General features: G+C 63.6%; 52 protein-coding genes (1 of these 52 only partly in view). 27 read left to right on the top strand and 25 right to left on the bottom strand.

Annotation, left to right across the window (positions count from 1 at the left end):
• From KBY77_RS14000 to KBY77_RS13990, 3 genes are all read right to left on the bottom strand, one after another.
• Positions 1–2,161 carry the 5' portion of a valine--tRNA ligase gene (locus tag KBY77_RS14000; RefSeq protein ID WP_255105714.1) on the bottom strand. 719 nt of this gene lie to the left of the window's left edge, so 2,161 of the gene's 2,880 nt are visible here — the first part of the coding sequence; its start codon is at positions 2,159–2,161; its stop codon lies off the left edge, out of view.
• Between the two features lie 45 nt (positions 2,162–2,206).
• Positions 2,207–2,905 (bottom strand): Coq4 family protein, encoded by a 699-nt coding sequence (locus KBY77_RS13995; protein WP_255105712.1) that lies wholly within the window; start codon positions 2,903–2,905, stop codon positions 2,207–2,209.
• Between the two features lie 137 nt (positions 2,906–3,042).
• Complete coding sequence (locus KBY77_RS13990) at positions 3,043–3,396, bottom strand: DUF1003 domain-containing protein (protein ID WP_255105709.1); 354 nt, start codon at positions 3,394–3,396, stop codon at positions 3,043–3,045.
• A 142-nt stretch (positions 3,397–3,538) separates the two neighbouring features.
• Here KBY77_RS13990 and KBY77_RS13985 point away from each other — a divergent pair, with 142 nt between their 5' ends.
• Positions 3,539–3,775 (top strand): hypothetical protein, encoded by a 237-nt coding sequence (locus tag KBY77_RS13985; RefSeq protein ID WP_255105707.1) that lies wholly within the window; start codon positions 3,539–3,541, stop codon positions 3,773–3,775.
• Positions 3,775–3,975 carry a hypothetical protein gene (locus KBY77_RS13980; RefSeq protein WP_255105705.1) on the top strand — a complete coding sequence of 67 codons (201 nt, stop codon included), beginning with the start codon at positions 3,775–3,777 and terminating at the stop codon, positions 3,973–3,975. Before KBY77_RS13985 ends, KBY77_RS13980 begins: the two co-directional genes overlap by 1 nt.
• On the opposite strand, the gene KBY77_RS13975 is transcribed toward KBY77_RS13980, so the two are convergent.
• The 3 genes from KBY77_RS13975 to KBY77_RS13965 all read right to left on the bottom strand — a co-directional run bounded on the left by KBY77_RS13975 (position 3,969) and on the right by KBY77_RS13965 (position 7,804).
• Positions 3,969–6,323: an arylsulfatase gene (locus KBY77_RS13975; RefSeq protein WP_255105703.1), complete on the bottom strand. Its 2,355-nt coding sequence runs from the start codon at positions 6,321–6,323 to the stop codon at positions 3,969–3,971. The two genes, KBY77_RS13980 and KBY77_RS13975, sit on opposite strands and share 7 nt — an antisense overlap.
• A 341-nt stretch (positions 6,324–6,664) precedes the next feature.
• Positions 6,665–7,288 carry a 2OG-Fe(II) oxygenase gene (locus KBY77_RS13970; protein WP_255105701.1) on the bottom strand — a complete coding sequence of 208 codons (624 nt, stop codon included), beginning with the start codon at positions 7,286–7,288 and terminating at the stop codon, positions 6,665–6,667.
• A 48-nt stretch (positions 7,289–7,336) separates the two neighbouring features.
• Positions 7,337–7,804 (bottom strand): protein phosphatase, encoded by a 468-nt coding sequence (locus KBY77_RS13965; protein ID WP_255105699.1) that lies wholly within the window; start codon positions 7,802–7,804, stop codon positions 7,337–7,339.
• Between the two features lie 145 nt (positions 7,805–7,949).
• Between KBY77_RS13965 and KBY77_RS13960 the strand changes: the two genes are divergently transcribed.
• From KBY77_RS13960 to cynS, 6 genes are all read left to right on the top strand, one after another.
• Positions 7,950–8,210 carry a hypothetical protein gene (locus KBY77_RS13960; RefSeq protein ID WP_037981045.1) on the top strand — a complete coding sequence of 87 codons (261 nt, stop codon included), beginning with the start codon at positions 7,950–7,952 and terminating at the stop codon, positions 8,208–8,210.
• Between the two features lie 41 nt (positions 8,211–8,251).
• Entirely contained in the window at positions 8,252–9,055 is an 804-nt protein-coding gene (locus KBY77_RS13955; RefSeq protein WP_255105695.1) for a methyltransferase domain-containing protein, read from the top strand.
• Positions 9,056–9,079: 24 nt separating this feature from the next.
• Positions 9,080–10,006, top strand: a complete 927-nt coding sequence (locus tag KBY77_RS13950; protein WP_255105693.1) for an oxidoreductase — start codon at positions 9,080–9,082, stop codon at positions 10,004–10,006.
• The gene (locus tag KBY77_RS13945; RefSeq protein WP_255105690.1) at positions 10,003–11,256 is read left to right on the top strand and encodes a hypothetical protein; all 1,254 of its coding nucleotides are present in this window, start codon (positions 10,003–10,005) and stop codon (positions 11,254–11,256) included. The genes KBY77_RS13950 and KBY77_RS13945 overlap by 4 nt, the downstream gene beginning before the upstream one ends.
• Before the next feature lie 24 nt (positions 11,257–11,280).
• The gene (locus KBY77_RS13940) at positions 11,281–12,564 is read left to right on the top strand and encodes a mechanosensitive ion channel family protein (RefSeq protein WP_255105688.1); all 1,284 of its coding nucleotides are present in this window, start codon (positions 11,281–11,283) and stop codon (positions 12,562–12,564) included.
• Between the two features lie 375 nt (positions 12,565–12,939).
• Entirely contained in the window at positions 12,940–13,386 is a 447-nt protein-coding gene (gene cynS / locus KBY77_RS13935; RefSeq protein WP_255105686.1) for a cyanase, read from the top strand.
• 15 nt (positions 13,387–13,401) lie between these two features.
• On the opposite strand, the gene KBY77_RS13930 is transcribed toward cynS, so the two are convergent.
• The 7 genes from KBY77_RS13930 to KBY77_RS13900 all read right to left on the bottom strand — a co-directional run bounded on the left by KBY77_RS13930 (position 13,402) and on the right by KBY77_RS13900 (position 18,788).
• The gene (locus tag KBY77_RS13930) at positions 13,402–13,896 is read right to left on the bottom strand and encodes a DUF1348 family protein (protein ID WP_399212925.1); all 495 of its coding nucleotides are present in this window, start codon (positions 13,894–13,896) and stop codon (positions 13,402–13,404) included.
• A gap of 298 nt (positions 13,897–14,194) precedes the next feature.
• A complete protein-coding gene (locus KBY77_RS13925; RefSeq protein WP_255105684.1) occupies positions 14,195–14,470 on the bottom strand; it encodes an MSMEG_0570 family nitrogen starvation response protein in 276 nt (91 codons plus the stop codon).
• A 64-nt stretch (positions 14,471–14,534) separates the two neighbouring features.
• Entirely contained in the window at positions 14,535–15,521 is a 987-nt protein-coding gene (locus KBY77_RS13920; protein ID WP_255105681.1) for a sll0787 family AIR synthase-like protein, read from the bottom strand.
• Positions 15,518–16,171, bottom strand: a complete 654-nt coding sequence (locus KBY77_RS13915; RefSeq protein WP_255105678.1) for an MSMEG_0567/Sll0786 family nitrogen starvation N-acetyltransferase — start codon at positions 16,169–16,171, stop codon at positions 15,518–15,520. Before KBY77_RS13915 ends, KBY77_RS13920 begins: the two co-directional genes overlap by 4 nt.
• Before the next feature lie 9 nt (positions 16,172–16,180).
• Positions 16,181–17,305: an MSMEG_0568 family radical SAM protein gene (locus KBY77_RS13910; RefSeq protein WP_255105675.1), complete on the bottom strand. Its 1,125-nt coding sequence runs from the start codon at positions 17,303–17,305 to the stop codon at positions 16,181–16,183.
• Positions 17,298–18,305 carry a Nit6803 family nitrilase gene (locus KBY77_RS13905; RefSeq protein ID WP_255105672.1) on the bottom strand — a complete coding sequence of 336 codons (1,008 nt, stop codon included), beginning with the start codon at positions 18,303–18,305 and terminating at the stop codon, positions 17,298–17,300. Before KBY77_RS13905 ends, KBY77_RS13910 begins: the two co-directional genes overlap by 8 nt.
• Positions 18,306–18,788: an MSMEG_0572/Sll0783 family nitrogen starvation response protein gene (locus tag KBY77_RS13900; protein ID WP_255105755.1), complete on the bottom strand. Its 483-nt coding sequence runs from the start codon at positions 18,786–18,788 to the stop codon at positions 18,306–18,308.
• A 253-nt stretch (positions 18,789–19,041) separates the two neighbouring features.
• Between KBY77_RS13900 and KBY77_RS13895 the strand changes: the two genes are divergently transcribed.
• The 6 genes from KBY77_RS13895 to KBY77_RS13870 all read left to right on the top strand — a co-directional run bounded on the left by KBY77_RS13895 (position 19,042) and on the right by KBY77_RS13870 (position 25,265).
• Complete coding sequence (locus KBY77_RS13895) at positions 19,042–20,310, top strand: MSMEG_0569 family flavin-dependent oxidoreductase (RefSeq protein ID WP_255105670.1); 1,269 nt, start codon at positions 19,042–19,044, stop codon at positions 20,308–20,310.
• Positions 20,286–21,281 carry a fatty acid desaturase gene (locus KBY77_RS13890; protein ID WP_255105667.1) on the top strand — a complete coding sequence of 332 codons (996 nt, stop codon included), beginning with the start codon at positions 20,286–20,288 and terminating at the stop codon, positions 21,279–21,281. The genes KBY77_RS13895 and KBY77_RS13890 overlap by 25 nt, the downstream gene beginning before the upstream one ends.
• Entirely contained in the window at positions 21,278–22,276 is a 999-nt protein-coding gene (locus KBY77_RS13885) for an alpha/beta fold hydrolase (protein ID WP_255105665.1), read from the top strand. The genes KBY77_RS13890 and KBY77_RS13885 overlap by 4 nt, the downstream gene beginning before the upstream one ends.
• Entirely contained in the window at positions 22,273–23,520 is a 1,248-nt protein-coding gene (gene glnT, locus KBY77_RS13880) for a type III glutamate--ammonia ligase (protein WP_255105663.1), read from the top strand. Before KBY77_RS13885 ends, glnT begins: the two co-directional genes overlap by 4 nt.
• A gap of 69 nt (positions 23,521–23,589) precedes the next feature.
• Complete coding sequence (locus KBY77_RS13875) at positions 23,590–24,672, top strand: efflux RND transporter periplasmic adaptor subunit (protein ID WP_255105661.1); 1,083 nt, start codon at positions 23,590–23,592, stop codon at positions 24,670–24,672.
• Positions 24,669–25,265, top strand: coding sequence for a GUN4 domain-containing protein (locus KBY77_RS13870; RefSeq protein ID WP_255105658.1), 597 nt, complete (start codon positions 24,669–24,671; stop codon positions 25,263–25,265). The genes KBY77_RS13875 and KBY77_RS13870 overlap by 4 nt, the downstream gene beginning before the upstream one ends.
• Before the next feature lie 181 nt (positions 25,266–25,446).
• Here the strand turns inward: KBY77_RS13870 and KBY77_RS13865 are convergent, their stop codons facing one another.
• From KBY77_RS13865 to KBY77_RS13850, 4 genes are all read right to left on the bottom strand, one after another.
• On the bottom strand, positions 25,447–25,728 hold the full coding sequence (locus KBY77_RS13865) for a hypothetical protein (protein WP_255105656.1): 282 nt from the start codon (positions 25,726–25,728) through the stop codon (positions 25,447–25,449).
• 1 nt (position 25,729) lies between these two features.
• Positions 25,730–28,933 (bottom strand): efflux RND transporter permease subunit, encoded by a 3,204-nt coding sequence (locus KBY77_RS13860; RefSeq protein WP_255105655.1) that lies wholly within the window; start codon positions 28,931–28,933, stop codon positions 25,730–25,732.
• A 267-nt stretch (positions 28,934–29,200) separates the two neighbouring features.
• Entirely contained in the window at positions 29,201–30,184 is a 984-nt protein-coding gene (locus KBY77_RS13855) for a hypothetical protein (RefSeq protein ID WP_255105653.1), read from the bottom strand.
• A 59-nt stretch (positions 30,185–30,243) separates the two neighbouring features.
• The gene (locus KBY77_RS13850; RefSeq protein WP_255105651.1) at positions 30,244–30,744 is read right to left on the bottom strand and encodes a hypothetical protein; all 501 of its coding nucleotides are present in this window, start codon (positions 30,742–30,744) and stop codon (positions 30,244–30,246) included.
• Positions 30,745–30,943: 199 nt separating this feature from the next.
• Between KBY77_RS13850 and KBY77_RS13845 the strand changes: the two genes are divergently transcribed.
• The gene (locus KBY77_RS13845) at positions 30,944–31,642 is read left to right on the top strand and encodes a DUF6629 family protein (protein WP_255105649.1); all 699 of its coding nucleotides are present in this window, start codon (positions 30,944–30,946) and stop codon (positions 31,640–31,642) included.
• A gap of 43 nt (positions 31,643–31,685) precedes the next feature.
• Here the strand turns inward: KBY77_RS13845 and KBY77_RS13840 are convergent, their stop codons facing one another.
• The 4 genes from KBY77_RS13840 to KBY77_RS13825 form a co-directional block, all read right to left on the bottom strand.
• Positions 31,686–32,150 carry a cupredoxin domain-containing protein gene (locus KBY77_RS13840; RefSeq protein ID WP_255105647.1) on the bottom strand — a complete coding sequence of 155 codons (465 nt, stop codon included), beginning with the start codon at positions 32,148–32,150 and terminating at the stop codon, positions 31,686–31,688.
• Positions 32,150–34,249, bottom strand: coding sequence for a copper-translocating P-type ATPase (locus KBY77_RS13835; protein ID WP_255105645.1), 2,100 nt, complete (start codon positions 34,247–34,249; stop codon positions 32,150–32,152). Before KBY77_RS13835 ends, KBY77_RS13840 begins: the two co-directional genes overlap by 1 nt.
• 141 nt (positions 34,250–34,390) lie before the next feature.
• Complete coding sequence (locus tag KBY77_RS13830; RefSeq protein WP_255105643.1) at positions 34,391–35,326, bottom strand: CHAD domain-containing protein; 936 nt, start codon at positions 35,324–35,326, stop codon at positions 34,391–34,393.
• Between the two features lie 51 nt (positions 35,327–35,377).
• Positions 35,378–36,442 (bottom strand): PstS family phosphate ABC transporter substrate-binding protein, encoded by a 1,065-nt coding sequence (locus tag KBY77_RS13825; RefSeq protein ID WP_255105641.1) that lies wholly within the window; start codon positions 36,440–36,442, stop codon positions 35,378–35,380.
• 289 nt (positions 36,443–36,731) lie between these two features.
• Between KBY77_RS13825 and KBY77_RS13820 the strand changes: the two genes are divergently transcribed.
• The 6 genes from KBY77_RS13820 to KBY77_RS13795 all read left to right on the top strand — a co-directional run bounded on the left by KBY77_RS13820 (position 36,732) and on the right by KBY77_RS13795 (position 43,948).
• On the top strand, positions 36,732–36,872 hold the full coding sequence (locus KBY77_RS13820) for a hypothetical protein (RefSeq protein WP_255105639.1): 141 nt from the start codon (positions 36,732–36,734) through the stop codon (positions 36,870–36,872).
• A gap of 386 nt (positions 36,873–37,258) precedes the next feature.
• A complete protein-coding gene (locus tag KBY77_RS16660; RefSeq protein WP_255105625.1) occupies positions 37,259–40,348 on the top strand; it encodes a cyclic nucleotide-binding domain-containing protein in 3,090 nt (1,029 codons plus the stop codon).
• A 166-nt stretch (positions 40,349–40,514) separates the two neighbouring features.
• Positions 40,515–40,868, top strand: a complete 354-nt coding sequence (locus KBY77_RS13810; RefSeq protein WP_255105623.1) for an STAS domain-containing protein — start codon at positions 40,515–40,517, stop codon at positions 40,866–40,868.
• A 9-nt stretch (positions 40,869–40,877) separates the two neighbouring features.
• The gene (locus tag KBY77_RS13805; protein ID WP_255105620.1) at positions 40,878–41,330 is read left to right on the top strand and encodes an ATP-binding protein; all 453 of its coding nucleotides are present in this window, start codon (positions 40,878–40,880) and stop codon (positions 41,328–41,330) included.
• Positions 41,323–42,636 carry a PP2C family protein-serine/threonine phosphatase gene (locus KBY77_RS13800; RefSeq protein ID WP_255105617.1) on the top strand — a complete coding sequence of 438 codons (1,314 nt, stop codon included), beginning with the start codon at positions 41,323–41,325 and terminating at the stop codon, positions 42,634–42,636. The genes KBY77_RS13805 and KBY77_RS13800 overlap by 8 nt, the downstream gene beginning before the upstream one ends.
• A gap of 904 nt (positions 42,637–43,540) precedes the next feature.
• The gene (locus KBY77_RS13795; RefSeq protein WP_255105615.1) at positions 43,541–43,948 is read left to right on the top strand and encodes a cyclic nucleotide-binding domain-containing protein; all 408 of its coding nucleotides are present in this window, start codon (positions 43,541–43,543) and stop codon (positions 43,946–43,948) included.
• A gap of 21 nt (positions 43,949–43,969) precedes the next feature.
• On the opposite strand, the gene KBY77_RS13790 is transcribed toward KBY77_RS13795, so the two are convergent.
• Complete coding sequence (locus tag KBY77_RS13790) at positions 43,970–44,236, bottom strand: hypothetical protein (protein ID WP_255105613.1); 267 nt, start codon at positions 44,234–44,236, stop codon at positions 43,970–43,972.
• Between the two features lie 437 nt (positions 44,237–44,673).
• On the opposite strand from KBY77_RS13790, the gene KBY77_RS13785 reads away from it, so the two are divergent.
• The 5 genes from KBY77_RS13785 to pstB all read left to right on the top strand — a co-directional run bounded on the left by KBY77_RS13785 (position 44,674) and on the right by pstB (position 50,291).
• Complete coding sequence (locus KBY77_RS13785; RefSeq protein ID WP_255105611.1) at positions 44,674–45,063, top strand: Crp/Fnr family transcriptional regulator; 390 nt, start codon at positions 44,674–44,676, stop codon at positions 45,061–45,063.
• A 94-nt stretch (positions 45,064–45,157) separates the two neighbouring features.
• Positions 45,158–47,119 carry a pyruvate kinase gene (locus tag KBY77_RS13780; RefSeq protein ID WP_255105609.1) on the top strand — a complete coding sequence of 654 codons (1,962 nt, stop codon included), beginning with the start codon at positions 45,158–45,160 and terminating at the stop codon, positions 47,117–47,119.
• 347 nt (positions 47,120–47,466) lie between these two features.
• A complete protein-coding gene (gene pstC / locus KBY77_RS13775; RefSeq protein ID WP_399212915.1) occupies positions 47,467–48,462 on the top strand; it encodes a phosphate ABC transporter permease subunit PstC in 996 nt (331 codons plus the stop codon).
• A 95-nt stretch (positions 48,463–48,557) separates the two neighbouring features.
• Complete coding sequence (gene pstA / locus KBY77_RS13770) at positions 48,558–49,469, top strand: phosphate ABC transporter permease PstA (protein WP_255105606.1); 912 nt, start codon at positions 48,558–48,560, stop codon at positions 49,467–49,469.
• 9 nt (positions 49,470–49,478) lie between these two features.
• Positions 49,479–50,291 carry a phosphate ABC transporter ATP-binding protein PstB gene (gene pstB, locus KBY77_RS13765; RefSeq protein WP_255105753.1) on the top strand — a complete coding sequence of 271 codons (813 nt, stop codon included), beginning with the start codon at positions 49,479–49,481 and terminating at the stop codon, positions 50,289–50,291.
• Positions 50,292–50,316: 25 nt separating this feature from the next.
• Here pstB and KBY77_RS13760 read toward each other — a convergent pair whose 3' ends face one another.
• Complete coding sequence (locus tag KBY77_RS13760; protein WP_255105605.1) at positions 50,317–50,901, bottom strand: histidine phosphatase family protein; 585 nt, start codon at positions 50,899–50,901, stop codon at positions 50,317–50,319.
• Complete coding sequence (locus tag KBY77_RS13755) at positions 50,898–53,420, bottom strand: glycogen/starch/alpha-glucan phosphorylase (RefSeq protein ID WP_255105603.1); 2,523 nt, start codon at positions 53,418–53,420, stop codon at positions 50,898–50,900. Before KBY77_RS13755 ends, KBY77_RS13760 begins: the two co-directional genes overlap by 4 nt.
• Before the next feature lie 251 nt (positions 53,421–53,671).
• Between KBY77_RS13755 and KBY77_RS13750 the strand changes: the two genes are divergently transcribed.
• The gene (locus KBY77_RS13750) at positions 53,672–55,666 is read left to right on the top strand and encodes an NAD-binding protein (protein WP_315856588.1); all 1,995 of its coding nucleotides are present in this window, start codon (positions 53,672–53,674) and stop codon (positions 55,664–55,666) included.
• A 421-nt stretch (positions 55,667–56,087) separates the two neighbouring features.
• Here the strand turns inward: KBY77_RS13750 and KBY77_RS13745 are convergent, their stop codons facing one another.
• Positions 56,088–56,498: an ester cyclase gene (locus KBY77_RS13745; protein WP_255105601.1), complete on the bottom strand. Its 411-nt coding sequence runs from the start codon at positions 56,496–56,498 to the stop codon at positions 56,088–56,090.
• Positions 56,499–56,973 lie beyond the last annotated feature (475 nt).

Genomic DNA, 56,973 nt, shown 5'->3' with positions numbered 1-56,973 from the left:
CAGCGGCGGGACGGGGATTGAGCCGCCGCTTGAGCAGTTCGATCGTCCAGTCGCACACCTCGTTCCAGGCGAACTCGTAGAGCCCCTTGGCCGCTTCGCCGAGGGCATAGCTGCCGTAGCGCTGGGCCGTTTCGCCGTTCACCCTTGCCAGGCGCGACAGGATCCAGCGGTCGGCCAGGGTGAGGGACGCCGGATCGGGTTCCCCCAGGCTGGCGGGGGTTTCACCATCCAGGTTCATCAGCGCGAAGCGGCTGGCGTTCCAGAGCTTGTTGGCGAAGTTGCGTGCTGCCTCCACCGTGGCCGAGCTGCCGCTGGCGCGGTCGTAGTCAAGGCGGATGTCCTGGCCGGCGCCGGCCACCTCGCGCACAAGGGCGAAGCGCAGGGCGTCGGCGCCGTAGCGCTCGATCAACGGCAGCGGATCGATGCCGTTGCCGGCGCTCTTGCTCATCTTGCGGTTGTTCTCATCCCGCACCAGGCCGTGGATCATCACGTCAGCGAAGGGCATCCAGCTGCTGCGACCGCCCACCGGCACGCCGTCCTCCTGCAGAAAGGCGCCGGCGAGCATCGTCATCCGCGCCACCCAGAAGAAGATGATGTCAAAGCCAGTCACCAGCACGCTGGTGGGATACCAGGCCGCCAGATCGGCGCTGGTTTCATCCGGCCAGCCCAGGGTGGAGAAGGGCCAGAGGCCGCTGGAGAACCAGGTGTCGAGCACGTCGGGGTCCTGCTCCAGCTGCAGCTGGCGGCCCGCAGCCCGGCTGGTGTCACCGAACTGCGCCTCCGCCTTGGCGCGGGCCTCCTCGGCATCGCGGGCCACCACATAGGGGGTGGCCTCGCTGATCACGCCACCCGTTTCACTCACCACGAACCAGGCGGGGATGCGGTGCCCCCACCAGAGCTGGCGGCTGATGCACCAGTCGCGGATGTCGGTGAGCCAGTCGCGGTACACCTTCTCCCAGCGCTGCGGCACGAAGCGGGGTTCACCTCGATCGAGCGCCTCACGGCAGCGGGCGGCCAGCGGCTCCGCCGTCACGAACCATTGGGTGGAGAGCAGCGGCTCCACCGGCACCTTGCCGCGATCCGAGAAGGGCACGCTGTGGCGGTGGGGCTCCACCTTCACCAGACAACCCTCGGCCTCCATCGCCGCCACCACCGCCGCGCGCGCCTCGAAGCGATCCAGCCCGGCAAAGCGACCGCTGGCGGCGTTCATCGTGCCGTCCTTGGCCATCACCGTGATCAGCGGCAGACCGTGGCGGGCACCGATCGCGAAATCATTGGGGTCGTGGGCGGGGGTGACCTTCACGCAGCCGGTGCCGAAGTCCGGATCGACGTGCTCGTCGGCCACGATCGGGATCTGGCGGCCCACCAGGGGCAGGGTGAGCGTGCGGCCCACAAGAGCGGAATAGCGGGGGTCGCCTGGGTGCACGGCCACGCCGGTGTCGCCCAGCATCGTTTCCGGTCGGGTGGTGGCCACCACCAGGTGGTCGGTGCCATCGGATGTGGCCCCGCCGCTGAGGGGATAGCGGAAGTGCCAGAGGTGCCCGTCGAGCTCCTTCATCTCCACCTCCAGATCGCTCACCGCCGATCCCGAGGCCGGGCACCAGTTCACCAGGTATTCGCCCCGGTAGATCAGCCCCTGCTCGTGCAGCCGCACGAAGGCCTCCACCACGGCTCTGTTGAGGCCGGGATCGAGGGTGAAGCGCTCACGGCTCCAGTCCACCGAGTAGCCCAGGCGCCGCAGCTGGCCCACGATCGTGCCGCCGCTGCCTTCCTTCCAGGCCCAGGCACGCTCCAGGAAGGCGTCGCGGCCGAGATCGTCCTTGCTGCCGCCTTCGGCCTTGATCTGTTTCTCCAGGATCGATTGCACCGCGATCGAGGCGTGGTCGGTGCCGGGCAGGCAGAGCACGTTGCGGCCGCGCAGCCGCTGAAAGCGCACGATCGTGTCGATCAGGGCCGTCTCGAAGCCGTGGCCCATGTGCAGGCTGCCGGTCACGTTCGGCGGCGGGATCACCACGCTGAAAGGCTCCCCCGGGGCGTTCGGATCGGGGTGGAAGGCGCCGGCCTCCTCCCAGGCCGCCTGCCAGCGCGCTTCAGTGCCGGCCGGGTCGTAAGTCTTGGGCAAGGCGCCGTCAGGGGTCTGGGCGGCGGAGGCCTCGGTCACGGCAGGGGAGCGGTCAGAGCGATCGACCCATCGTCTCAAAGGGGCTCAGCTCAACAGGGCCAGTTCCTCCGCGAATGGGGTCGCCGCAAGAAGATCGGTGAGACCCAGCCGCTGACGCCAGTCGGCGATCGGCCGCTCCCAGCCTTCCTCCCAGCGCATCGCCAGCAGACTGGGGCCGAGGCGGGCAACCTCGAGGCCGAAGCGGATGCCATCCCATAGGCGCTCGTTCACCGTGGGGACTTCGAAGCCGTGAAAGATCCAGGCCGTCAACACGGCGGCAGCGCCCGGCTGGCGCAGGGCCGAGGCGTAATACGCCGAACCCGCCGCTTCGCCCGGCACATCCACCGGAATCGCGAGCACGGTGTGGTGAATGTCGTGGGTAGAGCGCAAGCGCTGTTGCAGGTAAGCGCCCTGGCCATCCATACCAGTGGTGGCAGGCGGCGGCGGCGCGTGTAGCCCGAGCCGGTCAAAACGAGCCTGGTAGAGCTGGCCAAGGCTCCCGCTGGGCAGGGCCCGCAGCTCCTCGGCAGAGGGCCACGGGCCCCAGTAGCGCTCGGAGGCAATTGCGCTGAGAGCGGGATTCTGCAGCAGCTCCGCCCGGCCCAGATCCCCCATCGGGGAGCTGGCGAGGGCATCAAGAAGCGGCACCGCATGGGGGAAAACGTGCTCCGGATCGTGGGCCGTTTCCAGCAGGGCCACGGCCGCCCGCAGGGTCCGGCGACGCAGCTCGGGATCAATCTTCATCGCGTAGGTGAGGCAAAGGTCAGGGCGGAGGCCAGGGGAGGCGGGGATGCAATTTCAAGGTGCCTGAAGATCCTGCAGCAGTTCGCCCATGTGCAGCAACTGCCGCCGTTGCTCATCTAGCAACACGTTCAGCTCCATTATCTCAACCCCCCGCAAGATACGGAGGCCTGACGGTTCTGACTCATCATGATTATCGGCGCTGCGTAGGCCGCCTGGAATGAAAGCATCAGATTGAGCAGAATGAATGGGTAGGGATCCCAGCGCTCGCTCTTGATACTGACATCGACAAGTATCCAGAGAATCAGAATGGCACTCTGAATGAGAGTGAAGCTCCCGGAACCAACCACAGCTGCGACGCGATCGGCAAGGTATTGACCCCAGGTCGGCTTATCGGTGGGAGGATTGAGACCAGGCTTTCTGCGCCGCAGTCGCTGGAGCAGGTGGTATTCCTCAGGAGTGATCTTCTTCATGATCGACTTGATTTCCGTCATGCCGCGGATCCACCGAAAATCCGGGAGCGAGGGGGAACATCGGTGTGGATGCCTGCCATGCCTATGTCACTGCAAGGGCCGGCATTAATCGAGCCGGTGGCGACCGTCTTGATGGCATTGCGCTCACGTGCTGAGGATGTTGATGGCCCGGGCCGCGATCACGGCGATGGTCAGCTGGGAGACTGTGCTCTGCAACATCAACCTCAGCTGCGCCCATGCGTTGAGGGGGATGGCTCCGGTGGGGCTGCACGGCATCGGGCACCCCCTCCTGGGGAAAGAACCAATCCGCCTGGATGACCAGGCGATTGAAGCGAGCCTCGGGACCGCCACGATCAACGTGCCAGAACGCCAGAGAAAAGGTGACCACGCGCGAGCGTGATGCTGCCGACAGCCACCACGAAGAGCCAGGTAGTGACGCGCTCGGTGCGCAACCAGCTTGACCGGCCTGCCGTGACTCCGACGGCCAGCATCGGAATCGAGGTGATGGTTGAACACCTGCTTGGCTTCCTGCAACGGGGCAGCAGAAGTTGGATCGCAGCGACTGGTTCCGGCGCCAGCGCTGCGAAGGGCAACTACTGACGCGCCAGGATCATGCGCATCTTTTCCTCCAGCGATTCCACCGATGTGCCGGTCACATCCACCAACGCCCGCTTCACGGTGCCGGTGAAGGCGAAAGGTGGCTTGTAATCAGGCATGGTGGGCGAGCCGGGATCTGCACCCACGGCGGCGCCAGCCGCCAGGCCAAGACTGAGGGGAATCGTGACCGGCAGATTCCCCTCACCCACCGGCTGGCCGTCCACGAACAACTTGATGTCTGCAGGAGTGCCCTTGCCGTTGGCGATGTCCGCCGGACCGGTGGGGGTGAACTCCATGCTGAAGATGTGATGGCCGCTGGGAATCGACGCCGTGGAGGTGATGCGGAAGTGGCTATCGGCCACGTAGTTGTAGCCGTAGGTGAGGATGCCGTTCTGCACATAGAACGCGAAGCCACCGTCGTTGCCGCCCATGCTGAACAACACCCCATCGGCTCCGCCTTCGGGCACCACGGCCTCCACCGAGATCGAGTGGGGGCGGTTCATCACCCTGGGGGCGGCGTTCGTGGGCACCACCTGGGTGCCGGGGTAATAGATGTAGCGCTGGCGATCGGGGGCGATCTGAGGACGCTCCACACCGAAACGCTGGGTGCCGCGGCTGTCGATCGGCAGCACGTTGTACTTGCCGGCCTCCACGTACCACATGCCGATCATGGCGATCAGGCGATCACGCTCGCTGGCGGCAAGGTCGTTGGTTTCAGCGAAATCGTCTTCGAGGTTGTAGAGCTCCCAGCCGTGGGCATCGAGCTGAATCAGCTGATCGTAGGAGATCGGATCGCCGAAGCGGCGGCCTGATTGGCTGAAGGAAGTACCGGGCCAGGGACATACGGCCCGCCAGCCATCGTGATACAGCGAGCGATGGCCGAACATCTCGAAGTATTGGGTGATGTGCCTGCTCGGGGCAGTGGCCTCGTCGAACGAGGAGGCCAGGCTGAAGCCCTCGATCGGGCTCTGAGTCACTCCGCGAATCGAGGTTGGAGCCTCGATGCCGAGCGCATCGAGCACGGTGGGCACCATGTCGATCGCATGGGCGTACTGGCTGCGGATCTCCCCCTTGGCGTTGATACCTTTTGGCCAGCTCACGATGAACGGATCGCTGGTGCCGCCCCGGTAGGTTTCGCGCTTCCAGCGCCGGAAAGGGGTGTTACCAGCGTGGGTCCAGCCCCAGGGGTAATGGTTGAAATATTTCGGTCCGCCGATGTCGTCTATGGCCGCCAGATTCTGCTCCAGGTTTTCGGGAACGTTGTTGAAGAACTTGCCCTCGTTCACAGATCCTGTGGGTCCACCCTCGGAGCTGGCGCCGTTGTCGGAGATCACCATGATCAGGGTGTTCTCGTATTCACCCAGATCCTTGAGGAACTGGATCAACTCACCGATGTAGTGGTCGGTGTGCTCCAGGAAGCCGGCGAACACCTCCATCATGCGCGCATACAAGCGACGCTCATCGGCCGAGAGAGAAGACCAGTCCTGCACGTCGGGATCGTGACGCGACAGCACGGTGTTGGCGGGAATGATACCCAGCTCCTTCTGGCGGGCGAACGTCTTCTGGCGATAGGCGTCCCAGCCATCGTCGAACTGGCCCTTGTACCTGTCGGCCCACTCCTTCGGCACATGGTGGGGCGCATGCATGGCGCCGGCGCAGAAGTACATGAAGAAGGGCTTGTTCGGTGCCACCTGCTTGGCATCGGCGATCATCGCTTTCGCCTTCTCCACCAGATCAGGCGTGAGGTGATAGCCCTGCTCTGGAGTTTTCTCCGGCTCCACCTGGGTGTTGTCGCGCACCAGTTCCGGGTAGTACTGGTGCGTATCGCCACCAAGGAAGCCATAGAAGCGCTCGAAGCCGCGGCCCAGGGGCCAGCGGTCGTAGGGGCCGGCCGCGGAGGTGGCTTCCGCAGGAGTGAGATGCCACTTGCCGACTGCGTAGGTGTTGTAACCCTTCTGCAGCAGGATTTCGGAGAGAAAACCGTTCTCGAAGGGGATGTATCCGTTGGAGCCGGGATAGCCCATCGACCCTTCCGTGATGCAGGCCAGCCCGTTGGAATGGTGGTTGCGACCCGTGAGCATGCAGGATCGCGACGGCGAGCACAGCGCCGTGGTGTGCATATTGCTGTAACGCAATCCATCGGCCGCCAGGGCATCCAGGTTCGGCGTGGCTATCGGACTGCCGTAGCAGCCGAGCTGGCCGTAACCCGTGTCGTCGAGCACGATGTAAAGCACGTTCGGCGCCCCTTCCCGAGCCCGGTTGGGCTCTGGCCAGGCCGGGGTCGACACGTCGGCTGTGCGGCCGATCACACCGGGGAAGGCGGAGCCCGACTTGTACTCGTTGAGAGGCATCGGAAGGCAGGCGCAAAGGATGGTTACTCACCCAGAAAACTAATAAGGCCAGCCGGGGACCGCTCAGGGCCGCCGAAATCTTTACCCGGCCTTAAAAGTGCCTACAGGCCTCTCTCAGGAGCCATCTGATGCGCAGATGGCAACGGCAGAAACCTGCGGATTGCGGTTGTGGTCAGCGAGGGATTGACGATGGTGTTCATGAGCCGGATGCCGGCCCTGATGTGAGTGCTTCGCGACTCGAGCAAGGATGCAGGCCCGGAATGATCAGAGCTTCGATCTACAAACTTAAGTGATCTCAGCAGTGGATCTTTGTGACCGGACTTTGAAACTTCCAATGGGCTTCAAGTGGCGGCGAGGCGGGCGATGTAGGCCTCCAGCGTGCCGGCGTTGATCCAGCCGGTGGCAATCGTCTTTGTGTGCTCCTGACTGACGCGGCCCCGGTGCGTGTGCGAAGGGCTGGCCGGAAAGATCAGCAGCTTGCCCCGCTCGGCCTCCTCATGGTGGTCCTGCCAGTGGAACTCGGTGCCGCCATCGGGAAGGGTGTTGAGATACAGGATCCAGGCCAGCACACGCCGGATCGGCTCGGTGGCCTCCTCGCTGGTAGTCCAGTCGCAGTGCCAGCTGCGGAAGCCCTCGCCTGGGGCATAGCGCTGCAGGTTGAAGATCGGGTTCACAAACAGGGAGCGCTCCGGGCACACTTCCAGGAGGAGCGGACGCTCCTGGAGGTAGCGCTTCAGTCCAGCGGACACCCCGCGCACGATCAGTTCAGCCAGGCCATGGGCCTCGGGGTCGGAACGATCGATCGCCACCAGGCTGATATCGGTCGAGACTTTGGCGGGTTGGGCAGGATCGTTGCCGAAGGCGACGCCAGGGCGGCGCAGATCCTCCCGCCGCTCATAGAAGCCCAGGGCCGCATCGGCGAGAGCGTCGTAGCCAGGATTTCTGTAGGTGGCGATCAGGCGCATGGCGGGCCTCCCTCAAGCTGGCACCGTAGGAACAGGCCCACTTCGCTCTCAGCCGAGCCAGGGGATAGCCACGACGGATTCATGGCGCACCCAGCTGTGCGGATCGGTGCTCACCTGCGCCGCCAGGCCCACCTGCTCCAGGGCATCCGCGAGGGTGGCGGCGGCCAGCCCGCCCTCTCCGCCGGCGGGCTCGAGGGGCAGGGCGAGCACCTGGGCTTCGGCGGGATCCGCCATCAGCTTGAGATTGATCGCCACCAGCTCCCGCTCAAAGAAAAGCCGCCGCATCCGGGCCATGGTGCGAGGGCCGATGGCGGCGGCGAAGGCCTCCAGACCCTCGCGGCTGCCATCGGCACCGCAGTTGAGCGCCAGCCAGATCAGCAGCTTCGCCCAGCTCTCGGTGGTCCACAGCGGCGGGAAGCTGGCGCGGTGCTGACGCACCAGCTCACCCAGGGCGAAATCGAACAGCCCGGCCTGCACGGCCGTGGCCTGGTCAGTACTGGCACCGGCTGAGGTCACGGATGGGGAATGGCGGCTGGGATCCAGGCTGCCGCAAGCATGGTGGCTGATCAGGAGTTCCGCACAGGAGCGACGGCTGGCGGGCCTGAACCGCCTCAGGGCCGCCCTTGGGGGCAAACTGCAAGAGCTTGCACAGGACACGCCCATGGCCCTGGATCTGAACGACCCGGAGCTCGAGTTCTCCGATCTGGTCTACGCCTACCAGAGCTGGGTGATGGCGGTCATCAACGACGAGAAGCTCGGTGGTGAAGAGAAACTGCTCACAGACGACATCACCGAGGACGCGCTCAACTCCATGCGCTTCCTGCCCGGTGAGGTGACCTCGGCGATCGAAACCTCCCTGGCCCGCGTCTACGACGTCGATCCCGACGAGCTGGCCGAGCTGCTCTTCCCCGGCGAAGACTGAACTTCGGGTCACACTGACCTGAGCTCACCACGCACACACCGGTGGCCACCGACACCTACCTGCTCGGCACCGACCCCCGCGAACTGGAGCGACTCCGGCGTCAGCACGAGCTCTGGCTGCCGGAGGCTCGGCGTGCCTGGCGCCGGGCTGACCTGAAACCTGGGGAGCGGGTGCTCGATCTGGGTGCCGGCCCTGGGTTCGTGTCCATGGAGCTGGCCAGGGAGGTGGGACCTGAAGGCCACGTGCTGGGCCTGGAGCTGAGTGCGGCCTACGTGGCAGCTGCCCGTGGCGCCGCTTCGGGCCTGAACCAGCTGGAGGTGCGCCAGCACGACCTATGCCGGGATCCCTTGCCCGAGGAACCCTTCGACCTTGTGTGGTGCCGCTGGGTGCTGATGTTCCTGGGCGAACTCGACCCCCTGCTCGATCGGCTCGCCGCCCAGCTGAGGCCGGGCGCGCGGCTGATCGTTCACGAGTACATCCACTGGAGCAGCTTCGGGTTGCATCCAGGCGCCGAGGGGGTAGCCAGCTTCGGCCGTGCCGCCCACGCCAGCTTCCTGGCCGCCGGCGGGGATCCGGACGTGAACCGGCGTCTGCCGAGGCTGCTGACTCAGCGGGGATTTCGCATCGATGAACTGCGGCCTCTCACAGTGGTGGGGCGCCTGGGCGACGGAGGGGCGCGCTGGCTGGAGCGTTTCGTGACCACCTACGGCCCGGAGCTGATCCGCCAGGGGCTCTGGAGCGACGGTGAGGCCAGGCGGGCCCAGGCCGAGATGGCGGCGGCTCGGCAGGATCCGGGCGCCTTCTGGGTGGGGCCCACGCTGATGGAAACCCGCGCGACACGATGACTGACTTGAGCGACGAGTAACCCGATGCCCTGGACCATGGCCGACAGTCCTGATCAGAGCGGCCGCATTGCCCTGATCACCGGAGCCAACAGCGGGCTTGGGCTGGAGACGGCCCGGGCCCTGGCCGGCCGCGGGGCCACGGTGGTGCTGGCCTGCCGTTCCCGCCGCCGGGGGGAAGAGGCCCGCGACGAGCTGCTGCCCGCGGCGGCGGCCGGGATGGAGGTGCTGCAACTGGATCTGGCCGATCTGGCCAGTGTGCGCGCCGGGGCGGATTGGATGCGGGAGCTCTACGGCCGCCTGGATCTGCTGATCAACAACGCCGGCGTGATGGCTCCGCCCCGGGGCCTCACCCGGGACGGCTTCGAGCTGCAGTTCGGCATCAATCACCTGGGGCATTTCGCCCTGACGTCCGCCCTGCTGCCTCTGATGGAGGGCCGCCCCGACGCCCGGGTGGTGACGGTGACATCCGGCGCCCAGTACTTCGGGCGGATCGCCTTCGACGACCTGCAATCGGAGCAGCGCTACGACCGCTGGGCCGCCTACAGCCAGAGCAAACTGGCCAACGTGATGTTTGCGCTGGAACTGAACGAGCGCCTGGCGGCGGCAGGCAGCACGGTGGCTTCTCTGGCCGCCCATCCCGGGCTGGCCCGCACCAACCTGCAGCCGGCGTCGGTGGCGTCCAACGGCTCCCGCCTCGAGGAGCTGGCCTACCGGCTGATGGACCCCCTCTTCCAGAGCGCCGCCATGGGGGCCCTGCCCCAGCTCTACGCCGCCACCTCCCCCGAAGCCCGGGGCGGTGAGCAATACGGCCCCGATCAATGGGGAGGGATGCGGGGCTGGCCGACCCAGGTGCGGATCGCGCCAGCGGCCCTCGACCCCCAGATCCGCCGGCGCCTCTGGGAAGTGAGTGAGCAGCTGGTGGGCCAGGCCGTTCCAGCTCAGGCCCCATGAGCAGGATTGCTGCCAGAACCCTCGGGGCCCTGGCAGCCATCCTGCTCTGCGGCGGCTGCCAGGGCTGGGGAGGGTCCGACAGCCTTTTCCTCTATGTGGAGACTGACTCCGTCAAAACCAATGCGGTGGAGCTGGGAGACAGCCAGAAGCGGACCCGCAGGCTGATCGAAGAGTTCCGCCAGGTGAACCCGGGCGTGAACATCCACGTCCGCCATCTGCCCAGCGACGCCTTCCTGCGCTCCACGGCCTTCCGCACCTCCCGTGGGCTCGGCCCCGATCTGATGGTGACCCGGGTGGTGACGGCCCTGCGCCTGAATCAGCAGAAGCTGAGTGAGCCGGTGGAGCTGGATCCCCAACGGCTCAAAGACATCGAACCGCGTTTTCTCGATGATTTCCGCGTCGGGCGCCACCTGCTGGCCGTGCCCCTGCTGGCGCAGCCGGAACTGGCCTGCTTCGACCGGCGACGCGTGCCCACACCACCGCGCGAACTCAATGAGCTGATCGGCCTCAGCGCCAAGGGCCTGAGGATCGGCCTGCCCCTGCGGCTCACGGATCTCTACTGGACCAGCAGCGCACTCCAGGCCAATGCGGCCGTTGAGCGCCTGCTGGAGGAGCCCGCCTCGGCCGACGCCGGCTTGATGATCAGCGCTAGCGACCGCCAGGACCTGCTGCGCTGGCTGAGCTGGCTCAACAACGCCAACCTGCAGCAGAACGTGGAGTTCGCGGATGAACCGGTTGACCTGGTCCAGCGGCTGGAGGAGGGCAGGCTCGGTTGGATCAGCTGCAACAGCCTCTGGCTGGAGCGGCTCGGCAAGGCGCTGGGGTCTTCGTTCGGGGTGTCGGAGCTGCCGGGCCGCGCTGGCGAGCCCGCTCAGGGGCTCACCCGACTGAAGGTGTGGAGTTTCGGGCGGCACTCCACACCCCGTCAGCGCCAACTGGCCAAGGAGTTCGTGCTGTTCACACTCAACCGGCTCAACCAGAAACGGCTGATGCTGGCTGCCCCCGGCAACCTGCCGGTGAACAGCACCGTGTTGATCCCCAGCAAGAGCTCCGCTGTGTTCGCGGCCCTGGCGGAGAGCCTCGACCGGGCCCAGCTGATGAGCTTCAGGGATCCTGACCGGATTGAGACACGCCTGGCCTGGATCAACGAGGTTCTGGAGCGCGCCATCGTGAATGCTGTGGCGCCCTCCGACGTGCTCAGGACCCTTCAGGCGGGTCCAGCCGCTGCACCTCCCTCCAGAAAGCCCTGAGCTCCGTCGTCCGCCCGATCGCCGATGCGCCTCTTTCTCTATGAGATCTCCGGTTGGCTGGGCTACCTGACCAGGCCCCAGGTGATGCTCCAGGTGCTCAGCGGGGCTGTGCTGTACGCCATCTACGCCATCTGGATCCGGCCCCAGCTGCTGGGTCGCGGCCACCGGCTGGAGTTCCTCGGCAGCCTGGGCCTGTTGCTGGGCCTGCGACTCAACGCTCTGGTGCTGGGCTGGCTGGGATTCCCCAACGGCCTGGCCCATTACGTGGCGCAGCTGTTCAGCCTCTGGATGGTGCTGGCCCTGGTGCAACTGGTGGCGCGGCGCTGGTTCACCGCTGCGAGCATCGAGCGCCTCTACCGCCAGCTGGTGCGTCCCCTGTTCGCGCTGCTGGTGGTGGGATCCCTGATCAACCAGCTGGATTCCCTGATCGATGTGGGCCAGATCCCCCTGATCACCCTGTTCGGCGAGCCGCTCACCGCCAGCGGCATCGTCCTGATCCTGACCATCCCCTATTTCCTGGTGGTGGTGTCGGAATATGCGGTGGTGGGACTGGGGGATCTGCTGCAGCGGCTGCTGGGCTTCTCCAGCAGCACCCGGGTGGCGGTGGAACTGGTGAGCCGCTATGTGGTGATCGCCGTGGGATCGCTCTGGGTGCTCAGGCGCATCGGACTGAACAGCACGGCGATCGCCGCCGTGGCCGGCGGGTTGTCGGTCGGGCTCGGCTTTGGCATCAAGGAGGTGTTCTCCAACTTCGTGAGCGGCCTCTGGCTGCTGTTCGAAGGTTCCGTGCGCCCTGGCGAGATCCTGTTCATCGATGGCGACCCCTGCGAGGTGCGCAGCCTCGGGTTGCGGGCGGCTGTGCTCTGGCGCGACCGCGACAACGCCGAGCTGGTGATCCCCAACCAGGACTTCTTCACCACAACGACCACTACCTACACCGGCAGCGATCGGATGCGCCGCAGCCAGGTGGACGTGTCGGCCGCCTACCGCCATGACCCTGAAACCGTGATTCGCCTGCTGGAGCAGGTGGCTCTGGCTTCACCGCGGGTGCTCCCCCAGCCGGCCCCGAAGGCCCTGCTGCTCAGCTACGGCGATTCCGGCATCAACTACGCCCTGCGCTTTTGGATCGAGAATCCGATGAACAATGCCAGCATTAAAAGCGAAGTGAGCAGCGCCATCTGGCACCGTTTCAGCGAGGAGGGCATCGAGATTCCCTTCCCGCAAAGGGTTATTCAACAGATCGTCCACGATCCGGACATACAGCAACCCGCAGACGAGATCGCCAAGCCAGAACCGGAGGGTCCGTAGCCTCCATCGCGCTGCAGGGTGGGCTGCAGCAGAAACACGATCCCGGGGTCGAGCCCTTCAGTGGATGGAGTGTGCAGATGGAGATTGCCCACCACTCTGGCCCGAGCAACTCGGGAAAGACTAGTTCCTGGATTCTCTATATTGACAAACATATTCAGCAACGACAGAAGGGTTCATCAAGCAGCGAAGTATCGGCCTGAAAGGGTAGCAATAGCAATGGTGCTTCACACGCGTGGGAGGCAGTGGCAGGGCAGTGGTAGGGCAGTGGCAACTGAATGGGAGCCCCCATAACATGGAAGATCCTTTTGCGGCTAATCTAAGCCAGCCAGAAGGTAGCTCCCTCTTTCATGGCTCCCCCACTTTTTCGATTAAGCCATGAGCCCACTGACCCCTCTCAGCCACACCCTGCTCAACGCCAAGCGCCGGAAAGGGATCAGCTTCACCGAGCTGGAATCACTTCTGAATCGTGATGAAGTATGGATTGCGAGCCTGCTTTACGGCCAGGCCACGGCCTCACCGGAGGAAGCACAGATCCTTCTGGCAGCCCTGGATCTCGATCCCAGCCTGGCCAGCGAACTCTCCACACCTCCAGTGAAGGGGTGTCTCGATCCTGTGCTCCCCACCGACCCCCTCATTTATCGCTTCTACGAAATCATGCAGGTGTATGGTCTGCCGTTGAAAGATGTCATCCAGGAGAAATTCGGTGATGGCATCATGAGTGCAATCGACTTCACCCTGGAGGTCGACAAAGTGGAACATCCAGCCGGTGACCGAGTCAAGGTCACCATGTGCGGCAAGTTCCTTGCTTACAAGAAGTGGTGACCCGAACATATCCCATCAAAGGCCGAGTTCTGTGAGACCAGGGTGGTCTTGTGGCCTCGGTCCCTGCGGCCAGAGGAATTTGCGATCCTCGTCGGCAATCGGCACATCGTTGATGCTGGCCTCACGCCGTCTCATCAGACCCTGATCACTGAACTCCCAGTTTTCGTTGCCATAGGCCCGATACCACTGGTCGATTTCATCATGCCACTCGTACTGAAAACGGACCGCAATGCGGTTGTCGTGCCAAGCCCATACCTCCTTGATCAGTCGATAGCCATTCTCCTTGGCCCACTTGCGCTTCAGAAATGCCACAATTTCCTGGCGTCCCGTGATGAATTCTGAGCGATTACGCCAGTAGCTGTCTTCCGTGTATGCCTGCGATACTCTGACGGGGTCCCTGGAATTCCAGGCATCTTCCGCCATTCTTGCTTTCTGTATCGCCGATTCCTGGTTGAACGGTGGCAGCGGAGGCTTTGCAACCTGGGATGTGATCTCGGTCAAAACAGACACTATATTGATCTATCAATGGCTAACTGAATCCACGACCTCACTACGTATCAAGCGCTACCGGGGGAAGGCCACTCTCTGCTGGAAGTTATGGAGAAGCAATACAAGAATATTACGCACTACAAGGCAACTGGCCGCCCTGTCGCCCTAAGAGGAGCCGAGGAAGACGCGATCGCTCGCAATCTGCTGGCTCATTCAAATCATGACAAGGCAGGCATCACTGCAAGGTAGGCATCACTTGGACCTGGAACAATCTTGCGGCAAGACTGTCACGGAAGATGTTGTCGTACAGCAAGCTGGCTCATGGGGCGCTGATACGCACCAGCTGATCATCCGCGTAGGCCGCGGCGGTATGGAGCAACTGGCGCTCCTCCTCGTGGGTCCGGGTGCAGGCGAAGCCATAACGGGCCCGCACCCGCTCGGAGGCCAGACGCAGGGCCTGAGTCCCCCGGCTGGTCAGCTCAGCCACCTCCAGGCTCTGGCCGGGCTGGAGGTAGTTCAGGATCACGGTGGAGGGTGAGTAGAGCACCGTGGTGCGGCCATCGGGCCAAGCCAGTTGCAGGTGGACTTCGGGCACGGAGCCTTGGCATGGACGAACTGGGGCGGATCCTCCCCGAAGCAACCAGCACCAGTGGTAGGCGTCAGCACCGGGCCCCGAATCCCGTGAGTGTCTCACCGCCGCGCCAGAGCTCATGGCAGCGCCCAGCCTGTCGCAGGCTGAGCCCCCCACCAACCGGCCCGAACCGACCGATGCAGGCCAGCTGCAGGTCAGCGAACGGCGCCACGGCCGCCTCCAGGGCCCCGTCCTGCTCAGGAACGGCGGCCAACAGGTAGCCATAGCTGGGGAAGCAGCTGAGCCAGTCGTCGATGCTCAGCCCCGGCGGCGGAAGGATGGCGTTGAGATCAAGCTCCAGGCCGCAGCCCGCGGCTTCAGCGAACATCACGGCCGTGCCGATCAGCCCTCCCATGCTGATGTCCTTGGCCGCATGGACCGTGCCGGCTTCCGCCAGTTCCGCCATCAGGGCCAGATGACGGCGCAGCAACTCGGGCTCCGCCCTGGTGGCCGCATCCCAGAAGGGGTAGGGGTGATGGACATGGCCGCTGGTGTTGATCAGCAGATGGCAATGGTCACCTGGGCGTGCGAAGCGGGCCGAGAGCACCGGGCCAGCCGCCACTCCCAGCACGGCCACTGAAAGAGCGTTGTAGGGGCTGTGGAGGTTGGTGTGTCCTCCCACCACCGGCACCTGGAACGTCTGAGAAGCCACGCGCATGCCCTCAAAGATGCGATCGGCGTGCCTGGCATCACCACTCCAGAGACTGTTGACCATCGCCAGCGGCCGCCCGCCCATGGCGGCGATGTCGCTGAGGTTCACCAGCACTCCGCTCCAGCCCGCGAACCAGGGGTCCTGCTCCACCAGCTCGGGATGGAGGCCCTCACAGGCCAGCAGCAGCGAGCCTGCGGCGGCGGGCAACAGGGCGGCATCGTCGCCCAGGGCCGCCGCAATGCCGAGGGCCGGGAAGGGGAGATGGGGAAAATGGGCCGCGGGCCGCTGGATGTCGGTCTTGCCGCGCCACCCAGCCAGTTGGCGCAGCCGGGAGACCAGAACCTCCAGATCGGGCTCGCTCATGCCGCCTGGGGCAGGGGCTGCACGGGTGGCAGCTCCGGCCGCCGCTCATGCGACGGGACGTAGTAGTCGAGGTCGGCCTCCATCAGATGGTGGCTGACGCCACGGATCTCCAGGGCCTCCACCGAACACCAGTGCAGGCGCCTGAAGAAGCGCACGTTCTGAATCTGCACCGTGGCCAGAAATCGCCGGCAGCCCCAGCCATGGGCCGTGGTCACAGCCTTCCAGATCAGGCCTTTGCCGATCTGATTGTGCCTTCGGAAGTCGGCGGCCACCCCCAGACGGCCGCCATACCAGAGGCCTGGGCTGGTCTCGAGAATGCGCACTACCCCCACCACCGAACCCGCGTTCTCACCGCTGTGGGTCAGGGCCGCGATCGGGTAGGCGAGGTCATCGCTCGCGTCGCGGTCGGAAGCCTCGAACAGGTGCTGCTCCTCGCAGAAGATGCGGGTGCGCAGGCCCCAGTAGCCCGCCAGCAGGGGGGATCCGTGGCGCAGCAGATGAAAGGAGAACCGATCGGAGCAGGCGCCTGGGGAGAGGCGGAAGTCGTCGGCATCGACACCGAGTCCCCAGCGAACCGAGGGCGTGTAGGCCGCCGGAGCGGAGCTTGGACTGCGGCCGATCTCATGGCTGGAGGGGTCGATGAAGAACATGCCGTCGGTTCAGGAGGGGCCGGGTCCGCTGGACTCGAACAGGGACAGGGCGGAGCAGGCGCCGCACTTTGCGCAGCCCGCCGTCATCGCGGCGGAACTCAGATCGGAGGCCTCCAGCAGTCGTCCCACCGCCGTGTAGATCTCAACCATGAAGTCGGTGCTGGGAGCTGGATGGTGCTCCAGCGGGGTTCCGGCGATCGGCACGAACGGAACCACGAAGGGGTAGACACCCAGGGCGATCAATCGCTCACTGCAGCTCACGATCGAATCGGCTCGATCACCCAGCCCGGCGAGCAGGTAGGTGGACACCTCACCCCGGCCAAACACCGCCACCGCCTGCTCGAAGGCGGTGAAATAGCGCTCGAGACTGAGCTCGGCCTTGCCGGGGAGGATCCGCCGGCGCACCTCAGGCTCCACCACCTCGAGGTGCATGCCGAGGCTGTCAACGCCGGCGTCATGCATGCGCTGGAACCAGATCGGATCGTCCGGGGGCTCGCACTGGGCCTGGATCGGCAGGGGCACCAGCGCCTTGACGGCGCGTGCGGTTTCGGCCATCAGCCGGGCACCGCGGTCGTCGGAGTTGGGAGTGCCGGTGGTCATGACCAACTGCTTGACACCATCGAGCCGCATGGCCGCTTCAGCCACCTCGGCCACCTGTTGTGGGGTCTTGCGCGCCAGGGTGCGGCCGTCGTCGAGCGATTGCTCGATCGCACAGAACTGGCACGACTGGCTGCGGTCACGGAAGCGGATGCAGGTCTGCAGCAGGGTGGTGGCCAGCACATCGCGGCCATGCAGCAATGCGATCGAGCGGTAAGGCGTGCCGTCGGCAGTGCTGAGCCCGTAGAAGTGCGGTTCAGGCGGGGTGTCCACCAACTGCAGGGAGCCGCTCCGGTCGCGGTGCGTCAGCCAGACTTCTCCGTCTTCGTGGCGCTCCAGGGCATAGGGAGAACCCTCAGCGGCTGAGTTGTAGACGGGCACCATCACGGTGGTGCCATCAACACTGATGGCGCGGTGATCGGAGGGGCCGGCCCCGCCACGACGGCCAGGATTGCCGCCAACGGCGGGTACCACCACGCCATTCACCTGGAGCTCGGTGACCAGCCGGCCCAGTGCGGCGGAGGCACCTTCAGCCATGGGAGGCCACCTCCAGAGGGGGGAGCGAGCTGGCTGTGATGGGCACGTCCGAAGGGGCCTGAACTGGAGGCCCGGGGTTGTCTTCGATCAGACGGGCCGGTGTGCGGTCGATGCGCAGACCAAGCAGATCGGGGCGGCTGTAGTGGCCCACGCTGTCCATCATCCGCTTGCGTTTGGTGATCAGCGCAGGATCAAGCTCGGCGATGGCCAGCCCTTCGCCCTCAGGAAGCGGGCCGGCCAGATAGCGGCCCTCAGGGCTGATCACGGCGGTGTGGCAACCGCCCTGAAACGCCTTCTGCAGCGAAGCGTCCGGCGTGATCGTGGCCAGATCCGCGGGATCCAGCCAGGCGGTGGAGCTGATCACGAAGCATCCCGCCTCCAGGGCGTGGTGACGCAGGCTGACGGCCGTCTGCTCGCTGAAGATCGGCCCCACCAGCGAGCCGGGGAACTGGGCGCAGTGGATCTCCTCTCCCTGGGCCATCAGGCTGAAACGCGCCAGCGGGTTGTAGTGCTCCCAGCAGGCCAGGGCACCGACCCTGCCGAGATCCGTGGGCACCACCTTCAGGCCGGCACCATCGCCCTGGCCCCACACCATCCGCTCGTGATAGGTGGGGGTGATCTTGCGGCGCTTGAGCAGCACCTCGCCCCTGTCATCAATCAGCAACTGGGCGTTGTAGAGGCTGCCGCCGTCGCGCTCGTTGATGCCCAGGAGCACGTGCATGCGATATCGACGTGCTGCTGCTGCGACCCTGTCGATCGTGGGGCCGGGAACAACCACCGCTTGCTCATACAGCCGCAGATGCGAGCGGCCCATCAGCACGGGCGGCTCGATGAACGAAAAGTAGGGGTAGTAAGGAAGGAAGGTTTCCGGGAAAACGATCAGCCGCACCGATGCTGCAGCCGCCTCAGCCATGGCCTCCAGCAACCGTGCCACTGACCCGTCCAGGCTGTGAAGAACCGGACGGATCTGGGCGGCAGCAACGATGATCGGCGCCTTCATTCAGAGAGTCCAGGTATCGAGAATGAAGGCACCCTCCTTGCGGTGCATCAGGATGATGTCGAGCACGTCGAGAGGATTGACCGGGCGAATTCCCGGAATCAGCGCACCCTCGCCATGGCCATAGAGCGCCTGAAGGGCAAAACGGCAGGCGTAAACCTTGCCGCCCTGATCCATGAACTTCTGGATGCGGGCATTGAAATTGAGATGGCCGTCGAAGGCGGCATCACCGAGCTTGGGGAAGCCCCGCTGCACACCCAGGGTGACCCCAGGGCCATAGAGAAGAATCGAGGTCTCGAAGCCCTTGTTGATCAGACGGCTGGCCTGCAGCAGGTTCACCAGACCGATGGAACCCTCGAAGGCCACGGTGTGAAAGGTGACCAGCGCCTTCTCCCCCGGCTCGGCCTTGATATCAGGAAAGACTTTCTCCTCGTAATCAACGAGAAAATCTCCTGCTTGATGAGCTGGATGGGTGACCTCGGGCATCGATGAACGGCCTGGCTTGGTAGCAACGAAAGCGACCATTGCACAGCCCATGTTTCGACCTGTGTAACCACTGCCACAGAATCGCCAGGCCACCAGAGAGAGCAGGCCGTGGCGGAGCGTCATCCGCCGTTCGTCACGATCGCTACGGTCAACCACCTCCAGAGATTCCAGAATGGTGGATTGAAGCAAGGGTGGATTGACCGGAATCGTCACCAGTTCAGATCATCCCCCGTCCAGCTCAGCCATCCTGCGAGTGCCGGTCGTGGTGATCGGTGCCGGCCAGGCCGGCCTGTCGGTGGCCAGCTGCCTCCAACAGCAGGGCCTGACGCCACTGGTGCTCGAACGGCACCAGGTCGCCCACTCCTGGCAGCACCAGCGCTGGGATTCCTTCTGTCTGGTCACCCCCAACTGGCAATGCCGCCTGCCGGAGTTCCCATATGACGGTGATGATCCCGAGGGGTTCATGGGCCGCGACGCGATCGTCGAGTACCTGCGCCGCTTTGCCGAGCACGCCGCCGTGCCGGTGCGCGAGGGCATTGCCGTTGAGCGTCTTGTACCCCTCGAAACCGGTGGTTATCGCCTGAGCACCAGCGACGGGGTGATCGAGGCCCGGCAGGTGGTGATCGCCACCGGCGCCTACCACCGCCCAAGGCGCCATCCGCTGGCAACCCGGCTGCCAACTGGGCTGCTCCAGCTCGACGCCCGCGATTACCGCCGCTCCGACCAACTGCCCGATGGGCCCGTCCTGGTGGTGGGCAGCGGCCAGTCGGGCTGCCAGATCGCCGAAGACCTCTTCCTCTCAGGCCGCCGTGTTCACCTCAGCGTGGGTTCGGCTCCCCGTTCACCCCGTCGCTATCGCGGCAAGGATGTGGTCGACTGGCTCGATCGGATGAGCTACTACGACACACCGATCGAGCAGCACCCGGATCCCCGCTCGGTGCGTCGCAAGACCAACCACTACCTGACCGGCCGCGATGGTGGCCGGGAGATCGATCTGCGCCGTCGTGCCCTCGAAGGGATGGTCCTGCACGGCCGCCTGGAGGAGATCACTGCCAGCGGCTTCCGCTTTGCTCCTGATCTGGCCGCGAATCTCGATGGAGCCGACGCGGTCTACCAGCGCATCCGCGCCAGCATCGACACCTACATCGAGTCCAACGGTCTCGAGGCACCCGCAGACCCCGCCTACCAACCCTGCTGGCAGCCGCCGCCGCTGGATCCACCCATCGATCTTGGCGATGAACCACTGGCGGCCGTGATCTGGTGCACGGGCTACCGCTCCGACTTCCGCTGGGTGGAGGTCCCCGTCTTCGATGGCGCTGGGGAGCCGGTGCACCAGCGCGGTGTGACGCCGGCGGCCGGCCTCTACTTCCTGGGGCTGCCCTGGCTGCACACCTGGGGCTCGGGTCGCTTCTGCGGCATCGGCTCCGACGCGGCCTATCTGTCCGGCCTGATCCGCCGCCTGGAGGATCGCCGCGATGCCAGCCAGGAACGGTTGGAATGCACAGCGTTACTGGGATCCTGAGGTCCGTGACCACGAGCCAACCTGCGATCAAGGCGGCCTCTGCCGAGCTGATTCCCGCCGATAGCCTGCGTCAGCTCAACCTCCGCTCCGATGCGGCCGGCTGGCGGCAGGCGGCTGGGCATGGGGCGCTGATCCTGGTCAGCGGACTGGTCTGGGGGGATGATCGCCTGCCCTGGGCGCTGCGCTTGCCTGCCCTGCTGCTGCTGGGCTGGGGACTGGCCTTCGCCTTCTGCGCCATGCACGAGTGCGGCCACCGCACCGCCTTCGCCAGCCGCCGGCTCAACGACGGCCTGGCCTGGTGGGCCGGGGTGCTGAGCTTCTACAACGCCGATTTCTACCGGCGCTACCACCAGTGGCACCACCGCCACACCCACCAGCCGGGCCTGGACCCGGAGCTGGAGGATGCGCCGCCCACCAGCCGCTGGGCGTACCTGCTGGAGTTAAGCGGGCTGCCCTGGTGGATCGGCAAGCTGCGCAGCCACGCCGCCGGCCTGAGCGGCAACTTCGGCGATCGTCCCTACATCCCCGCCGAGGCCGCCCCGGCGTTGAGCCGCTCGATCCGGCTCCAGTTCGGCGTCTACGGGCTGGTGTTTCTGTTGTCGCTGCCGGGCGCCAATGGCTTTCTGCTCTGGCAGTGGCTGCTGCCGCTGGCCCTGGGCCAGCCCCTGCTGCGCTTCGTGCTGATGGCTGAGCACGGCGGCTGCAGCACCAGCGCCGACGTGCTGCGCAACACACGCACCACCCGCACCCTGGCGCCCCTGCGCTGGCTGATGTGGAACATGCCGTTCCACGTCGAGCATCACCTGATCGCCTCGCTGCCCTTCCATGCCCTGCCGGCAGCCCACGGCTGGATCGCCCCGCGGCTGGAGCACAACGATCCGGGCTACCTGGCGGTGCACCGGGCCTTCCTGGCCGATCCCTCAAGGCTGGCGCTGCCGGAGCCACCCCCTTTGCCGGTACCAGCCAGATGAGCGTGGCCGCGGCGATCAAGGGCCGGGATGCCGTGTTTGAGCTGGGCCGCCTGCCGCTCAGCTGCGGCAAGGAACTGGCCAACGCCCGCCTGGCCTACCGGGTGTTCGGTGAGCTCAACGCCGCGCGCTCCAACCTGGTGCTCTTCCCCAGCTCCTACGGCGCCTGGCCCGAGGACATCGACTGGGTGGTGGGGCCGATTCTCGATCCCCAGCGATGGTGCGTGCTGCTGGTTAGCCAGTTCGGCAACGGCCGCTCCAGCAGCCCCAGCAACGCGTCGATGGGCGTGGCTGAGCAGGGCTGGGTGATCCATCACGCCGACAACGTGGCCGCCCAGAAACGTCTGATCCAGGAGGTGTTCGGGGCGGAGCACCTCGCCCTGATCTATGGCTGGTCGATGGGGGCGCAGCAGGCCTACCACTGGGCGGCCCTGGAGCCGCAGGCGGTGGAGCGGATCTGCTGCCTCTGCGGCACAGCCCGCACCACGCCCCACAACCGCCTGTTCCTGCTCAGCCTGCGCCAGGCCCTCACCAGCGATCCCGCCTGGGATGGGGAACACTTCAGGTCCACCCCCGAGCAGGGGCTGCGTGGCTTCGCCCTGATCTACGCCAGCTGGGCCGCCAGCCAGGCCTACTACCGGCAGGGCCTGCACGAGGCGCTGGGCTACACCAGCGTGGACGACTATGTGGAGCGCAGCTGGTTGCCGGCCTACCGCCGCCATGATCCCCGCGATCTGCTGGCCATGCTCGACACCTGGCTGGCCAACGATCTCGGCGCCGCCGCCCTGGGGCGGATCACGGCACGCACCACAGTGATCGCCGGCTCCCACGACCTGTATTTCCCCCCCGACGACTGCGCCGCTGAAGCCGCCTGCATCCCGGGCGCCCGCTTCGAGCGGCTGGAGTCGGTGCTGGGACACAGGGCCGGCAATCCCCGTGATGCCCCGGCCGAGCAGGCCATGATCCGCGCCGCCCTTGAACGCCTGCTGAGCCCATGACCGACCTGGCCCGCTACGCCGCCGACCACGGCCTCCGCCATTTCCTCTTTTCCTTCTCGGATCTGTTCGGGGTGCAGCGCGCCAAGCTGGTGCCGGCCAGCGCCGTCAATCAGGTGGCCCGCGATGGCGCTGGCTTCGCGGGCTTCGCCGCCTGGCTGGCGATGACCCCGGCCGATCCAGATGTGCTCGGCCTGCCGGATCCAGCCAGCCTGGCGGTGCTGCCCTGGCAGCGCAGCGTGGCCTGGCTGGCCACCGATCTGCAGGTGGAGGGCCGGCCGCTGGAGCAGTCGCCGCGCTGGGTGCTGCGCCGCCAGCTGGAGCGGGTCGACCGGCTCGGCTACAGCTTCCGCACGGGAGTGGAGGCGGAATTCTTCCTGCTGGAGCCGGGCGGCAAGGCGATCGCCGATGGCCACGACACCCAGAACAAGCCCTGCTACGACCAGCTGGCGTTGATGCGCCAGTTCGAGCTGATCGGCGGCCTGCTGGAGGCGATGGAGGAGCTGGGATGGGGGCCGTATCAGGCCGATCACGAGGATGCCAACGGCCAGTTCGAGATCAACTGGACCTTCGCCGATGCCCTGGTGACCGCCGACCGCCACGCCTTCTTCCGGGTGATGGCCCAGTCGATGGCGGAACCGCTGGGCGCTCGGGTGAGCTTCGGCCCCAAGCCCTTCCCCCAGCTCACCGGCAGCGGCGCACACCTGCACCATTCCCTCTGGGACAGCTCGGGCCGCAACCTCTTCCACGACCCCCGCGGTGAGCTGGGCCTCTCGCAACTGGCCTACCACTTTCTGGGGGGTCTGCTGGAGCACGCCCCGGCCCTGTGCGCGATCACCAATCCCACCGCCGAGAGCTATGCGCGGCTGGGGGGGATCACCACCAACTCCGGCGCCACCTGGTCGCCGGGCTGGATCAGCTATGGCGGCAACAACCGCAGCCACATGGTGCGCATCCCCGACGACCAGCGGCTGGAGCTGCGCCTGGCCGACAGTGCCGCCAACCCCTACCTGCTGCCGGCAGCCGTGCTCGCCGCCGGCCTCGACGGGCTCGAGCGGGAGCTCGACCCGGGCCCGCGCAACGACGCCAACCTCTACACCGATCCGCCGGCACCCGGTACGGCGGCGGCGCTGCCCACAAGCCTCGAGGAGGCCCTCAGCGCCTTCGCCGCCGACACGGTGCTGCGGGAGGCCCTGGGTGAACCCTTTTGCCAGGCCTACGAAAGCCTCAGGCGGCGGCACAACTAGAAATTCTCCAATGGCGGTGCTGCAGGGGCTCTGCCATCACAATGCAGTTGTTGTCCAGGCTGTGCGCTGGTGCGAACGCCCCATTCCTTTGCCCTGCTGCTGACCCTGGCGGCCGTCGTGGCCGGCTGCCAGAGCGAACCCACGCCGCAGCCCAAGGCCGTGGCCGTGGCGGTGGAACCGGTGAGCAGCACTCGGTTTGCCGAGGAAATCTCCACGATCAGCACCCTGGAGGCGCCCGAGGAGGTGAATCTGGCGGCCCAGGCGGGCGGGCGAATCGAGAGCCTGCGGGTCCGTCAAGGTGATGTGGTGCGCCAGGGGCAGTTGCTGGTGGTGCTCGATCAGACCCAGCTGCGCGAGGAGGTGAAGGCGTTGGCGAGTCAGCGGGATGAGAGCCGACTGAATGTTCAGCGCTTCGAGTTCCTGGCCAGGCAGGGGGCCGCCAGCCCCATCCAGCGCGATGCCCTGCGCCAGAATCTGGTGGCGGCGGAGTCGGCCCTGCGGGCCAAGCAGGCCGATCTGGCCTACAAAGACCTGCGGGCGCCGATCGATGGCGTTGTGAGCGACGTGACGGTGAAACCAGGGGATGTGATCCGCGCCGGCGCCCCGTTCACGACCATTCAGCGCACGGCCCGGCTGCTGGCTCGGTTGGACGTGCCGGCGCGCTTCGGTCAGCGGGTGCGCCCTGGCCAGCCGGTGCTGCTCGATGCTCCCGCCGCCACGAGTCCCGTGCAGGGCAGGGTGGTCTCCATCGATCCCCGGGTGAACAATGCCACCCAGGCTTTTCTGGTCAAGGCGGAGCTGGACAACCCCAGCGGTCAGTTCCGCAACGGCGAGCGGGTGCGCACCAGGCTGGTGATCGACGACAACACCCAGTTGGCCGTGCCAGCCCTGGCGGTCACCCGCACCAGCGGCCAGACGTTCGTGTTCGTGATGGGCAGCCTGGCGGAATTGGAACGCCTCCCCGGCAATGCTCCGATCGAGAAGCTGCGCACTCTCCCGCCCGAAAGCCGCTTTGCCCTGCAGGTGCCTGTGAAGCTCGGATCTCTGCAGGACAATCGATATCCAGTCCTCAAGGGGCTGCAGGCAGGGCAATCGCTGATCGTGAGCAACCTGGTGAGCCTGCGACACGGCACCCCGGTGAAGGCACAGTGAGCGATCTCGAAGGGCGCCTGGAAGAACTCGCCCAGCGGGTGGCGCATCTTGGCGCCCAGCTCGAGGAGGTGCAGCAGACCCTCCGGCTGGTGGGAGACGTGCAGCGCTTCTCCCGTCTCCGCGAGTTGCTGAACGCCGGTGATCTGAATGCCGCCGATCAGGAGACGGCGCGCCTGCTGATGGAGGAGCTGGCAGGCAGCGGAGGAGAGCTCAGCCCGGAGGCGCTGGAGCGCTGCCCGGCCGGGCCGCTGCAGATCATCGATGCCCTCTGGCAGTCCAGCAGCTCCGGCCGACAGGGTTTCGCTGTGCAGCAGCGCCTCTACCGCGATCTGGGCGGTAGCCGCGACACGCTGATCGCCCAGGATCAGGAGCTGTTCCTGCGCTTCACCCAGCGGGTGGGCTGGCCCCTGGTGGAGGGTGTCGGCTTTGGGATGCCAGAGCAGGAAGACCTATCGGTGCCGGTGGCCACGGCTGTCGATGCGGAGGGAGTGGTGCTGGAGGGACACATGCCCCTGCGCTGCTGGGCCACCGACTACGGCCTCAAGGCCGCCAATCTGTTGATGGCCCGCCTGATCGATGTCTTTGCGGCCTGAGCAGGCTCCACTCAGCCAGGTTGCTCCCACAGGACCTGCCAGCTGGACCAGCCCACCGAAAGCATGGACCCTGACATCGTTAACCCTGGGCGGGAGGAACAGGGCTGATTATCAGTACAGACCCGATGGGGAATCCTGCATCCCAGGGAGCTGTGGGGTCTTACATGGCAGTACCTCCACTTCAAGACCGCGAGCCTGCTGATGGCCCGCCCGATCGAGGCTTGCGCTGCTGGAGCCGTCTGCGCTGAGCCTGGGCGATGGTGGCGAATCCTGCTCCCGCCAGGGCCCCGAACCCCGCACCGATGCGGGGAAAGGCCCGGTACACCCTCTGGTAGGTCTGACTGCGAAAGCGCTCCTGGCCGGTGGGGTCCTGGGCCATCGGCTCGATGGCCCTGCCCATGGCCCCGCCAAGCACGGCGCCGATCAGCGCCGCGAACAGTCTCTGGCGGTGAGCTGCTTTCATCTCAGGCCGACTCCACGTCGCCGTTGAGAAGATACTGGCGCTCCAGCCCCTTGATGATCACAAACAACACCGGTGCCACCCCAAGGCTGAGCACCGTGGCCACCAGGTAGCCACCGAAACTCACCGTACCGATCGACCAGCGGCTGATTGCACCGGCACCGGAGGCGGTCATCAACGGGATGTAACCCACCAGTCCAGATGCCGCGGTCATCACGATCGGCTGGAATCGAACCTTGGCCGCGCTGATGCCGGCCTGGGGGAGACTCATACCAAGCCGAATGAATTCATTCGCCTGCTCAACGATCAGGATCGCGTTCTTGCTAGCCATGCCGATCAACATGAGCAGACCAACCTGAGCAAAGATGTCGTTACTGATCACCGGCCAGAAGCCACCGGCCTGCAACAGGTTGGCGCGCCCCCAGATCGCCACCATGGCGCCGAGGGTGGCAAGGGGCACGGTGAGCAGAATGATCAGGGGGTCGATGTAACTGCTGTACTGGGCAGCCATCACCAGGAACACCAGCACGAAGGCCAGGGCAAAGATCGCTGTGGTGGCTCCTCCGGCGCTCCTCTCCTCAAGCGAGAGACCTGACCACTCGTAGCCGAAACCGGGATCGAGCGTTTCTGCAGCCAGTTCCTCCATGGCGACGATCGCCTGACCGGAGCTGTAACCGGGAGCCGGAACACCCTGGATCTTGATCGACTCGTAGACGTTGTAAGACGTGATCGTTGGCGGAGCAATAAAGGGCTCCGTCTTGATGACACTCTGCAGTTGCACCAGGTCACCGGAACGGGAGCGCACAAAGAACGATCCGATGTCTCCGGGCTGACGACGCTGATCGCCTTCTGCCTGAATGTAGACCCGATATTGATCGGATCCGAGGATGAAGTCGTTCACGTATTTCCCGCCGAGGTACGCCTCAAGGGTTCCGAAGGCTTCGCTCACATCGACATCGAGTGCCTTGACCAGGTCCCGGTCCAGCGTGATCGCCATCTGCTCGGTGGCGGGGGTGAAGCTGGTTCTGACCCCCTGCAGTTCTGGCCGCTCCCTGGCTGCTGCGATCAGAGCCTGAGCGTTCTTGATCAATACATCCATCGGCTGGCCCGCACGGTTCTGCAGGTGAAACTCGAAACCGCCTGTCGCACCCACTCCGTCGACAGGCGGAATGTTGGTGGCGATGGCGAAGGAACCCGTCACCTCGTTCTTGAGTCTGACGTTGATCGACTGGAGCAGGCTGAACACGGATTGGTCTGCCTCGGCACGCTGATCCCAGGGCTTGAAGCGAACAAAGAACAGATATTTGTTGTAAGCGTTCCCTTCCAGGCCATATCCCGCGGCTCCAAGGAAGCTTTCGATATCCGGATAGTCCTTAAGGATGCCACTCACCTGCTTGACCTGACCCTGGGTATAGGGCAGGGCAACCGTGGGAGGGCATTCGCCGATCAAGATCATCAGGCCCTGGTCTTCATCAGGGATGAACCCTGTCGGCACGATGCCCAGCATCATCACGGTGGCGATCAGCCCGACGACGAAAAAGCCAAACACGATGTGACGCAGTCCCATCAGCCGCTCAATGGCTCTGCCGTACCAGGCCACCATTGCGTCGAACATCCGGTTGAAGCCGCGGAACAACCAACCGAGACCCCAGTTGATCCCCCGCTGGATGGCATCAGGTGGGGCGCCCTCCGGCTTCAGAAACAGCGCACTGAGGGTGGGCGAGAACGTCAGCGCATTGAAGGTGGAAAACACGATCGCCGCTGCCAGGGTGACGGCGAACTGGCGGTAGACGATGCCGGTGGTGCCAGGGAAGAAGGACACCGGGATGAACACCGCCAGTTGCACCAGGGCTGCGGTGATGGTGGGAGTGGCCAGCTCGTTCATGGAATCCAGCGCCGCCTGCAGTGGCTTCATGCCCTGGCCGAGCTTCTGCTTGATCGACTGCACGATCACCACCGCGTCATCGGTGACGGTGCCGATCGCCAGGATGATGCCGAACATGGTGAGCTGGTTGATGCTGAAGCCAAGCCCCAGCACCACCGCCATGGCTCCCACCATCGCCACCGGCATGGCCAGGGCCGGCACAATGGTGGAGCGCCAGTCCTGCAGGAACAGCAGGATCGTGAGCACGGCCATCACGATGGCGTCGCGCAGGTTGCCTGTCACATCCGCCAGGGACGTGGTGACGAACAGGGTGGAATCGTAGGGAATCTCATAGCGCAGGCCAGGCGGGAAGTTGGCGGACAGCTCCTTGACCTTTTCCTTCACCCGATTGCCGGTATCGAGGGCATTGGCACCCGGCAACTGATACACGAACAGAGCCGCCGAAGGCCTGCCGGTCTGGGTGGTGTCAACGTCGTAATTCTCCGCGCCCAGCTCCACGCGGCCCACATCGATCAGCTTGACCAGCGTTCCGTCCTCACCCCGCTTCAGCACGAGGTTCTCGGCATCGGCCACATCACGAAAGCGACTTTCGGCCTTAAGGGGGATGGCGACCTCCTGGCCTTCCGGGCTGGGCTGTTGTCCAAGGCGCCCAGCACCGGTCTGGATGTTCTGCTCCTGGAGCGCCCGCTCCACATCAAGCGGGGTCAGATCAAAGCTGGCCAGTCGTACTGGATCCAGCCAGATCCGCATGGCATAGCGCCGCTCGCCGATGATCGTGATGTTTCCGACACCCGGCACGCGGCGGATCTCATCACTGAGGTTCTGGTCGACGAAGTTGCTGAGGAACAGCTGGTCGTAGAGCGGCTCACCGCTGGCGTCGGTATCGGCGTAGAAGCCGTAGGCCACCAGAATGCTCGGCGAGGCGGCCTTGGTCGTCACCCCCGTCTGCTTGACCACGTCGGGCAGGGTGGGTGAAGCCTGAGAGACTCTGTTCTGAACGTTCACCTGCGCAATGTTTCGATCCACTGCGACGGGGAAAAAGACGTTGATATTGCTGATGCCATCCGATGAAGTGTTGGAAGACAGGTATTTCATGTCTTCCACCCCGTTGATCTCCTTCTCCAGCACCCGCGTCACGGTGTCGAAGGTGGTGCGGGCGTCGGCACCGATGTTGGTGGCCATCACCTGGATCTGGGTAGGTGCCAGCTGAGGCAACTTCTCCAGCGGCAGCAAAGGGATCGCCACGCCTCCGATCAGCAGGATCACCAGCGAACACACCGTGGTGAGAACGGGGTTGCGGATGAAGCGGTCGGAAAGGCTCACTGTTGATCACGTCCAGATCAGAGCCTAGAGCTGACCAGGGGATTGTGCAGTCACAGACTTTACAATCATTCCAATCTGGAGCATACAGCGAGGCCCAGAACAAGACCGCATGGAGATCTCTCAGCCGTGGAGATTCAAGTGACGATCAGATGGACGAAGGCCAATAATACATTGATGCAGCAGAGCTCTCAGGCCACGCACTTCAGCGCACAGGCGAATAGAGAATTCACTGCTGCGGCAGTCGTCACCTGTGAGCCTCGGAAACGATCAATCGCCATAGGCCACTTGACAAGCTGCATTGAGCAACTGCGCCTCCTCCGCTGTCTGAGGCGTGCGGCCATCGAGGGTACCCTGCCTGCAGTCTGCCGTGAACTCCACCAGATTCGAGCCACTGTTGGCGGCGAAGGTGATGCTGTCGGTGCCGACAGGCTCGACACTGGGGTAATACAGCTCGTAATTCGTCTCAGGCACCTCGATATAGGTGACCTGATCGTTGATGGCATCATCCACCAGGCTGGTGATGGCGGCGGTGGTGGCCAAGGCGCCGACACCCCAGGCCACTGACCTGGCACCCCACCAGCCCCAGGGCGGCGAAGCCCAGCCGCCGTACCAGCCGGTGGCCCAGGGGCGGGCGGCACCCCAGCCAGGCCGGGCCCAGCCGGACCAGGTGTTGTCCCAGCGATTATCCGCACGGTCACCGCGCAGATCGGTTCGATCCGAAACCCGGTCACTGCGGTCGTTCTGACGGGTGTCGGTGCGATCGGTGCGGTTCGACTGACGCGTGTCGGTGCGATCGGTGCGCTGGTCCTGGCGGTTGCCGGCGTTGTCCTGGCGCCCCTGCTGACGGGAGCCGGAGGCATCTCGGCGATCTGCCTGCGCTGTGCTGCGATCGCTCTGCCGGGTGCCGGCATTGGTCTGACGCTGGCCTTGTCCGCTGAAGGACCGGGAGCTGCCGGAAGAGGTTGCCCTCGTCGAGGATGCCCGTGAGGAACCGCTGCTCCAGCCACCCGATGGTCTCTGGCTGCCGCGGTAAGCACTGCCGCCGCTGCTGTACGAGCTGAAACCAGTGCGACCACTGGAGCCTCCGCTGCGCCCACCGCTGGAACTTCGGCCGCCTCCGCCGCCGCGACTACCGCCGCCTCGGCTTCCACCTCCACCACCTCGTCCACCGCCGCCGCCACGGGCGATCTGGAGCTCAGCGCTGCCGGCAGCACCGCCTGAAGTGAGGTCGGTGGCCACCACGGGGGCCATCGGCGTCAGTGTCAACGCCAGCCCAAGGCATGAAGCGGTGCCCAGCCGCAGAAACCGTTTCATTGCCCGATCGCCTCCCGCAGGCGGCGGCAGCCCTCATCGAAACAGGCCACATCGACTCGTCCCTTGGAGCCGAAGCTGAGGCCCACCAGGTCACGACCGGTGAAGTTCGTCCCTGCTTCCTGGCGAACACTGTTGAGGTAATTGGGATTGACCACGCAGAAGGCGCGATCGTTGAAGCAGAGTTCGTTGCTGGAAAAGCGGATGGAGGCATTGCGGGCTGGAATCCAGGTGCCCGTGGCCGGATCCATGCCATCAACCCGCACATAGGGATCATCAAAGACCCGATAGGTCACCTTGGTGGCCCCGATCCTGTGGCGATATTCGGTGGCCTCTCCCACATCAACGGCCTCCACCGTGCAGGGAACGGGGGCTGCTCCCTTGAGAGAGCACGTGGTGGTGATGGTGTACAGCGACTGGGCCATGACGGCGCCAGGCATGGCAACGGCCCCCACCAAGGCCGCGCTGCCGAAGGGAATCAGAAATCGAAACCGGGTCATGGAGTGCGCAGGGAAGTGGGTGAGCAGATCTGATGATTTCAAGCTGGGATGCCGTGGCGTCCAGATCAGGCTTCCGTCACCAATCGCCATAGTGAGTGCACCCCCAACTGTCATCAGCCCATGGCGGTCAGGCAGCCTCAGGGGCGCGTCGTCCAAGGTGGAGAGGGATTGCTCCGCTGCCAGAGGCAGCCCTCTGGCCATGTGTTTCTCAAGCACCTCCAGTTTTGCCGCGGCGGCGCTGCTGATTCCCCTGAGCGGGGTCGCCGTGGTCAGAGGCTGGCGCGGGCCGTCCGCCGACCTGCTGCCCCTGGCCCTCACCCCGGCGTTGTTCGGACTCCAGCAGGGGCTGGAGGGGCTCGTGTGGCTCGGCCTCGATGGAGGGGGACTTGAGCCGATGACCCATCGGGCGGCTCTGGCCTATCTGTTCTTCGCCCATGGCTTCTGGTTGGCCTGGATCCCCTGGTGTGCCCTGAAGATCGGAGGCGGCGCGAATGAGGGCCACTCCCGGCGGCTGATTCAGCTGGACCTGGTGCTGGGCCTGGTGCTTGGTGTGTGGCTCTGGGTGCCACTCCTGCTGGAGCCCGCCAGGGTGACGCCGACCGTGGTGCTCGGCAGCATCGAGTACCAAGCCTTGATCCCCCCCTACGGACTGGTGAGCCATGGCTGGGGAACCCTGATCTACAGCCTGATCGTCACGATCCCCCTGCTGCTGACGCCTCTCCGCCGCCTGCGCTGGTTCGCGGCGGGACTCATGGCGGCCTTCGTCTATTCCCAGGTGGCCTACATCCACGCCTTCACTTCGGTGTGGTGCTATCTCGCGGCCCTTCTCTCAGTGCTGCTGATCTGGGTGGTGGATGAACCGGCGGAAACCAGTCTCGCCAGTCCGCTGGGCCCCTGAGAGTTGATCCGGACTCCGATCGTGCTGATGGCGGACCGCCACCTCACACCACCTCCAGAACCCCCCGGACCATGGCCATGCCGCAGTGGAAGGGATACTCGCCGGGCTCCATGGGCGGCAGTTCAAGGCTGGTGCGGGCGTTCAGGGGCAGATCGAGGCTGCGGCGGAAGTCGGGGACGATCACCTGCGCGACGCAGCCACTGGGATCGAGGCGGTGAAAGGTGAGCCGGACCGGGCGACCGGCTTTGAGCCTGATCCGCGCTGGGGAGTAGCCCCCATCCACGGTGATCGTGATCTCCTGCACCCCTCCCTCTCCTTCGCCAGCCGCCACACCGCCGCCATGGCGGCCGAGAAACCACCAGAGTTCGGCGGCGATCAGCGCCAGGCCACCGGCGGCTACCGCCACGTTGAGGCCAAGGGGCTGCTCGATCGTGCGCCAGAGAGGTTCGCCGGTGGCGACGGCGGTGGCGATGGCGGTCGCGCCGGCGGTGGCATCGAAGCTGGTCATCAGCTGGCGGCAACGGGGAGGGGGGTGGGCTTGAAGCCACGCAACCGCAGGGCATTGCTCACCACGGATACGGAGCTGAAGGCCATGGCCGCGCCGGCGATCATCGGACTCAGCAGCCAGCCGGTGAAAGGGAACAGCAGTCCGGCGGCAATGGGCAGACCCGCCACGTTGTAGGCGAAGGCGAAGACCAGGTTCTGGCGGATGTTGGCCATGGCGGCGCGGCTGAGCTCGATCGCCGCCGGCACCCCGGCCAGGTTGCCGGAGATCAGGGTGATGTCGCTGGCCGCGATCGCCACATCGGTGCCGGTGCCCATCGCCAGGCCCACATCGGCCTGGGCCAGGGCGGGAGCGTCGTTGATGCCATCGCCCACCATCGCCACCGGACCTTCGCCCCGCTCCTGCAGCCCCCGGATCACATCGGCCTTATCGGCGGGTCGCACCTCGGCGATCACCCGCTCGATGCCCACCTGGGCGGCCACCACCTCGGCAGTGCGGCGGGCGTCGCCGCTGAGCATCACCACCTGCAAACCCAGACGCCGCAGAGCGGCCACGGCAGCCACCGCTCCCGGCTTGATGGGATCGGCGATGCCGAAGCAGGCCTCGATCCGCCCATCCACCGCCACCGCCGCCACGCTGCGGGCCGCACCCTCCAGCCGGGTGGCCAGGGGCTCCAACCCCTCCATACCGCAACCAAGTTCCGCCAGCCAGCGGGGGGTGCCCACCACCACATCTCGACCATCGGCGCGGCCCCTGACGCCGCAGCCCGCCACCGCCTCGAACGCCTCCACGGCTGGAAGGCGCGGATCCTGGAGCTGGGGGCGGATGTAGCCCACGATGGCCTCAGCCAGCGGATGCTCCGAGCGCTCCTCCAGGGCCGCGATCACCCCCAGCAGGGCCACCGCCGGCATCCGGCTGCCGCCCAGCCGCTCGAAATCGGTCACCTCCGGCTGGCCGCGGGTGAGGGTGCCGGTCTTGTCGAGCACGATGGTGCGCAGGCCACCGGCGGTTTCCAGAGCCTCGGCGCTGCGGAAGATCAGCCCGTTCTCCGCCCCCTTGCCCGAAGCCACCATGATCGAAGTGGGAGTGGCCAGCCCCAGGGCGCAGGGACAGGCAATCACCAGCACGCTCACCAGGAACAGCATCGCCAGCACCGGGTTGCCGCTCACCAGGAACCAGCCCACGAAGGCGGCGATGGCCAGGGCGATCACCACCGGCACAAACCAGCCCACCACCTGATCGGCCAGGCGCTGCACCCGCGTTCGGGAGCTCTGGGCCTGGCGCACCAGCTCGACGATCTGGGCAAGCACGGTGTCGGTGCCCACGTGGCTGACACGAAAGCTGAAGCTGCCGCTGCGGTTGAGCGACGCCCCGATCACCGCATCGCCCGGACCCTTCTCCACTGGGGTCGGCTCACCGGTGAGCATCGATTCCTCCACCCAGGAGCGGCCCTCCACCACCACCCCGTCAAGGGGCAGCTTCTCGCCGGGGCGCACCTGCAGCAGATCGCCCACCACCACCAGCTCCACCGGGATCTCCTGGACGGCGCCATCGCGCAGCACCCGGGCCGTGGGCGGCTGCAAGCGCAGCAAGCGGCGGATCGCCTCCGATGTCTGGCCGCGGGCGCGGGCCTCCAGCAGGCGGCCCAGCAGCACCAGGGTGAGGATCACCACAGCCACTTCGTAGTAGACGTCGGCGGGCAGGCCTTCCTCGGTGAGCAGCCGCGGCGCGACGGTGGCCACCAGGGACGTGAGCCAGGCGATGCCGGTGCCGGCGGCCACCAGGGTGTTCATGTCGGCGCTGTGCTGGCGGAAAGCCGAGGCGGCGCCGGTGAAGAACTCCAGGCCGCACCAGAACAGCACCGGGGTGGAAAGCAGCAGCTGGGTCCAGGGGCTCGTGAACCAGCCGGGCAGGAACGGCAGGGAATGGAGACCGAGCATGTGGGGCATACTCGCGAGCACCACCAGCCCCGTGAGCACGGCCGCCAGCGAGAGCTTGCGGCGCAGCAGAGTGAGTTCATGGGCCAGCTCCCGCTCCGGGTCGGACGTGGGGGCCAGGCCATCGGCGTGGCAGCAGGACGGGGTGGGGGGTGGGCCGGTCATCGGGGATGGGTGATCGACAGGGGTCGATCGGGAGGAGCGATGACTTGACGCTAAGGTGTCCAGTGAACTGGAGAGTCAAGTCCCACCAGAGGAACTCCAGTCAGTCCGAACACCCCCGTCTTCCGGCTCAGGCAGCCGTGATCAGGGGGACATGATCAGGCTGCTGTAGAGCCTGTGACGATTGGCCTGCTCACGCAGCTGGAGCGCCTGGTCGCTCCATTGGCTCCAGCGCTCGGCCTGCTGGGCAAGGATGCCGGCCTGCAACACCGGCAGGGTGTCAGCCACACCACTCTCGAGCTGATCGCCGAGGATCGCTGCGAGCACCTGGAGATCGTGAAGATCCCCCAGGCAGTCCTGTGCCTTTTTCAGAAGCACGATCCACTCCCCCAGCGCCGGCGCCGCGAAAGGCTCCAGATGCTCGAGGGCGTAGCGCAAACCCTTGATGCGCTTGCGCAGATCGTGGAGGGCCGGATCGTGCGGATCGGCGGCAAACCAGCCGCCATGCAGAAACAGGCCGCTGGAGGCCTGCGACTGCCATTCGAACAGCCAGGGCCCCAGCGGCAGATCTCCCAGGGGAGAGAAGCGAGGCTTCAGCTGCCAGGCGCGCAGTCGGGCCAGCAGCTTGAGATAGGGGCCACCGGTAAGCGCCTCCGAGAGGTCTTCGAAGGCCAGCCGCCGGTTGCGTGACAGCCGCTTCAGCACCGGCTTCATCGCCTTGCGTTCCTCCTCCGGCAGGGGGGGCAGCAACTGCCCCTCCAACCGATCCCTGAGCACGTCGAGATCACGGCAGAGGCTGGTGCGCCGGGCCACCCTGGCAATTCGGCGATCGCTCACCCCGTCAGGCATCCGCAGCGCAGGCGAGAACTGGCTCAGGGCCGTGCGCAGCCTGCGCAGACTCACCCGGAGCTGATGCAGCGGTTCAGGATCGTGATCAGCCAGCACTTCGGACTGGAGCTTGCCCAGCCGGCGCGTCTGGTGCTGGATCAGATCGGCTGCGTAGAGGCCGCAGACCATCGCGGGATCGCTGACCTCCGCGGTGCTGGTGCTGGCACTGGAGCTGGTCTCGAAGGCCGTCACGGCGATGGCGTTAGGACATGACTCATCCTCGCTGAGCGCGCGGAGTGCTGTTCAGCGGGGCCGGGGCTGCTTGAGCTGGTCGAAGCTGCGGTCAAGGGCCTGCCCGATCGTCAGTCCGATCGGCAGGTCTCCACCGAAGGAGGTGCCGAGCACATGGCGGTACAGCTTGCTTTCCACCAGGAGGTAGGTGGAGTCGGGAAGGGGAATGAAATCTGCGGCCTTGACAATCTGGGGGCCCCTACGCACAAAGAAGGTGACGAACTTCTGCACCTCCGGACGGGAAAGCATATTTGCATTGTTGATATAGATGAAGAGCGGCCTGGAGAGGGGGGTGTAGCGCTCTTTCTGAACAGCCTCGACTGAAGGCCTGGTTGCTCCCTTGCGGCCGACAATGGCGAGGGACCTGAGCTTGTTCTGATTGGCGAGATAGTAGCCAAAGCCGAAGTAGCCCAGTGCGTTGGGATCATTGGCCACGCATCTGACCAGCACATTGTCATCTTCGCTGGCGGTGTAGTCGCTGCGGCTGTTCTCTGCATCGCCTGTGATCGCCTTGTTGAAATAGTCAAAAGTGCCGGAATCCGAACCAGCTCCGCAAAGCTTGATCGGCCGGTCGGGCCAGGCGCTGTTCACCTGCTTCCAACGCTTCACCCGTCCCGTGGCCTGGCGGTTCCACAGGGTGTTCAGTTCCTTGACAGTGATCTGACTGGCCCAGGTATTCTTCGGGTGGACAGCCACTGTCAGGGCGTCGAAAGCAATCGGCAGCTCGATGAACTTGACCCCTTTCGCCTCGCAGGCCTTGAGTTCCTTGCTGCTGATCGGTCGTGAGGCATTGGCGATCGGCACCTTGCCGGAGCAGAAGTCACGGAAGCCGGCCGACGTGCCCGTTTCCTGGAGCTCGAAGCGGACGTTTCGGCCGGGAGCTGTCTTGCGGAAGGCACGGATGGCTTCCTGGGTGATCGGAAACACCGTGCTGGATCCACTGATCCTGATCACTCCCTGACCCGTCTGGGCCTGAGTGGGAGACAGGGGCGTAGCTGTGATCAGAAGGGCGACCGCCAGTGAGGTGCCTCCACAAGTCAATCGGCTGGCCTGAGGCAGGAGGAAGCTTGGAAACATGGAGCGATCGCCCTACCCGCTCACTTTGGGTGCGGAGGTGGACATCCTTGGTTAACAGTGAGTTAGGGCTGGGTTGTGAACCGTGCTCCTCATCGGCTGCTGGATGGCACTTCCGGGCGAGGGAGGCATGGCCAGGGCCCCTTGGACAAGGGAAGCGAACAGCTGCGACCAGCTGGCCCTGACCCCTGCCCGTAGTCAAACGACATACTCACTGGCCAGGATCGTGACTGGCCAGGATCGTGCGGGACCGGCATCGCCGGCTCTGGAGGGATGGATATGAACTGAACTGATGCTAGAGCGGTTCACTCTCGAAGCGCCATTACTGGCCGAGGCCCTGGGTTACGACGACGACTCGTCTCTGCTCCGGGAGGGCTATGGCCTCGATCTGGTGCTGGACCACCAGGCCGATCGATGGCTTCTGATTCTGTAGAGCGCTCTTCCCAGTAATCGTCAGAGCCCTCGGGATCGGCTGTGTCCTGCAATACCTTGCCACTCCTAATCGATCACGAGTAAGCCGACGTCGCCGCTTCCTCATGCAGACGTAAGGTTCTCTGTTCATTGGCTGGGAAGGCTGGATCATCCGTGACACCAGAAGATTCTTCATCGGTCGTCGGGACGATTCGTTCCTGGGGGTATTCGGTCCGCGATTACATTAGCGCAGGCCTCGGAGTTCAACCCGGCGAGAGAGCTCTTGTCGCAGCACTTTTCCTGCATTCTGCGCTTATCGGCTCGATTCTTATCTTCACGCTGACATCGGCAAATGCTCTCTTTCTCTCCTTCGTTGGCCCCCAGGGCCTCCCACTGATCTATCTCACCGTGGCCATCGTGGGGCCACTCACCAGTGGTTTTCACCTCTGGTTCGCCAACCGATATTCCAATCAGCAAGCCTGGCGATTCAGCCTGTTGCTGATCACTCTGGGTTTTCTCATTCTCCGCTCGCTGATGGCTACCGATGCTGCCTTGGCGGCGGCCTTCGGTCTGCTGATCTGGTATCGGTTGGTGGAGGGGTTACTGAACCTGGAGTTCTGGGGCCTCACCGCCTCGCTGCTCGATGTGCGCCAGGCCAAGCGGCTGTATGGGGTGATCGGCTCAGGAGAAGTGCTGGCCCTCGTCGTAGGCGGCTTCGGGCTGCCCGTGCTGGTGGCTCGGATCGGCAGTGAGAATCTCGTGCTTCTCTCCGCCGCCGCCGCCGCGCTCTGCCTCCCCGTCGTGGAATTCATTCTGCGCGTTGATCGCCGGCACCGGCACCTCTCCGATCCCCAGCAGCGGGGGAACGTACTCCAGCGGGCCCAGCCGCTGCAGTCGAGCTACACGAGGCTGATCCTGGCGCTGTTCCTGGCATCTGTGCTGATGCGCTTCCTGGTCGACAAGAGTTTTCTGGTGGCGGCGCATGCACGTTTCAGCAATGCCGACGCGGTGGCTGCCTTTCTCGGCACCTTCTACGCCGTGGCAGCCTCCACGACGCTGGGGCTGCGATCGTTTGCCACCGGTCCTGTGCTCAACCGCTGGGGGCTGGGCTTCGGTCTGCTGGTCCTTCCGCTCAGCCTCGGCCTGACGTCGCTGGCCAGCGTTGCGGCCACTGGTCTGGGTCTCCCCACCCTGTTGGTCTTCGGGGCTCTTGCGCTATCAAAGTTCTTCGATCGCGTTCTGCGGCTCTCGATCGATCGTTCCTCCGTTCTGCTCCTGTTTCAGCCGTTCGCCAGCCGGGACAGGGTCAGAATCCAGACCTTCGCAGAAGGAATCATCAGCCCGGTGGGCGCAGGCCTCGCCGGCGTTCTGCTACTGAGCCTCGACAGCTTCTGGCCCGATGGAGTGACGGCCCTTGCCTGCCTGATGTCTGCTGTGGCAGGGGTCTGGCTCGTTCTGGCTCGGCTTCTGCGCCGACAGTATCCGCGGGCGCTGGCCATGGCATTGCAACGCAGGCAGCTGACAGGCGGTGCGTTCCAGGCGAGCGATCCCGCCACGCTGGCCATCCTGCGGAAAACGGCGCTCGGTCAGCAGGTCGGCTCCGCCGTCTATGCCCTCGATCTGCTGGCGGACGCCGACCCAGCCTTTCTGAAGAACCAGCTTCCGGCGCTCCTGAGGCACCCCGCTCCCGAGCTGCGGTGTCATGCTCTGGGGCTGCTGGAACGAACAGGGACCTTGCCCGATCTGGGGGCCCTGAGGTCCATCGCCGACGCCGATCCGATTCCCGAGGTGCGCGCCGCCGCGATCCGGGTGCTGGCGGTACAGGATTCTGAACGCAACCCGGCCCGACTGGCTGTGGACCTCCGAAGTCCGCATCCGGCGGTGCGCACCGCCGTACTTGTCGGCCTGCTGCGTCATGGCGACAAGACGGGTCGTCGGAACGGCTGGCTGATGCTCCGCCGCCTGCTGCGGTCCGCCGATCCCGGCCAGCGTGCGGACGGCGTTCAGGTCCTGGGGCAGATCGGCCATCGTGGCCTGTACCGACCCTTGCAGTCCTTTCTCCTTGATCCGGACGTTAGGGTGCGCAGGGCTGCACTCGAGGCCGCGGGAGCGATCGGTCATCCCCGCCTATGGCCTGCCGTCGCAGAGAGTCTGGGCGATCCGGCCTGCGCCGTTCAGGCGCGCCGGTCCCTGCTTGCCGCTGGCGACGCGGGTGTCGATTCCCTGATCGTCCAACTCGAGCGGGCGCCGACCGGCAGCGAGGAAGAGCGGCGGATTCTCCGCCTGCTCGGGACACTCCGTTCCCCCTCTGCCATCGCCTCGCTTCTGGACCGCAGCCGGTCGGAAGACCCGGCCATCCGCCACGCGGCCCAGTCCTCGTTGGCGGGATGCAGATACCACGCCGATGAGAGCGCCCGCCCCGAGGTGGAAAACCAGCTGCTGCGTGAGGTTCGCCACGGTGCCTGGCTCCTGAGCGCTATCGCTGAATTCGGTCATGATCTGCATGAGGTCCTGCCCATGGCACTGGCCAACGAACTGGAGCGCACAAGGGATCGGCTGCTCCTGCTGCTGGGTTTCCTTGAATCCGGCAGCGTTCTTCGACAGGCCCGCCTGCGCTACTGGACAGGATCGCCACGGGAGAGGGCGATCGCGCTCGAACTCCTGGATTCGATTCTCACCCCTGTCCTGAAGAGCCTCACGTTTCCCTTCCTGGAGCGCCTTGCCCCTCCTGCCGCCCTGCGGGAGCTCCCGGAGGAGGTGCGACCGAGGCCCCTTCCCGCGCATGAGCGTCTGCTTGAGATCCTCGAAGCCCGTAGGGGGCTGAGCTCCGATTCCTGGACTCGTGCCTGTGCGCTCTATTGCGCCGCCCGCCGCCCCGACGTCAGCTTTCACGATGCCGTGACCGACGCGATCGGTTCGGGGAATCCAGTGATCGCCGAGACCGCCCTGCTTGCGTCCTGGTCGCTCAATCCGTCGGACATCGGCCAATATGCGACGAGGATTGCCCACCACGATCATCCTCGGGTACGCAATCTGCTCGACCTCATGTCCGACCACAAGACTCTCATGAACGGTTCCGTCACAATCGAGCGGGTGATCCTTCTCAAGGGGGTGAGCATCTTCGCCTCGACACCCAGTGATGTCCTGCTGCAACTTGCCAACGCGCTGGATGAAGTGCAGTTGTCTGCTGGCGAGACCCTGTTCGAGCGCGGAGAGCTGGGCACATCCATGTATGTGATCATCGATGGCTTGGTTCGGGTTCATGTCGGGGACCAGACCATCGTCGAACTGGGTGATCACGAGATCGTGGGAGAGCTGGCGGCTCTCGATCCGGAACCCCGTTCTGCCTCCGTGACGGCGATTCGGCCAACCCGGCTCTACCGCATCGAGCAGGAGACCCTGCTGGATCTGATGGTGGATCAGCCGGAGATCATCCAGGGGGTGATCCGGGAACTGGCCAAGCGGATCCGCCAGACGACGGCGAGGGAAGCCGCCTAGAGCGATGCCAGGCAGGCAGCCCGTGGCGCCGACACCTCCCAAGCCGGTTGAACCGAGGCAGGCTCCTGTCGAATGCCGAGGCGAATAGCTCGAAACCTGGTGCCGATCGCGCTTAGCCTCGCTCCGGTTTGTAGGCTAGAATGAAGTCTTATTTTGACCGGCAAGAATGTCGTCTGCTTCAATTGAGCATGAAGATCACAGCGATGTCTGTCGGAGCATCAGGCTCTCTGGACGGCTGGATATGATCGGAACGGAAGCGATCACGATGAAATTCGCTTCCCTCAGTGCGGCAAAGGGACGACGTGTGATCGTTGACCTGAGAGAAGTCACGTTCCTCGCATCGGTGGCTATTCGTGAAATCATCAATAATGCCAAGGCGGTCGCCCGGCGCGATGGGCGGCTTGTTCTTCTTGTCGGTGATAATGATCTTGTGGCCAAGACTCTCGAAACCACTGGTGTTGGCACAATTGTCCCCATGTTCGCCACGGAAAGGGAAGCCCTAGAGGCTGCCGTCGCCTGAGCTGCTTCCATGCCAGGTGAACCCATTTTTCCCGCCGCCGCCCTCACCATCCAGGCGAATGCCGTCGACGTTGGAAGATCATCCGTCTGGCTGGCCAGCGAATGCGAGGAGCGCGATGTTCCCCCCGACCAGATTCTGCGGCTGGACCTCTGCCTGAATGAGGCACTCGCGAACGTGATCAATCATGGAGGTCCAGGTGCCTTGAGCTGCCCCGTTCTGCTTCGGCTGAGCGTGGGTCGATCCGGCGAACACAACTTGGCGGTTCTCTCGATCACTGACTCCGGCACTTCATTCGATCTGGACGATTACGTTCCAAGACCCACCCCTGGCTCGCTTCTCGATGCACAGCCAGGTGGATTGGGCTTGAAGATGATGCGTACTTTTTCCGATGATCTCGATTATTGCCGCGTCGAGGATAGGAACCAGCTGAGAATCACTGTCCATTGGCCGCACAATGTCTGACCGCGCCGCCATCCAGAAGTCTCAATCCGCTTTCCCGGTCTCACTCGGGCTCTGGGGTGATCGAAAAGTGCCCGAATCTCTTGACTGGGTGCCTCTCTTCCATAATGTTGACTTGGCGGCCCTGGAAATTGCTCTCTCCAAAGCCGATCTACTTCTACTTCCTGCTGGTTTGACGTTGCTTCGACCCGGTGAGGCCAATCAGAACGTCTATATCGTGTTAAGTGGTGAGATGATCGCGCTTCTCGAAGCTGATGGGTATCAGAGTGCTGGGATTCCCATTCCGGCCGGGCAGTGCGTCGGTGAGTTCTCGGCCATTGATGGGAAGCCCGTCTCCGCCCTGGTTCGGGCGGTGTCGGATTCGACCGTGCTGCGGCTCACCCCGGAACTGCTGTGGTCTCGGCTGATCCTGCTGCCCGGTGTGGCGAGGAATCTGATGACCGGCCTGACCGAGCGGATGCGTCTCACCAATCAACTCACGCTGCAAGCTCAGCGTGAAGGCCTCGAACTCTCGCACCTGCGCAAGGAGTTGCACCTCGCTCATGAGCTGCAGACGGGAATGCTGCCGCTGCACCGTCCACTTTTTCCCGACCGATCGGACTTCCAGGTCAGCGCGTTGATGGAACCTGCCTCCTCGGTGGGTGGTGACCTGTTTGATGTCTTGTTGATCGATGATCATCGTCTGTTTATCTGCATCGGTGACGTATCGGGTCATGGCATGGGGGCTGCTTTGCTGATGGCACGCGCCGTCGGGCTGCTGCGCATGCTGGCCATCTCGGAGCCGTCGCCGAATGAATTGCTCAGGAAGCTGAATGACCGCCTCTGCGAAGGCAATGAGACCTCCCATTTCATCACCGTGTTCTGCGGGTTCCTCGACCTGGGCAGCGGCCTCCTCCGATACTCCAACGCCGGTCACTGTGCTCCCCTGATCGTGGCCGAAAGCGAAACGCGACCTCTCCCTCTCCCAGCAGGGGCCTTGATCGGCGTTTTCCCCGAAGCTTCCTTCAGCGTCATGGAGGCAACTCTCCATTCAGGTGATCTGCTGTTCTGCTACACCGATGGGATCACCGAAGCCGAAAACGATGCCTGCGAGCCATTTTCGGAGACGCGTTGCATGGAATTTCTGGGCCTTCGACGGCTGGAGCCGCTGGATCCGTTGATCGATCAGCTACGCGAGGAGTTGCGGCGATTCACGGGAGCCCACTCGCTTGAGGACGACGCAACGATGCTGGTGGTGCGCAGATCCTTCTCACGGCTGGAGGCTCGCAGCGGCGAGGCGGTGAACGTGCTTGAACGGCAGCCGGCCTGAGTCAGCCCGGACGGAAACGCGCTCCGCCGCGTGTGTCTGCCGCGACAAGTTCATCGGCCCTGCAGCAGGATCCTATCTTCTGATTGGTATCTCCCAGCCGCCTGTGAGCTGCTGCAGAGGTTCCTCTGGAGGAACACTCAGCGCCGCATCGCGGTCCAGTGCTGGAACCAGCCTCGACGCCACAAGACATACGCTTACAGCCCGGCGATCAACACCATCACGCCAAGAATCAGGGCGTAGCCTCAGAACCATCTGAATCTCGGCCTTTTCTTGACGCTCATGCCATCGATGCCTGAACTACAGGCCCGCAGAGGCACGAAACTCGCCGGAGCGATCCTCAGTGTCTTCACATTCTGATTCATGCGATTTCCGGCGCTGGTCCTGGGGGAAAGACTCCCGGCCGTTCCCCCAGTCGCCTTCGCCCTTGGTGAGGACTCAGGAGCAGTGCGGTCATCGTGTCGAAAGCACTAATCAACACTGCGAGTGATGTGATTCGGGCACGGCTCTGCTGTTCATCCTCACGGCCGCAAACGCCCTGTTTCTCTCCAGAGTCGGACCGCAGAACCTTCCTTACGTTTTCCTTGCCCTGGCCGTTGTCGGACCTGTCAGCAGCGTCCTGCAACTCCGGCTGGCCCGGACGCTGACTGACCGCAGGGTCTGGCAGCTGAGTCTGCTCACCATCGCTGTGGTCATGGTGGGATTTCGTGGCCTGATGGATTCCCAGCAAGAATTCCCTGTCCCGCAGTCGATCCGCTGCTGCACCGCCAATGCACTCTCACAACGGCCGCAACCGGCCCGGTCAGGGATCAGACCTTGGGCTCAGGCCATGGACGGATCCGTGAAGATGGCGAGGATGACTCTGCACATTGATACGGATCCTGAGGATCTGCTTGCAGAATTGACCATGAACTCCACCCCCCTTACCAGCACCGTCACGATGGAAAAGGTGCTCCTGCTGAAGAGCGTGGGCATCTTCCCCACAACCCCCGCCGATGTGCAGCGGCAGCTGACCGATGCCCTCGAGGAGGAGACACTGTCCCCTGGGGAGCAGCTCTTCGCCAAAGGTGACCTCGGCACTTCCATGTATGTGATCAAGGATAGTCTGGTTCGTGTGCACATCGGCTATCACATGATCGTGGAACTCGGACCACGGGAAATCGTGGGCGAGCTCGCGGCCTTGGATCCGGAACCCCGTTCGGCCTCTGTCTCCGCTCTGGTGCCCACTCGTCTTTTCAGGATCGAGCAGGGAGTGATCCGGGAGCTGGCTCAGCGGATCCGCGATACCACTGCTCGCGACGGAATGGCCCCCTGAAGCCAGCCCTGTGGGGGGAGCTCAAGGTTTCCAATTGTTCAAAATCCAAAGCAGTTCACCAACGTCCCAGCAGAGGCTGTCGAAGTTCTTGACAGCAGAAGCATCGTCGCTCTCCACCACCAGCTTTGCAAAATGCTTGACCAGAGCAGCCCCGCTCAGGCTGATGCCCGCCTCAGCAGCCACGGCCTCCAAGTCGCCGACGGTGGTGGCCTCGCGAGCCATCCGCTCCAGTTCTGTTCCGTCTTCAGCCCTTAACCGTTCGATAAACACTTGAATGGTGTCGCTCATGTTTCCAGGTGGCACTTAGGCTTGCCGACTGTCAGTCATCTCAGGAGGTTCTGTCAACAAACCATCGCTGGGCCGGGGTGTCAGCGCCGTGCTGCCATCCAACTCTGGCAGCAGCTACGGCGCCAGTGAAAATACAGTTTTACATCTGTGGGACAGCAACGGGGAACACCACCAGCCGGGATGGACTGAATGAGCCGTAAAGCCATCGGAATCTCGGCATTTTCTTGCCGCTCATGCCACCGATGCCTGAACCACAGGCCCGCAGAGGCACGAAACTCGCCGGAGCGATCCTCAGTGTCTTCACAACCTGATTCACGCGAGTTGCGGTGCTGGCCCTTGGGGAATGGCTCCCGGCACGATCAAGTCCCGCTGAGCAGGCCGCCAACCGGTTCTTAACCCGTCTGGGCCACACTTTTTCAAACTCCTTTCCTCCTGTCATGGCCGTCACCCCCCTGGAGATCATGCGTTCGCTGGCACAGAACGGTGACGTGCTCGAGGTTGCCGAAGGCGACACGGTCTTCGAGGCCGGAGCACCCGGCGACCAGATGTTCGGCCTGCTTGAGGGCACCGTGCGGCTGAGCTGGGGCCCGGCCCCCTGCAGTGAAGACATCGCCCCGGGAGATGTGTTCGGCATGGGGGCACTGGTGGATCCCCAGCACCGGCGCCAGGGACACGCTGTGGCGATCACCCCCTGCCGCCTGCTGGTGATGGGACGAGAGGAGTTCCTGTTTGCCCTTCAGGAGACGCCGATGTTTGCCTTGGATCTGCTCGCTGCCATCGATCAACGCCTGCGGGATCTGAAGATCCGGCTGGCGGAGCTGAGCTGACCCCTCAGAGAGCGCACCAGAACCTGCTCGGCCTGCTCAGGCCCATGTATGCAGCAAGACTGAAGCCGCGGGCCAGCCGGATCAGAGTGGTCTGATGGACACAGTGCTGGCTCCGGTGTCGTTTGAGATGGCTGCGGTCGGATCCGGGGGCCGGCCTCTTCCAGCGGAATTCTTCGGCGGTTGCCAGGATCCCGGGGGGATCATCCCCAGACTGGTGGAACTTGCTCGCTCCATGGTGGAGCTTGAGAGCCGCGAGCTACCAATCCTGGAGGCGGTGGCACCGGCCTATCGGCCCAGCGCTCTCAATCTCGTCCACTACGTGGCGCTGCGGCAGCACGACATCCGCGAGCTGCAGGAGCAGCTCGCCTGCCTGGGGCTTTCCTCACTCGGCCGCTGTGAGGCCAGCGTGCTCGCCACGCTGCGGCGGGTGCTGGCCATCCTCTGCGCGCTCTCAGGAGAGGACTGTGGCCACCGGCTGGGAGCGGAGCCACCGCTAGAGCACAGGGCCGGCCTGGCCCTGGCTGCCGGGAACACCCGGCGGCTGCTCGGCGAGGAGGGCACGATCATGGTGACCCTGCCCGCCGAGGCCGCGGCTGATCCAGCCCTGATCGCCGAGTTGCTCGAGGCCGGCATGACCGTTGCCCGGATCAACTGCGCCCACGACGACCCCAGGGTGTGGCAACGGATGGTGGATCAGGTGCGATCCGCCAGCGCCGCCACGGACCGCCCCTGCCGGATCGCCATGGATCTGGCCGGCCCCAAACTCCGCACCGGCCCGGTGGAGGCGGGGCCGCGGCTGCTGGTCTGCAAGCCTCGCCGTGACGTTTTCGGCCGGCTGCTGACGCCGGCGAAGCTCCTGTTCGCGCCGGTGATGCGACCGCTCGAGCCCCCAGCCGGGGTCGATGCCGTGGTGCCTGTCAGCGGCGACGACTGGCAACGGCTCAAGGCCGGTGATGTGCTGCAGGGCGTCGATGCGTCCGGCCGTCAGCGGCGCTTCAAGATCGAGAGGCGCCTGGCGGAAGGCCTGCTGCTGAGCAGCACCCGCACCTGCCACTTCATCCCCGGGCTGCGCTTCGTCAACCAGGCCGGGATCTCGATCCTGGTGGGCGTGGTCCCGCCGCAGCCCGGCGCCGTGACTCTGCAGCCAGGAGATCGGCTGCGAATCGTGGCGGGCACAGAGCCGGGACGTGACGCTGTGCTCGATGCTCGTGGCGCCGTGACCAGTCCGGCGGTGATCGGCTGCACCTTGCCGGAGGTCTTCGCCGATGTGAAGGTCGGCGAGCGGATCGTCTTCGATGACGGCCGGATCGCCGGCCGGATCGTGGCAATCCCGCCCGGCCCTGCTGGCGCCCCCGAACTGCTGGTTGAGATCACCGCAGCGCGGCGGCAGCGTTCCCGGCTGCGGGCCGACAAGGGCATCAATCTTCCTGACAGCACGCTCAGGGTACCGGCGCTGACCTCCCGCGACCTAGAGGACCTCGCCTTCGTCGCCAGCCATGCCGACATCGTCAACGCATCCTTCCTGCGCCGCCCCGACGACGTGCACGCCCTGCAGGAGCAACTCATCCGCCTCGGTAGACCGGATCTGGGCGTGATCCTGAAGATCGAGACACGCCAGGCCTTCGATCAGCTGCCCGCACTGCTGCTGGCCGGCATGCGCCATCCGGCGCCGCTCGGCGTGATGATCGCCCGCGGCGATCTGGCGATCGAGTGCGGCTGGGAACGGCTTGCTGAGATCCAGGAAGAGATGCTGCGTGTCTGTGAAGCGGCCCATCTCCCCTGCATCTGGGCCACCCAGGTGCTTGAGGAGCTGGCGCAGCGTGGCACGCCGACGCGCGCGGAGATCACCGATGCCGCCATGGGCGCCCGCGCCGAGGGGGTGATGCTGAACAAGGGGCCCAACATCGCAGCAACCGTGCGCACGCTCCACGACATCGTGCTGCGGATGCAGAACCATCAGCGCAAGAACAGCCCCACTTTCCGCCGCCTCGAACTGGCGGCGCACCATCACCCCGAGGCCATTCCGCTCAGCCCGGCGGGCTGCGGCCATGGCTGAAGGCCAGAAACGGCAGAGCCACCCCGAGCTGAGCCACCCTCACGTTGCGAGCTAGTTCGGAATGACCCTGCATCCTCGCCAAAGACCCTGGGTGCACCCGCAGTGACCGGCCTCATCGAGGAGGACAGGGTCTTGAAGCGGGAGCTTGCTTGCCGTTGTCCCAAGCCTGGATCCTGATCTTAATCCGGGCAGTGGAGCAAAGTCGGCTCGTGCTCATGTTGCGAAGAGCATCGACTCGAAGCTTCACTTTCAAGGCGGGAATTCTAATGGTGGCTTCGGCCAGCCACGAGGCTTAACCACTCGTTAAATCCGCAAAGGTAGGTTAAAGGCAAGAGCCCTCTGTTGCAATGAGATCAAGACGGCCTCAGATCAGCTTATGGAGGAAGCCGAAGGCACAGGAGACGGCATCGGGATTCACACAGCGACGAAGGCCATGGAAGGATCGGTTGCTTGACCATGGTTTTCGCTGGCTCACAATTGTTCTGGCATCAATCGTTGGAATCCTGGTAATCGCGATTCTCCTGGTCGTTTTCGCAGGATCACTGCCAGCCATTGTTGCTTATGGCCTGGATTTTCTCATTCGATCTGACTGGGATCCAAGCAATGAAAGCTATGGGGCTTTCACGGCAATCTACGGAACGCTGGTTTCGTCTCTGCTGGCACTTCTAGTTGCCGTGCCACTTGGCGTGGGTTCAGCGGTATTTATCACAGAAGATATTCTCCCTTACTCCATCAGAAGAATCATCGGCATCATGGTGGAGCTATTGGCAGCAATTCCCTCCGTCATTCTTGGGTTATGGGCGATTTTCGTGATGGAGCCAGCGCTAAGGCCGGTGCTTACTTCTGTCCATCAGAGACTAGGCTGGATTCCGCTGTTCAGCACTCAACCAATTGGTCCTGGGATGGCGCCTGCAGTAATAATTCTAGCAGTGATGCTGCTTCCTATTATCACTTCAATCTCGCGAGATACGCTTGATCAGGTACCCATTGAGTTGCGCTTTGCAGCGTATGGAGTTGGCAGCAGTCGCTGGCAGTCGATCATAAAGATTATCATCCCGGCCGCAATATCTGGCATCGCAGGCGGCGTCTTGCTGGCATTGGGCCGTGCGATGGGGGAAACCATGGCAGTTACAATGATCATTGGTAATTCTACGAATTTTTCGCCCAGCCTGCTGTCCCCTGGCAACACGATTTCCTCCATGTTGGCCAATCAGTTTGGCGAAGCGACTGGCCCTCAGGTCTCTGCCTTGATGTATGCCGCCTTGATTTTGATGATACTAACATTATTAGTGAATTTCTTGGCCGAGTGGGTCGTCAGGCGCCTCAAGCTCCGATATCACTAGGCTCGACACCTTATTGGCTGGCTGCTTAGGTATCTTTAGTGCATTACTCTTCACATACTAAGTCGACAAAGATGGACATTAAAGCTAACTGCCACTTGCCCCACGCACTCGCCAACGACGATCACCGCAAGGAATTCGACTCCTGTCCGCTTGAATACAATCCACTTCTTAAGCATAATCGAGAGGGCATTTTCTATACAGTCCTGGCGGGGCTATTCGCCACGCTGGCGATTTTGCCTCTCCTTCTTGTTCTGGGTTATGTAATGTTTAGAGGAGGAGCCCTGATGAGCGTTGAACTGTTCACACAGCTTCCTTCTCCTCCAGGCCTGTCTGGTGGCGGCATCGCCAATGCCATCCTTGGCACTTTCATTGTCACCGGGATCGCGAGTCTGATTGCGATCCCGGTGGGGATTGGAGGTGGTATTTACATTGCCGAGTATTCCAGGGTTGATCTTTTTTCAGTCTTTGTGCATTACGGCACCAATGTGCTTGCAGGTGTCCCATCAATCATCTGCGGCATATTCATATACTTACTCGTGGTGACCACCCGACTGCTGTTCGGTGAAAGTTTCAGTGCTGTCGCCGGTGGACTTGCCCTGGCTGTGATTATGATTCCAACCGTGATCAAGACCACCGATGAGGCACTCAAACTACTGGAGGATGATCTGCGCTGGGCCGCAATGGCAGTGGGTGCCTCCAAGTTCGTGACGATCACGCGAGTGACCCTGCCTGCAGCTTTCACTCCCATAGCGACGGGATCGATGCTTGGGATAGCCCGAGCAGCCGGCGAGACCGCGCCACTGATCTTCACTGCCATGTTTTCCTTCTATTGGCCTGAAGGACTCTTCAAGCCAATCGCCACTCTGTCGGTACTTGTATTTAACTATTCGATAATGCCATACGAGGCCCAAAATCAGCTTGCCCTCGCGGCCTCTTTTGTGATCGTGATGCTAATTTTATGCATCAATCTTCTTGTTCATCGGTTAGGATTTTATTTGCGAGGCTGAATGTTGGGTATCCCCGATCAGAAATCCGCAGAAGCTCTTTCCAGCGACACATGTCTCGAATTTGAGAGTGTCACAATTCGCTACGGCGGCCAAGAGGCTGTGCGTAACGTCAGCATGCTCATCCCCAGTGGCCAGGTAACGGCATTCATTGGTCCTTCTGGGTGCGGAAAGTCGACAATTCTACGCTCAATCAACCGCCTCAATGACCTGATTCCAGGCTGCACCCTCACGGGCCGAGTAATTTTCCAGGGCCATAATCTCTATGCATCGCACATTGACCCTGTGCAAGTGCGAAGGCGAATTGGAATGGTGTTTCAAAAGCCAAATCCATTCCCAAAGAGCATTTATGAGAACATTGCTTATGGTGCCAGAATCAATGGCTTCAAGGGCGATATGGATTCTCTGGTTGAGCGGTCACTTCGGCAAGCTGCAGTTTGGGACGAATGCAAAGACAAGTTGGAAATGAGTGGATTGTCATTGAGCGGAGGTCAACAACAGCGGCTCTGCATTGCTCGTGCAATCTCGATCGCTCCTGAAGTGATTCTGATGGACGAACCGTGTTCCTCTCTTGACCCGATCTCCACTCAAAAGATTGAGGAACTGATCAGGTCACTACGGGGCCATTACACGATTGTCATCGTGACTCACAACCTTCAGCAGGCCTACCGAATCTCAGACATGGCCAGTTTTTTCAATGTCATTCCCACGCTGGATGGTTTTGCCAAGGTTGGTGTAATGGAAGAATTTGGTCCATCATCGCAGATCTTTAATTCTCCGCAGCAGCAGACCACCAGGGATTATGTCTCGGGCCTGTTCGGCTGAATCGAGCAGGATTCCCCCATCAGGTTCAGTCCAAGGGTGCGTTCCAGCATCTGAGCGCAGGCTCCCCGCAATAGAAGGAGAGGATCGACAGTGTGGAGGTGTCCAGCAGGAAGTGGCACCCCTGTTGGGGCATGAGGCCAAGCCATCGGGCGACCAGTACCCGCAGCACATGCCCATGGGCAAACAGCGCCACCCGCCGTCCACCCCTGGCATTGGCCCGCAGAATCACCCGGTCCACCCGAGCACCCACCTGGTCAGGTGATTCGCCTTCCGGACAACCATCGCGGAACACCATCCAGCCGGGCCGCTCCTGATGAATCTCCGCCGTTGTCCTGCCTTCATAGGTGCCGTAGTTCCACTCGATCAGATCGGCATCCAGCTGCATGGCATCCTCCAAGCCGGCCAGTTCACAGGTGCGCCGGGCTCTCAGAAGCGGGCTGCAGAGCACGAGTGAGAAGTCTCTGCCAGCCAGATGCGGCTGCAGCCGGCGGGCGACGATCTCGCCGTTCGCCGTCAGGGGCAGGTTGGTACTGCCAGTGTGTTGGCCCGAGAGGCTCCACTCCGTTTCACCATGGCGGATCAGCCAGATTTCGGCTGGTTGCTCGCTCATCCCTCGAGACCGCAGCCCATCACGACCTTGAGTGGCTCAACGTTCCAGATCGACTTCGCATACTCCCGGACGGCACGATCTGAGGAGAAGAAGCCGCTGCGGGCGGCATTCAGCAGGGCCATCCGGTTCCAGCGTCCGCGGTTGCTCCAAGCCTTGGAGACGCTCTCCTGAGCATGAACGTAATCATTGAAGTCGGCCATGACGAAGAATCGGTCTGTGCTCAACAAATCGTGAATCAGCGGCTGGAACAAATCACGGTCGCCACGGCTGAAATGACCTTTGGCCAATAGTTCAAAGGCCTCCCGAACCAAGGGCATGGTATCGAGTAAATCCCAGGGCCGGTAATGCCTGCGGAGCTCAGCAATCTGCTCTGTGGTTTTGCCGAACAGGAAAAAGTTCTCAGCGCCAGCCTGTTCTCGAATCTCCACATTCGCTCCATCCAGGGTGCCGATGGTAAGCGCGCCATTCATCATGAACTTCATGTTGCCTGTTCCTGATGCCTCCAGACCCGCCGTGGAGATCTGCTCGGAGAGATCGGCCGCTGGATAGACTTTCTCGCCAAGCTTCACATTGTAATCAGCCAGGAAGACAACCTTCAGAAGGCCACGCGTGTCAGGATCTTCGTTCACAACTTCGGCGATACCATTGATCAGACGGATAATCAGCTTTGCCATGCCGTAGCCCGGCGCGGCCTTGCCACCGAAGATGACGGTTCGTGGCACTTGGTCCTCACAATCTCCTCGCTTGATGTCCAGATAGCGGGTGATAATTTGTAGAGCATTAAGATGCTGCCGCTTGTACTCATGAATACGTTTCACCTGCACGTCAAACATGGTGGTCGGGTCAATCAGCACTTGCGACTGTGCGGCGATGATCTCTGCCAGCCGTCGTTTTGCTGCGAGCTTGCAGGCCCCCCAGCGTTCGAGGAATGCTTCATCCTTCTGGTGGCTCTCCAGCTCCCGCATCGAATCCGGCCGGGCTGCCCAGTCGTTGCCCAGGACTTCGCTGAGCAGATCATGCAGCGGCGGATTGGCCAGAGCGACCCAACGCCTCGGCGTCACGCCGTTGGTGACATTCGTGAATTTCTCAGGCCAGAGCCGGGCGAAGTCCGCAAAGAGATGCTCTCGCACCAGGGCGCTGTGGAGTGCTGCCACACCGTTGATTTTATGAGACCCCACTGTGGCGAGGTTGGCCATCCTCACCGTTTTACCACCATCTTCTTCGATGATCGAGACGCGCCGCAGGATGTCGAGATCGCCTGGACACTTCAACCGCACCTGCTGCAGAAATCTGGCATTGATTTCAAAGATGATCTCCAGATGACGGGGCAGCAGTGAAGCGAACAGATCCAGCGGCCAGCGTTCAAGGGCCTCCGGCAGCAGGGTGTGGTTGGTATAGGCCATTGAGCGATGGGTGATCGCCCAGGCCTCATCCCAGCCGAGATGGCGCTCATCGATCAGCAGTCGCATCAGTTCCGCCACTGCAATGGCGGGATGGGTGTCGTTGAGCTGGATGGACCAGTGGTCCGGAAAATCCTGCACTGGAATGTGACGCTGATCCAGGTTCCGAAGCATGTCCTGGACCGAGCAGCTCACGAAAAAGTGCTGCTGCTTCAGCCGCAGCCGCCGGCCGGCATCGGTGCCGTCGTTGGGATAGAGAACTTTGGAGAGAGTTTCCGATGCCACTTTCTCCTCAACCGCGCCGTAGTGGTCGCCGGTGTTGAAGGCATGAAAGTCAAACGACTCTGCCGCCTCGGCGCGCCACAGCCGCAGACGGTCGCAGGTGTTGACGAGGTAGCCAAGGACCGGCACGTCATGCGGGATGCCGATTGCCGCTTCTGCAGGCGTCCAGTGCACCCTGAGACATCCATCGTCGTCGTGAATCGTCTCGGTGAATCCCCCGAATCCCACCTTGCAGGCCTTGTCCGGATGCACCAGCTCCCATGGCCAGCCTCCCTTCAGCCACTTGTCGGTGATCTCCACCTGCCAGCCATTGCGGATCTCCTGATCGAAGATCCCAAATTCGTAGCGGATGCCGTAGCCCGTGGCCGGAATCTCAAGTGATGCAAGCGATTCGAGGTAGCAGGCGGCGAGACGACCCAGGCCGCCGTTCCCCAGTCCCGGTTCCTCCTCCACCTCCAGGATGTCATCCAGGTTCCGATGGCCAAAGCGACTGACTGCTACGGCGGCTTGCTGGCGGATGCCGAGCATCAGCAGGTTGTTGCCGAGCTGAGGCCCGATCAGAAATTCGGCGGAGAGGTAGGCCACCGCCTTCGGTTGTGAGGCGCGTAAGGCATCTTTGTAGGCGAGATGGCGTGTCAGCAGCCGGTCCCGCACCGCATAGCTGAGTGCCATGTAAAGATCGTGAGCGCTGGCCCCCTCGGCACGCCGTCCGAGTGTGAAGAACAGGTGCTCCGTCATCCCATCGAACAGGTCATCGCTGCTCAGCCCATTTCGCTGGGGATCGCCATAGGCCGATGGATTGGGTAAGTTCTGGGCTGGGGACGAGGTGGTGGTCATCGCGGGGTGTCGCGGAGCGATTCCTTCAGGCTGCGTACCACCGGTTAAGGGCCGATCAACGATCAGTGAGGGTTCCGAATTCGTTACACGCCTGCTCAGCGTTGCAAGCTGCAATTGCATTGACACGCCGCATCGCGAATGCAAGCGAATGCAGCCTTTCTGTTGCTCATGAGATCCTGGTTACAGGTTTCCATCCGGACATCTGACCCTGATGATCCAGCCATGAGCAACAACCTGCTCAGAGAAGTCGGGTGACCACTCACGCTCCCACCTATCCAACTGTGCTGGTATGCGGGTTGGGTTCTCTTGGGAAGACCTGTCTGCTGAGGCTGCTCCCCTTCGAGGTGCCGTTGCGCTGCATCGACCTCGTGCCCCCGGTCTGGAGCCAATCAGAACTCTGTGGCGTGCTTGAGGAGGGCCTGACGCTGGGCGACATGAGGCGACCGGAGGTGCTGAAGCGGGCTGAGGTGAGCCACGCCCGTGCCGTGCTGCTGCTGAGCTCACGGAGCAGCGTGAACTTCGAGGCGGCGCTGCAGGTGCGTCTGCTCAATCCCGCGGCGGAGATCGTCGTGCGCTCCTCAAGTCAGGACGCCTCATTCGGGGCCTTGTTGGAGCAGCATCTGCCGGGTGTCGCAGTGGTGGATCCGACCCTGCTCACGGCGGGCGCCGTCGCCCAGGCCCTGAGGCCCGGCAACCAGCAGGCCTGCTTCGAGGTCGATGGGCAGCATTTCGAGGTGTTTGTTCCCAAGGATTCGGGAGAGGAAGAGCGCGCTCTGGCCCAGTCGCGTCATTTCCGGCGGCTGCACCTCCCCCCTGAGTTTCACTGGGGCGAAGACCCGGCGCAAACCACAATCGTGACCCTGCTGGGATTCCGCGCCAGCGAGGGGCACCACACTCAGGACCCTGAAACCGGCGAGTCGGAGTCCATCGCTTACCGGCTGACCCATGGGCTCGATCAACGGGGGCCGCTGATCACATACCTGTTGCGGCATCCGAGCCGTTGGTACGAATGGCTGCGACTCCGTCCCGCCGTGCAGTGGGCCTCTGCGGGTCTGATCGGCCTTCTGTTGGTCTTCGGAATCGCAGCGTTCTCCCAAAACGGAGGCTGGAAGCAGGGAATGTTCGTCACCCTGGCCCTGCTCAAGGGAGAGTACGTCGATCCTGTGAATGTTCTGCTGCAGCAGAAGGGCCAGCATGACCTTTCTGCGATAGCGGGCCCGCTGATCGCCGGAACGCTTCTGTACTCGCTGATCGGCACCCTGCTCACCTCCGCGCTCGTTGCGGTGATCCTTGACCGCTTGCTGAGTGCCCGTTTCGGACTCGACCGGCCACGTCATCTCCGGCGAGGCAGCTCCCAGATCCTGTTGGTCGGGGGCGGCAACCTGGCTGAAGGGGTTGCCAAGGAACTGTGGGCCGAACGTCATGCCGTCATCAGGGTGGAGCCGACAGCGGCGGCGACTGCGATCGGCACACAGACCATCAATTCCTACAAGCCAGTGATCGTCGAACGACTTGAGCAGGCACTGACCCTGCTGAGTCAATGCCATGTCGAAGCGATCGGCCTGCTTTCCGCGGACTTGCTGGCCAATCTGTCCCTTGCGCTGACCCTCCAGCAGCGCTGGCCTGGGGCCCGGGTAGGGATCCTTGCCCCTGCCGTCGAATCGGCAGGTCAGCTGGGCGCGTTGCTGGGCGGTCTTCGGGTGGTGTCCATCACCGATCTAGCCGCCGATGCGTTTGTCGCTACGGCATTCGGGGAACGCGTGGAGGGAGTGAGGCGGATCCATGGATCCAACCTCCTGCTGGTGCGCTATCGGGTTGGGGCCGCGGACAGCCTGCAAGGGCGAAGCGTGGCCCGCATCCAGGAAGGCTACGGCGTCACAGTGATCACTCTCAGCCAGAGACACACCGGGATGGCGCGCTCCCTTCCAGCCCCCGACACGCTTCTGGGTGAGGGCGATCAGCTGGTGGTGCTCGCTGACCTCAACGGTCTGCGCCGGATCGAGGGCGGGGAGGCTCAGCCGCCGCGTTGGCAACTCTGGCTACAGGCAGATCCTGCCGGTGAGCTGAGGTTCGAAGCCCAGCAGTGCCTGGCCAGGAATCTCGGTTGCCTGCCTGGAGCGGTGGCCCACCTCCTCGATGGGCAGCTGCACCATACGGACCCGCTCGACGCCGATCTTGCGGCACCTCTGGAGAAGCATTTACGGCGGTTGGGGGTGCGTTGCGGCCTTGAACCCTGCGAAATCTGATGGGAAAATGCGGCTGAACAGACAGATTTTCGCAAAGTCCTAATAGGGATCAGTTCTTCAGCTTGGTCAGGTGCTAAGGAGACAAAAGGGATATAGCCGCCAAAAACCAGCACTGTTGACGAGCAGGGCCAGAGTGCTGGATTCGGCGATGCGTTGTTCGACAGCTTGCAACTGGTCGAATTGCGTGAGGTCAGCAGGCAAGACTTCAGCATGAATGAAATACACCTGCCGACGCTGCCGAGGAGCGCAGCCATGAACAAGTGACGGCAACAACAACTTGCCAACGCTGCCTCTGAGTGGCAGGCAGTGAGTATAGGGTTGCGCAGCAGATAGCCGGCGGCAGCATGTCCACTTGAGGCACATGTTCGAGTAACATGCTAGGCAGCCTGAGAGGGTTGCGGAGTAGCGGTTTAGCTTTCGATCAGGCTAAGCCAAGCTGATGGAGCATGAGGGACTGATCGAACTGCTCCCAGCGTTCTTGCACCTTGCCGTCGACCAATCGGTCGATGATGAGCCCTTCGATTGCCATTTTCTTCCCTGTCGCAGGCACTGGCCCGAGCGGACCTGTGTGCGTGCCCGTGCCACGCCAATGAAATGCCACCGAGTCGCCTTCGATGACTTGCCGTTCAACAGTTAAATGTAAATCGGGAAAAGCCAGCAAGAAGCCTGCGATGAATTCCTTCCATGGACCGACGCCACGAATAGGTTCCGGAACGCCAGTGACATGAAAGATGCAGTCAGGCAGAAAAACATCATCGGCTACAGACACATCACCGCGATTGAGACCCTCTATCCAGATTAGCTCGTATTGCAGCAGTGAAGGAACAGGCATGATCAGCTCTCTGTGGAAATGGACGACAGACGAGCAAGCTTATCGCACCACCATGAACAGCAAGCAAAAATCAAACCTCTGCAGAAATCCGGCCATCTAATGCTTGCCATCACCTAGCCACGAAGTGACGTTGGGAAACCCAAAGGCTCCATTGGCTGCGCACGAGCTATCCTTGTTCGTTGGGCGGCCACTAGTCGAAGTAGACCGCTGATCTGCATCCTCATACCGACGCCAGTGGGGAGCACGCGCACTCATCCAAGCTTGAAACACTCTGCTATGCGTTGAATAGCGGAGATGAAGCAGCTCATGAAAGATGTCATCATCCTAAAGTGCTCATCCTGATCCATTAAGGGCACCTCGAAAAATCCTCGCCACGCCCTGACAGCTTGTTAGATATGGCATAGAATCGATTCAGCTTGGTATAGCAGAATGGGACAGCGTGGATTCTGGGATGAGGAGAAGCGCATCCACAGAC

The sequence above is a fragment of the Synechococcus sp. Cruz-7E5 genome, assembly GCF_024345995.1.
Taxonomy (GTDB): Bacteria; Cyanobacteriota; Cyanobacteriia; order PCC-6307; family Cyanobiaceae; genus Regnicoccus_A.
Note: the sequence above shows the minus strand (reverse complement) of the source record. Positions and strands in the feature narration are given on the sequence as shown.

What these genes read in the sequence shown, in the direction of transcription:
- KBY77_RS13915 (WP_255105678.1), bottom strand. Translation starts at nt 16,171, where the DNA reads ATGTTCTTCATCGACCCCTCCAGCCATGAGATCGGCCGCAGTCCAAGC.
- KBY77_RS13900 (WP_255105755.1), bottom strand. Translation starts at nt 18,788, where the DNA reads ATGCCCGAGGTCACCCATCCAGCTCATCAAGCAGGAGATTTTCTCGTT.
- KBY77_RS13890 (WP_255105667.1), top strand. Translation starts at nt 20,286, where the DNA reads ATGCACAGCGTTACTGGGATCCTGAGGTCCGTGACCACGAGCCAACCT.
- KBY77_RS13805 (WP_255105620.1), top strand. Translation starts at nt 40,878, where the DNA reads ATGCCAGGTGAACCCATTTTTCCCGCCGCCGCCCTCACCATCCAGGCG.
- KBY77_RS13920 (WP_255105681.1), bottom strand. Translation starts at nt 15,521, where the DNA reads ATGAGCGAGCCCGATCTGGAGGTTCTGGTCTCCCGGCTGCGCCAACTG.
- KBY77_RS13810 (WP_255105623.1), top strand. Translation starts at nt 40,515, where the DNA reads ATGTCGTCTGCTTCAATTGAGCATGAAGATCACAGCGATGTCTGTCGG.
- KBY77_RS13800 (WP_255105617.1), top strand. Translation starts at nt 41,323, where the DNA reads ATGTCTGACCGCGCCGCCATCCAGAAGTCTCAATCCGCTTTCCCGGTC.
- KBY77_RS13745 (WP_255105601.1), bottom strand. Translation starts at nt 56,498, where the DNA reads ATGCCTGTTCCTTCACTGCTGCAATACGAGCTAATCTGGATAGAGGGT.
- KBY77_RS13780 (WP_255105609.1), top strand. Translation starts at nt 45,158, where the DNA reads ATGGACACAGTGCTGGCTCCGGTGTCGTTTGAGATGGCTGCGGTCGGA.
- KBY77_RS13825 (WP_255105641.1), bottom strand. Translation starts at nt 36,442, where the DNA reads ATGTTTCCAAGCTTCCTCCTGCCTCAGGCCAGCCGATTGACTTGTGGA.
- KBY77_RS13820 (WP_255105639.1), top strand. Translation starts at nt 36,732, where the DNA reads ATGCTAGAGCGGTTCACTCTCGAAGCGCCATTACTGGCCGAGGCCCTG.
- KBY77_RS13840 (WP_255105647.1), bottom strand. Translation starts at nt 32,150, where the DNA reads ATGACCAGCTTCGATGCCACCGCCGGCGCGACCGCCATCGCCACCGCC.
- KBY77_RS13885 (WP_255105665.1), top strand. Translation starts at nt 21,278, where the DNA reads ATGAGCGTGGCCGCGGCGATCAAGGGCCGGGATGCCGTGTTTGAGCTG.
- KBY77_RS13990 (WP_255105709.1), bottom strand. Translation starts at nt 3,396, where the DNA reads ATGACGGAAATCAAGTCGATCATGAAGAAGATCACTCCTGAGGAATAC.
- KBY77_RS13940 (WP_255105688.1), top strand. Translation starts at nt 11,281, where the DNA reads ATGCGCCTCTTTCTCTATGAGATCTCCGGTTGGCTGGGCTACCTGACC.
- KBY77_RS13985 (WP_255105707.1), top strand. Translation starts at nt 3,539, where the DNA reads ATGGCCCGGGCCGCGATCACGGCGATGGTCAGCTGGGAGACTGTGCTC.
- KBY77_RS13975 (WP_255105703.1), bottom strand. Translation starts at nt 6,323, where the DNA reads ATGCCTCTCAACGAGTACAAGTCGGGCTCCGCCTTCCCCGGTGTGATC.
- KBY77_RS13785 (WP_255105611.1), top strand. Translation starts at nt 44,674, where the DNA reads ATGGCCGTCACCCCCCTGGAGATCATGCGTTCGCTGGCACAGAACGGT.
- KBY77_RS13795 (WP_255105615.1), top strand. Translation starts at nt 43,541, where the DNA reads ATGAACTCCACCCCCCTTACCAGCACCGTCACGATGGAAAAGGTGCTC.
- KBY77_RS13850 (WP_255105651.1), bottom strand. Translation starts at nt 30,744, where the DNA reads ATGACCCGGTTTCGATTTCTGATTCCCTTCGGCAGCGCGGCCTTGGTG.
- KBY77_RS13855 (WP_255105653.1), bottom strand. Translation starts at nt 30,184, where the DNA reads ATGGCCCCCGTGGTGGCCACCGACCTCACTTCAGGCGGTGCTGCCGGC.
- KBY77_RS13755 (WP_255105603.1), bottom strand. Translation starts at nt 53,420, where the DNA reads ATGACCACCACCTCGTCCCCAGCCCAGAACTTACCCAATCCATCGGCC.
- pstC (WP_399212915.1), top strand. Translation starts at nt 47,467, where the DNA reads ATGAGATCAAGACGGCCTCAGATCAGCTTATGGAGGAAGCCGAAGGCA.
- KBY77_RS13960 (WP_037981045.1), top strand. Translation starts at nt 7,950, where the DNA reads ATGGCCCTGGATCTGAACGACCCGGAGCTCGAGTTCTCCGATCTGGTC.
- KBY77_RS13760 (WP_255105605.1), bottom strand. Translation starts at nt 50,901, where the DNA reads ATGAGCGAGCAACCAGCCGAAATCTGGCTGATCCGCCATGGTGAAACG.
- KBY77_RS13945 (WP_255105690.1), top strand. Translation starts at nt 10,003, where the DNA reads ATGAGCAGGATTGCTGCCAGAACCCTCGGGGCCCTGGCAGCCATCCTG.
- KBY77_RS13835 (WP_255105645.1), bottom strand. Translation starts at nt 34,249, where the DNA reads ATGACCGGCCCACCCCCCACCCCGTCCTGCTGCCACGCCGATGGCCTG.
- KBY77_RS13980 (WP_255105705.1), top strand. Translation starts at nt 3,775, where the DNA reads ATGCTGCCGACAGCCACCACGAAGAGCCAGGTAGTGACGCGCTCGGTG.
- KBY77_RS13995 (WP_255105712.1), bottom strand. Translation starts at nt 2,905, where the DNA reads ATGAAGATTGATCCCGAGCTGCGTCGCCGGACCCTGCGGGCGGCCGTG.
- glnT (WP_255105663.1), top strand. Translation starts at nt 22,273, where the DNA reads ATGACCGACCTGGCCCGCTACGCCGCCGACCACGGCCTCCGCCATTTC.
- KBY77_RS13970 (WP_255105701.1), bottom strand. Translation starts at nt 7,288, where the DNA reads ATGCGCCTGATCGCCACCTACAGAAATCCTGGCTACGACGCTCTCGCC.
- KBY77_RS13790 (WP_255105613.1), bottom strand. Translation starts at nt 44,236, where the DNA reads ATGAGCGACACCATTCAAGTGTTTATCGAACGGTTAAGGGCTGAAGAC.
- cynS (WP_255105686.1), top strand. Translation starts at nt 12,940, where the DNA reads ATGAGCCCACTGACCCCTCTCAGCCACACCCTGCTCAACGCCAAGCGC.
- KBY77_RS13865 (WP_255105656.1), bottom strand. Translation starts at nt 25,728, where the DNA reads ATGAAAGCAGCTCACCGCCAGAGACTGTTCGCGGCGCTGATCGGCGCC.
- KBY77_RS13950 (WP_255105693.1), top strand. Translation starts at nt 9,080, where the DNA reads ATGCCCTGGACCATGGCCGACAGTCCTGATCAGAGCGGCCGCATTGCC.
- KBY77_RS13910 (WP_255105675.1), bottom strand. Translation starts at nt 17,305, where the DNA reads ATGGCTGAAGGTGCCTCCGCCGCACTGGGCCGGCTGGTCACCGAGCTC.
- KBY77_RS13845 (WP_255105649.1), top strand. Translation starts at nt 30,944, where the DNA reads ATGTGTTTCTCAAGCACCTCCAGTTTTGCCGCGGCGGCGCTGCTGATT.
- KBY77_RS13905 (WP_255105672.1), bottom strand. Translation starts at nt 18,305, where the DNA reads ATGAAGGCGCCGATCATCGTTGCTGCCGCCCAGATCCGTCCGGTTCTT.